This window comes from Mucilaginibacter koreensis, from assembly GCF_054783355.1.
Window position 1 is genome coordinate 57,672 of record NZ_BAAGQS010000002.1, and the last position, 57,671, is coordinate 115,342.

Annotated in this window: 55 protein-coding genes (2 of these 55 cut by a window edge); 21 read left to right on the forward strand and 34 right to left on the reverse strand. The window is 43.7% G+C overall.

Going from position 1 to position 57,671, the window contains the following annotated elements; genetic code table 11:
* Positions 1-1,539, forward strand: partial view of a PAS domain S-box protein gene (locus ACYVNW_RS16820; protein WP_460681080.1) — the 3' portion only. Its footprint begins 1,593 nt before the window's first position; only the last 1,539 of its 3,132 coding nucleotides appear in the window; its start codon lies beyond the left edge, outside the window; its stop codon occupies positions 1,537-1,539.
* Between the two features lie 128 nt (positions 1,540-1,667).
* Here ACYVNW_RS16820 and ACYVNW_RS16825 read toward each other — a convergent pair whose 3' ends face one another.
* From ACYVNW_RS16825 to recJ, 3 genes are all read right to left on the reverse strand, one after another.
* Positions 1,668-3,191 carry a GH3 auxin-responsive promoter family protein gene (locus tag ACYVNW_RS16825; RefSeq protein WP_460681081.1) on the reverse strand — a complete coding sequence of 508 codons (1,524 nt, stop codon included), beginning with the start codon at positions 3,189-3,191 and terminating at the stop codon, positions 1,668-1,670.
* A gap of 15 nt (positions 3,192-3,206) precedes the next feature.
* On the reverse strand, positions 3,207-3,944 hold the full coding sequence (gene lptB, locus ACYVNW_RS16830) for an LPS export ABC transporter ATP-binding protein (RefSeq protein ID WP_460681082.1): 738 nt from the start codon (positions 3,942-3,944) through the stop codon (positions 3,207-3,209).
* A gap of 100 nt (positions 3,945-4,044) precedes the next feature.
* The gene (gene recJ / locus ACYVNW_RS16835; protein ID WP_460681083.1) at positions 4,045-5,748 is read right to left on the reverse strand and encodes a single-stranded-DNA-specific exonuclease RecJ; all 1,704 of its coding nucleotides are present in this window, start codon (positions 5,746-5,748) and stop codon (positions 4,045-4,047) included.
* 179 nt (positions 5,749-5,927) lie between these two features.
* On the opposite strand from recJ, the gene ACYVNW_RS16840 reads away from it, so the two are divergent.
* Complete coding sequence (locus ACYVNW_RS16840) at positions 5,928-6,701, forward strand: MBL fold metallo-hydrolase (RefSeq protein WP_460681084.1); 774 nt, start codon at positions 5,928-5,930, stop codon at positions 6,699-6,701.
* Here ACYVNW_RS16840 and ACYVNW_RS16845 read toward each other — a convergent pair.
* The 5 genes from ACYVNW_RS16845 to ACYVNW_RS16865 form a co-directional block, all read right to left on the reverse strand.
* Positions 6,698-7,114: a response regulator gene (locus ACYVNW_RS16845; protein ID WP_460681085.1), complete on the reverse strand. Its 417-nt coding sequence runs from the start codon at positions 7,112-7,114 to the stop codon at positions 6,698-6,700. The genes ACYVNW_RS16840 and ACYVNW_RS16845 overlap by 4 nt on opposite strands.
* Before the next feature lie 168 nt (positions 7,115-7,282).
* Positions 7,283-7,618, reverse strand: a complete 336-nt coding sequence (locus tag ACYVNW_RS16850) for a hypothetical protein (RefSeq protein ID WP_460681086.1) — start codon at positions 7,616-7,618, stop codon at positions 7,283-7,285.
* A 90-nt stretch (positions 7,619-7,708) separates the two neighbouring features.
* On the reverse strand, positions 7,709-8,020 hold the full coding sequence (locus ACYVNW_RS16855; protein WP_460681087.1) for an antibiotic biosynthesis monooxygenase family protein: 312 nt from the start codon (positions 8,018-8,020) through the stop codon (positions 7,709-7,711).
* 74 nt (positions 8,021-8,094) lie between these two features.
* Positions 8,095-11,004, reverse strand: a complete 2,910-nt coding sequence (gene gcvP, locus ACYVNW_RS16860) for an aminomethyl-transferring glycine dehydrogenase (protein WP_460681088.1) — start codon at positions 11,002-11,004, stop codon at positions 8,095-8,097.
* Positions 11,005-11,103: 99 nt separating this feature from the next.
* Positions 11,104-11,835: a pyridoxine 5'-phosphate synthase gene (locus tag ACYVNW_RS16865; RefSeq protein WP_460681089.1), complete on the reverse strand. Its 732-nt coding sequence runs from the start codon at positions 11,833-11,835 to the stop codon at positions 11,104-11,106.
* Between the two features lie 86 nt (positions 11,836-11,921).
* On the opposite strand from ACYVNW_RS16865, the gene ACYVNW_RS16870 reads away from it, so the two are divergent.
* Together ACYVNW_RS16870 and ACYVNW_RS16875 are read left to right on the forward strand one after the other, a co-directional pair.
* Positions 11,922-12,914, forward strand: coding sequence for a polysaccharide deacetylase family protein (locus tag ACYVNW_RS16870; RefSeq protein ID WP_460681090.1), 993 nt, complete (start codon positions 11,922-11,924; stop codon positions 12,912-12,914).
* Positions 12,915-13,020: 106 nt separating this feature from the next.
* A complete protein-coding gene (locus ACYVNW_RS16875) occupies positions 13,021-13,689 on the forward strand; it encodes an NAD-dependent epimerase/dehydratase family protein (protein WP_460681091.1) in 669 nt (222 codons plus the stop codon).
* A 70-nt stretch (positions 13,690-13,759) separates the two neighbouring features.
* Here the strand turns inward: ACYVNW_RS16875 and lepB are convergent, their stop codons facing one another.
* Both lepB and ACYVNW_RS16885 read right to left on the reverse strand, forming a co-directional pair.
* Positions 13,760-14,875 carry a signal peptidase I gene (gene lepB / locus ACYVNW_RS16880; protein ID WP_460681092.1) on the reverse strand — a complete coding sequence of 372 codons (1,116 nt, stop codon included), beginning with the start codon at positions 14,873-14,875 and terminating at the stop codon, positions 13,760-13,762.
* Positions 14,876-15,026: 151 nt separating this feature from the next.
* Positions 15,027-15,317 (reverse strand): hypothetical protein, encoded by a 291-nt coding sequence (locus ACYVNW_RS16885; RefSeq protein WP_460681093.1) that lies wholly within the window; start codon positions 15,315-15,317, stop codon positions 15,027-15,029.
* A 236-nt stretch (positions 15,318-15,553) separates the two neighbouring features.
* Between ACYVNW_RS16885 and ACYVNW_RS16890 the strand changes: the two genes are divergently transcribed.
* Together ACYVNW_RS16890 and ACYVNW_RS16895 are read left to right on the forward strand one after the other, a co-directional pair.
* Complete coding sequence (locus ACYVNW_RS16890) at positions 15,554-16,453, forward strand: helix-turn-helix domain-containing protein (RefSeq protein WP_460681094.1); 900 nt, start codon at positions 15,554-15,556, stop codon at positions 16,451-16,453.
* A complete protein-coding gene (locus ACYVNW_RS16895) occupies positions 16,434-16,865 on the forward strand; it encodes a DUF983 domain-containing protein (protein WP_460681095.1) in 432 nt (143 codons plus the stop codon). The genes ACYVNW_RS16890 and ACYVNW_RS16895 overlap by 20 nt, the downstream gene beginning before the upstream one ends.
* 97 nt (positions 16,866-16,962) lie before the next feature.
* Here the strand turns inward: ACYVNW_RS16895 and ACYVNW_RS16900 are convergent, their stop codons facing one another.
* The 3 genes from ACYVNW_RS16900 to ACYVNW_RS16910 form a co-directional block, all read right to left on the reverse strand.
* A complete protein-coding gene (locus tag ACYVNW_RS16900) occupies positions 16,963-17,202 on the reverse strand; it encodes a hypothetical protein (RefSeq protein WP_460681096.1) in 240 nt (79 codons plus the stop codon).
* A 144-nt stretch (positions 17,203-17,346) separates the two neighbouring features.
* Positions 17,347-18,663, reverse strand: a complete 1,317-nt coding sequence (ahcY, locus tag ACYVNW_RS16905) for an adenosylhomocysteinase (protein WP_460681097.1) — start codon at positions 18,661-18,663, stop codon at positions 17,347-17,349.
* A 148-nt stretch (positions 18,664-18,811) separates the two neighbouring features.
* A complete protein-coding gene (locus tag ACYVNW_RS16910) occupies positions 18,812-19,693 on the reverse strand; it encodes a M23 family metallopeptidase (RefSeq protein ID WP_460681098.1) in 882 nt (293 codons plus the stop codon).
* Between the two features lie 187 nt (positions 19,694-19,880).
* On the opposite strand from ACYVNW_RS16910, the gene ACYVNW_RS16915 reads away from it, so the two are divergent.
* Positions 19,881-20,291 carry a BrxA/BrxB family bacilliredoxin gene (locus ACYVNW_RS16915; RefSeq protein ID WP_460681099.1) on the forward strand — a complete coding sequence of 137 codons (411 nt, stop codon included), beginning with the start codon at positions 19,881-19,883 and terminating at the stop codon, positions 20,289-20,291.
* 82 nt (positions 20,292-20,373) lie between these two features.
* On the opposite strand, the gene ACYVNW_RS16920 is transcribed toward ACYVNW_RS16915, so the two are convergent.
* Positions 20,374-22,794: an ABC transporter permease gene (locus ACYVNW_RS16920; protein ID WP_460681100.1), complete on the reverse strand. Its 2,421-nt coding sequence runs from the start codon at positions 22,792-22,794 to the stop codon at positions 20,374-20,376.
* A gap of 318 nt (positions 22,795-23,112) precedes the next feature.
* Between ACYVNW_RS16920 and ACYVNW_RS16925 the strand changes: the two genes are divergently transcribed.
* Together ACYVNW_RS16925 and ACYVNW_RS16930 are read left to right on the forward strand one after the other, a co-directional pair.
* Positions 23,113-25,614 carry a M1 family aminopeptidase gene (locus ACYVNW_RS16925; protein ID WP_460681101.1) on the forward strand — a complete coding sequence of 834 codons (2,502 nt, stop codon included), beginning with the start codon at positions 23,113-23,115 and terminating at the stop codon, positions 25,612-25,614.
* A gap of 247 nt (positions 25,615-25,861) precedes the next feature.
* Positions 25,862-26,284, forward strand: coding sequence for a hypothetical protein (locus ACYVNW_RS16930; protein WP_460681102.1), 423 nt, complete (start codon positions 25,862-25,864; stop codon positions 26,282-26,284).
* Between the two features lie 21 nt (positions 26,285-26,305).
* On the opposite strand, the gene ACYVNW_RS16935 is transcribed toward ACYVNW_RS16930, so the two are convergent.
* From ACYVNW_RS16935 to kbl, 15 genes are all read right to left on the reverse strand, one after another.
* A complete protein-coding gene (locus tag ACYVNW_RS16935; RefSeq protein ID WP_460681103.1) occupies positions 26,306-26,821 on the reverse strand; it encodes a phosphoribosyltransferase family protein in 516 nt (171 codons plus the stop codon).
* A gap of 152 nt (positions 26,822-26,973) precedes the next feature.
* Positions 26,974-27,372 (reverse strand): hypothetical protein, encoded by a 399-nt coding sequence (locus ACYVNW_RS16940; protein WP_460681104.1) that lies wholly within the window; start codon positions 27,370-27,372, stop codon positions 26,974-26,976.
* Positions 27,362-28,780, reverse strand: coding sequence for a 23S rRNA (uracil(1939)-C(5))-methyltransferase RlmD (gene rlmD / locus ACYVNW_RS16945; protein ID WP_460681105.1), 1,419 nt, complete (start codon positions 28,778-28,780; stop codon positions 27,362-27,364). Before rlmD ends, ACYVNW_RS16940 begins: the two co-directional genes overlap by 11 nt.
* Before the next feature lie 420 nt (positions 28,781-29,200).
* A complete protein-coding gene (locus tag ACYVNW_RS16950; protein ID WP_460681106.1) occupies positions 29,201-29,329 on the reverse strand; it encodes a hypothetical protein in 129 nt (42 codons plus the stop codon).
* Between the two features lie 199 nt (positions 29,330-29,528).
* Positions 29,529-30,842 (reverse strand): cell envelope integrity protein CreD, encoded by a 1,314-nt coding sequence (gene creD / locus ACYVNW_RS16955; protein WP_460681107.1) that lies wholly within the window; start codon positions 30,840-30,842, stop codon positions 29,529-29,531.
* 53 nt (positions 30,843-30,895) lie between these two features.
* Positions 30,896-31,198, reverse strand: a complete 303-nt coding sequence (locus ACYVNW_RS16960) for a winged helix-turn-helix domain-containing protein (RefSeq protein WP_460681108.1) — start codon at positions 31,196-31,198, stop codon at positions 30,896-30,898.
* Complete coding sequence (locus tag ACYVNW_RS16965) at positions 31,195-31,815, reverse strand: hypothetical protein (RefSeq protein WP_460681109.1); 621 nt, start codon at positions 31,813-31,815, stop codon at positions 31,195-31,197. The genes ACYVNW_RS16960 and ACYVNW_RS16965 overlap by 4 nt, the downstream gene beginning before the upstream one ends.
* Before the next feature lie 195 nt (positions 31,816-32,010).
* Positions 32,011-33,345: a M16 family metallopeptidase gene (locus ACYVNW_RS16970; protein WP_460681110.1), complete on the reverse strand. Its 1,335-nt coding sequence runs from the start codon at positions 33,343-33,345 to the stop codon at positions 32,011-32,013.
* Positions 33,346-33,362: 17 nt separating this feature from the next.
* On the reverse strand, positions 33,363-34,742 hold the full coding sequence (locus ACYVNW_RS16975; protein ID WP_460681111.1) for a M16 family metallopeptidase: 1,380 nt from the start codon (positions 34,740-34,742) through the stop codon (positions 33,363-33,365).
* 128 nt (positions 34,743-34,870) lie between these two features.
* Complete coding sequence (locus tag ACYVNW_RS16980) at positions 34,871-35,452, reverse strand: TetR/AcrR family transcriptional regulator (protein ID WP_460681112.1); 582 nt, start codon at positions 35,450-35,452, stop codon at positions 34,871-34,873.
* A gap of 3 nt (positions 35,453-35,455) precedes the next feature.
* Entirely contained in the window at positions 35,456-35,878 is a 423-nt protein-coding gene (locus tag ACYVNW_RS16985; RefSeq protein WP_460681113.1) for a Rieske (2Fe-2S) protein, read from the reverse strand.
* A 2-nt stretch (positions 35,879-35,880) separates the two neighbouring features.
* Positions 35,881-36,915: a phenylalanine--tRNA ligase subunit alpha gene (gene pheS, locus ACYVNW_RS16990; protein WP_460681114.1), complete on the reverse strand. Its 1,035-nt coding sequence runs from the start codon at positions 36,913-36,915 to the stop codon at positions 35,881-35,883.
* Positions 36,916-37,335 carry a type II toxin-antitoxin system VapC family toxin gene (locus ACYVNW_RS16995; RefSeq protein ID WP_460681115.1) on the reverse strand — a complete coding sequence of 140 codons (420 nt, stop codon included), beginning with the start codon at positions 37,333-37,335 and terminating at the stop codon, positions 36,916-36,918.
* Positions 37,325-37,612: a DUF6364 family protein gene (locus tag ACYVNW_RS17000; RefSeq protein ID WP_460681116.1), complete on the reverse strand. Its 288-nt coding sequence runs from the start codon at positions 37,610-37,612 to the stop codon at positions 37,325-37,327. The genes ACYVNW_RS16995 and ACYVNW_RS17000 overlap by 11 nt, the downstream gene beginning before the upstream one ends.
* A 43-nt stretch (positions 37,613-37,655) precedes the next feature.
* On the reverse strand, positions 37,656-38,846 hold the full coding sequence (gene kbl / locus ACYVNW_RS17005) for a glycine C-acetyltransferase (RefSeq protein WP_460681375.1): 1,191 nt from the start codon (positions 38,844-38,846) through the stop codon (positions 37,656-37,658).
* A 125-nt stretch (positions 38,847-38,971) separates the two neighbouring features.
* On the opposite strand from kbl, the gene ACYVNW_RS17010 reads away from it, so the two are divergent.
* The 4 genes from ACYVNW_RS17010 to ACYVNW_RS17025 all read left to right on the forward strand — a co-directional run bounded on the left by ACYVNW_RS17010 (position 38,972) and on the right by ACYVNW_RS17025 (position 45,991).
* The gene (locus ACYVNW_RS17010) at positions 38,972-41,521 is read left to right on the forward strand and encodes a DUF5686 and carboxypeptidase regulatory-like domain-containing protein (protein ID WP_460681117.1); all 2,550 of its coding nucleotides are present in this window, start codon (positions 38,972-38,974) and stop codon (positions 41,519-41,521) included.
* 259 nt (positions 41,522-41,780) lie between these two features.
* Entirely contained in the window at positions 41,781-42,749 is a 969-nt protein-coding gene (trhO, locus tag ACYVNW_RS17015; RefSeq protein ID WP_460681118.1) for an oxygen-dependent tRNA uridine(34) hydroxylase TrhO, read from the forward strand.
* A gap of 162 nt (positions 42,750-42,911) precedes the next feature.
* Entirely contained in the window at positions 42,912-45,197 is a 2,286-nt protein-coding gene (gene bglX, locus ACYVNW_RS17020) for a beta-glucosidase BglX (RefSeq protein WP_460681119.1), read from the forward strand.
* Positions 45,194-45,991, forward strand: coding sequence for a carboxylesterase family protein (locus tag ACYVNW_RS17025; protein WP_460681120.1), 798 nt, complete (start codon positions 45,194-45,196; stop codon positions 45,989-45,991). Before bglX ends, ACYVNW_RS17025 begins: the two co-directional genes overlap by 4 nt.
* Before the next feature lie 143 nt (positions 45,992-46,134).
* On the opposite strand, the gene ACYVNW_RS17030 is transcribed toward ACYVNW_RS17025, so the two are convergent.
* From ACYVNW_RS17030 to ACYVNW_RS17045, 4 genes are all read right to left on the reverse strand, one after another.
* On the reverse strand, positions 46,135-47,127 hold the full coding sequence (locus ACYVNW_RS17030; protein ID WP_460681121.1) for a hypothetical protein: 993 nt from the start codon (positions 47,125-47,127) through the stop codon (positions 46,135-46,137).
* Positions 47,128-47,145: 18 nt separating this feature from the next.
* Entirely contained in the window at positions 47,146-47,361 is a 216-nt protein-coding gene (locus ACYVNW_RS17035; protein WP_460681122.1) for a DUF2442 domain-containing protein, read from the reverse strand.
* Positions 47,362-47,480: 119 nt separating this feature from the next.
* A complete protein-coding gene (locus tag ACYVNW_RS17040) occupies positions 47,481-48,203 on the reverse strand; it encodes a YebC/PmpR family DNA-binding transcriptional regulator (protein ID WP_460681123.1) in 723 nt (240 codons plus the stop codon).
* A gap of 137 nt (positions 48,204-48,340) precedes the next feature.
* Positions 48,341-49,294, reverse strand: a complete 954-nt coding sequence (locus ACYVNW_RS17045; protein ID WP_460681124.1) for an NAD-dependent epimerase/dehydratase family protein — start codon at positions 49,292-49,294, stop codon at positions 48,341-48,343.
* 558 nt (positions 49,295-49,852) lie between these two features.
* Here ACYVNW_RS17045 and ACYVNW_RS17050 point away from each other — a divergent pair.
* Together ACYVNW_RS17050 and ACYVNW_RS17055 are read left to right on the forward strand one after the other, a co-directional pair.
* Complete coding sequence (locus tag ACYVNW_RS17050; protein WP_460681125.1) at positions 49,853-50,860, forward strand: aspartate-semialdehyde dehydrogenase; 1,008 nt, start codon at positions 49,853-49,855, stop codon at positions 50,858-50,860.
* 130 nt (positions 50,861-50,990) lie between these two features.
* Positions 50,991-51,890, forward strand: a complete 900-nt coding sequence (locus tag ACYVNW_RS17055; protein ID WP_460681126.1) for a LysR substrate-binding domain-containing protein — start codon at positions 50,991-50,993, stop codon at positions 51,888-51,890.
* Between the two features lie 4 nt (positions 51,891-51,894).
* On the opposite strand, the gene ACYVNW_RS17060 is transcribed toward ACYVNW_RS17055, so the two are convergent.
* A complete protein-coding gene (locus tag ACYVNW_RS17060) occupies positions 51,895-52,107 on the reverse strand; it encodes a hypothetical protein (protein ID WP_460681127.1) in 213 nt (70 codons plus the stop codon).
* A 123-nt stretch (positions 52,108-52,230) separates the two neighbouring features.
* On the opposite strand from ACYVNW_RS17060, the gene crtD reads away from it, so the two are divergent.
* From crtD to ACYVNW_RS17090, 6 genes are all read left to right on the forward strand, one after another.
* On the forward strand, positions 52,231-53,727 hold the full coding sequence (crtD, locus tag ACYVNW_RS17065) for a 1-hydroxycarotenoid 3,4-desaturase CrtD (protein ID WP_460681128.1): 1,497 nt from the start codon (positions 52,231-52,233) through the stop codon (positions 53,725-53,727).
* A gap of 44 nt (positions 53,728-53,771) precedes the next feature.
* Positions 53,772-54,596 carry an alpha/beta fold hydrolase gene (locus tag ACYVNW_RS17070; RefSeq protein WP_460681129.1) on the forward strand — a complete coding sequence of 275 codons (825 nt, stop codon included), beginning with the start codon at positions 53,772-53,774 and terminating at the stop codon, positions 54,594-54,596.
* Positions 54,589-55,212 carry a lysophospholipid acyltransferase family protein gene (locus ACYVNW_RS17075; protein ID WP_460681130.1) on the forward strand — a complete coding sequence of 208 codons (624 nt, stop codon included), beginning with the start codon at positions 54,589-54,591 and terminating at the stop codon, positions 55,210-55,212. Before ACYVNW_RS17070 ends, ACYVNW_RS17075 begins: the two co-directional genes overlap by 8 nt.
* Positions 55,213-55,390: 178 nt before the next feature.
* Positions 55,391-56,011: a 1-acyl-sn-glycerol-3-phosphate acyltransferase gene (locus tag ACYVNW_RS17080; RefSeq protein ID WP_460681131.1), complete on the forward strand. Its 621-nt coding sequence runs from the start codon at positions 55,391-55,393 to the stop codon at positions 56,009-56,011.
* A gap of 2 nt (positions 56,012-56,013) precedes the next feature.
* On the forward strand, positions 56,014-57,111 hold the full coding sequence (locus tag ACYVNW_RS17085) for a glycosyltransferase family 2 protein (RefSeq protein WP_460681132.1): 1,098 nt from the start codon (positions 56,014-56,016) through the stop codon (positions 57,109-57,111).
* Positions 57,087-57,671 carry the 5' portion of a carotenoid biosynthesis protein gene (locus tag ACYVNW_RS17090; protein WP_460681133.1) on the forward strand. Its footprint extends 63 nt past the window's final position, so 585 of the gene's 648 nt are visible here — the first part of the coding sequence; the start codon lies at positions 57,087-57,089; its stop codon lies beyond the right edge, outside the window. Before ACYVNW_RS17085 ends, ACYVNW_RS17090 begins: the two co-directional genes overlap by 25 nt.

Below are 57,671 nucleotides of genomic sequence, written 5' to 3' on the forward strand. Positions count from 1 at the left end.
CGCAAGCAAACCGAAGAACAACTCAATTTGCTGTCATTGGTAGCCCGCAACACGGTAAGCGGTGTGGTAATTAACGATGCCGAAGGCAATGTAGAATGGGTGAACAGTGCCTTTGAAACCATTACCGGCTATGATTTAACTGCCGTGCGCGGCCGTCATTTAGGCGACGTACTGAAAGGTGAACTTACCGACGCAGCACTGATTGAGCAATCACGCGAGTTGTCACGTAATAAACAATCATTTGAAGTTGACCTGTTGATATACCGTAAAGACGGGCAGCCTTTATGGATGACCATTATTAACTCGGTGATATTGGATAACGAGGGTCGGGTAAGCAAGTATATAGAGGTAGTAATTGACATTTCGGCCCGAAAGAAAGCGGAGTTGGACTTGATTGCAGCCCGTGAGGAAGCGTTGCAGTTGAGCCGCGCCAAAGACATGTTTATTTCGGTGATGAGTCACGAAATACGCACGCCCTTGAACGCAGTTATTGGCATGTCGCATTTACTATTGGCAGATAACCCGGCAGAGTCTCAAAAAGAAAACCTGAACATTCTAAAATTCTCGGCCGAAAACCTGATGATGCTGATTAACGATGTGCTCGACTTTGCCAAAATTGACAGCGGACATGTAGAGCTTGAACAGGTAAAGGTAGACATCAGGGAACTGGTGCAAAGTGTTACCAATTCCATGCAGTTTAAAGGGAATGACAAGCACATCTATATTAAATCGGTAATTGATCCCGCGGTGCCGCCGGTTGTATTAGGCGACCGCACCCGCCTTACCCAAATTTTGCTGAATATTGTAAGCAATTCGGTAAAATTCACTGAAAAAGGTGGTGTTACCATTGAAGTGCAGGCATTAGAGCAAACCGAAGGCGAGGTAAAACTGCACTTTGCGGTAAAAGATACCGGCATTGGCATTGCGCCTGATAAAATAAATACCATATTTGAATCATTCAAACAAGCGAGCGCTGATACTACCCGTAAATACGGAGGTACAGGCTTAGGCTTGGCAATTACCAAACGACTGGTAGAATTGCATGATTCTCATATACAGGTAGAAAGCGAATTGGGCAAGGGCTCTGTTTTCTACTTTAATATTTTGTTTAAGAAAGACGAAAACATCAACCATCAAAGCATCAATAGAGTGGATTCAGTATTAAACTTACATGCGCTGGTAGTAGACGATAATCAAATTAACCGCCTGCTAATTAATAAAGTGCTTAAAAAATGGAATGCTACAGCCGATTTTGCTGAGAACGGCCAGGAGGCTATTGATAAGCTGGATGAGAACCGTAACTACGATGTGGTATTGATGGATATACATATGCCTGTAATGGGCGGATTAGAGGCCGCTAAAGAGCTGCGCTTGCGTAATGATGTGTATTTACAGCAGGTGCCTATAATTGCGTTAACAGCTTCGATGCTGCACAACCAGATGGATGAGATACACCAGGCCGGTATGAACGATTATGTACTGAAACCTTTCGACCCCAAGGTGCTGTACGATAAACTGAGCCGTTACCAAAAGGCATAAAAAACGGGAGTATGCCCTCCAGCATAACTCCCGCAAAAATATTAATTTTTAACTAAACGCTCCTGTGTATGTATACGGGAGCGTTTCTAATAAGGTTATATTATTTTTTAAATAAAAATTAAAGTTATCTATCTTACTGCTGGTTCCAGTATTTTTAGTAAGCCTTCCACATAATCGCGGTTATTAGCCAGGCGGGGCACTTTATGCTGGCCACCCAGTTTACCACGCTCTTTCATCCAACGGAAAAAAGTACCTTCAGGGGCTTTGTGCACCAGCGGGCGGCGGAGGGCCATGTCTTTAAAGCGCTTGGCATCGTAATCGGAATTAACTTTTCGCAGCGTTTCATCCAATAAATCTACAAAGCGCTCAAATTCGGCCGGAGATTTTTCAAATTCAATAATCCACTCATGGCCACCGGCTTCGGTGCCTGCAAAGTAAATGGGGCCGGCGGTGTAATCACGTACAATAGCACCGGTTTGGTGGCAAGCCTCCTGCAAAGCGCGTTCAGCATTGTCAATAATTACTTCTTCTCCAAAAGCATTGATAAAATGCTTGGTGCGGCCGGTAATTTGAATGCGGTACGGAGACAATGAAGTAAAACGTACAGTATCGCCAATCATGTACCGCCATAAGCCGGCATTGGTGGTAATAATAAGTGCGTAGCTTTTATTCAGTTCTACCTGGTCAAGGGTAAGTGTTTCTGGGTATTCATCGTCCAGGTTTTCGAGCGGTAAAAACTCATAAAAAATACCGTAATCCAGCATCAGCAACATTTCGCCTGGTTCCTCACGATCCTGAATGCCAAAAAAGCCTTCAGAAGCATTATAAGTTTCCAGGTAATACATATCGTCTTTAGGAATCAGCTGCTTAAACTGCTCACGGTAGGGCGTAAAATTAACAGCGCCATGAAAGTACAGTTCAAGGTTTGGCCATAGCTCCAGCAAGTTGCGCTTGCCCGTAATCTCCAGTATTTTTTTAAAAAGTACAATGTTCCAGGTAGGTACGCCGCTAATGCCGGTAACATTAACATCCTTAGTGGCATAGGCCATCTTCTCAATCTTTTCTTCAAAATTTTCCAGCAGGGCAATATCCAGGTCAGGGGTACGGTAAAACTCCGCCCATAGCGGCAGGTTTTTCATAATTACGGCTGATAAATCGCCAAAGAAGGTATCAGGACTTAACTGGCTCACCTGATGGCTGCCACCCAGCGTTAGGCTTTTGCCCGTAAACAGCCGTCCATCGGGCCGGTTATTGCAGTAAATGGTCAGCATATCTTTGCCGCCTTTCATATGGCATTCTTCCAGCGCCTCGGTACTCACCGGTATAAACTTGCTGCGATCACTGGTAGTGCCCGATGATTTGGCAAACCATTTTACTTCTGTAGGCCACAGAATATTGGGTTCGCCGGCCAGCATACGCTCAATATAGGGTTTTAGCGTATCGTAATTTTGTATAGGTACACGCTGCTTAAAATCATGCAGTGTTTCTATACTTTTGTAGTGGTGCTTTTTACCCCACTCCGTATACTGCGCCGAGTTAATAAGGTGCTCAAACCATTCTTCCTGCACCTCATCAGGGTATTTCATGAAAAGCTCAATCTGGTGAATGCGCTTTTTCATAAACCAGTTAAATACGGAGTTAATAATGGTCATAAGCAGAAATTGATGTTACACAAATGTTTTGCGTTTAAGTACAAAGTTTGCGCCTAAATATACTTTTCGCACCAATTCATTATCGGCCAGTACTTCGGGCACACCCGATTCTAATATTTTTCCTTCGAATAACAGATAGGCACGGTCAGTAATGGATAGCGTTTCCTGTACATTGTGGTCAGTAATCAGGATGCCGATATTGCGGTGTTTGAGTTTGGCTACCATGCTTTGAATCTCTTCTACTGCAATGGGGTCTACACCGGCAAAAGGTTCATCCAACAAGATAAAATTAGGCTCGGCAGCTAAAGCCCGGGCAATCTCTGTACGGCGGCGTTCACCACCCGAAAGCAGGTCGCCCCGGTTTTTACGTACACGGTGCAAACTAAATTCATCAATCAGTTCTTCCAGCTTCTCCGCCTGGCGCTGTTTGCTGAGCTGTCCCATTTCCAGCACGGCTTTTATGTTATCTTCTACAGTAAGTTTGCGGAACACTGAGGCTTCCTGTGCCAGATAACCAATGCCTTTTTGAGCACGGCGATACATAGGGTCGGCAGTGATAATCTCATCGTCAAGATAAATATTGCCTTCGTTAGGTTTAATCAAACCCACTATCATGTAAAACGAAGTTGTTTTACCGGCACCATTTGGCCCCAGCAAACCCACAATTTCCCCCTGCGACACCTCGAACGATACATCGTTCACCACCGTACGCTGCTTGTATTTCTTTACTAAGTTTTCGGCCCTTAACTTCATTTTTGTTGGTTTATGAGTTGGTGTGAGTGCTGAACTTGAGGTAATAAGTATAACAGATTACATGTTGATACCGTTTTAACCGCTCACTATCCTCAACTCACTATTCACTAATACGTATTCCCTTAATGTTTAATTGTATAGAACGTTTATCGCGCCAGATGTTTTCTTCAATGGTGTAGCAAATATCAAAGGGTTTGCCTTGGTTTACTTCGTGTAACCAACCCGCCTGGTTAAAAGCAATACAGTCAAACATGGCCGACCCATCCTGCGATACTGCCATTTTGAGGTGATTGCTGCCGGCTAAACCTGCCCGGCCGCATACCTGTACGCCACGGCTCAAAAAAACGGGCGACATGTTTTCCGGCCCGAAAGGTGCAAAACGATTCAATAATCTGAAAAAGCGGGCATCTACCTGGTGCAAATCCAGTTCAGCATCAATCTGTATTTCCTGGATGAGTTGTTCAGTGGTAATATTGTTGCTTACAACTTCTTCAAAGCGTTGCATAAAGGCTTCCACTTTTTCGGGCTTCATGGTGAGGCCGGCTGCATATTTGTGCCCACCATATTGTAAGAGCAAATCGCTGCAATCACTCAGGGCCTCATACAAATCGAAACCCAGAACCGAGCGTGCAGAGCCTGCTACATGGCCGTTAGAACGGGTAAGTACTACCGTAGGGCGGTAATATTTTTCGGTTAAACGTGAGGCTACGATGCCAATTACACCTTTATGCCAGCCTTCATTAAACACCACGGTTGATTTACGGCTGAGCATATCCTCACTGCTCTCAATCATGCTCAGGGCCTCATCGGTAATGCTCATATCGTGCCCTTTGCGTTCCACATTTTTGATGTTGATGAGTGAACCTGTGTCTCGCGCTTCCTCCAGCGATGAAGAAAGCAGCAGCTCTACCGCTTGCTTGGCATCGCCAATGCGGCCGGCTGCATTAATGCGCGGGCCAATCAGAAACACAATATCACCAATGCTGTAATTGCCGGTTTTGCCGGCCACTTCCATCAGTGCCTGTACGCCATGGCAGGCATCGTTATTTAATTGTTGCAGGCCGAAATGTGCCAACACCCGGTTTTCGCCGGTAATATGCACAATATCGCAGGCAATACTGATAGCTACCAGTTCCAGGTAACAACTGTAGTCATCAAAAGGAATATTGTTTTTTTCGGAATAAGCCTGAATAAGTTTAAAGCCTAGACCGCAGCCTGATAATTCTTTGTAAGGATAAGGGCAGTCTTTGCGCTTGGGGTCCAGCACTGCTACAGCAGCAGGTAAAATTTCTCCGGGCAAGTGGTGATCGGCTATAATAAAATCAATGTTTTTCTGAGTAGCATATTCCACCTTGTCAATAGATTTGATGCCGCAATCCAAAGCAATAATTAACGAGTAGCCATGCTCGGCTGCGTAATCAATACCTTGTGTAGAAATGCCATAACCTTCCAGGTGACGGTCAGGAATGTAATATGAAATCTGGTCGTATAGCTTTTTGAAAAAGCTATACACTAAGGCAACAGCAGTGGTGCCGTCTACATCGTAATCACCATATATTAATATTCTTTCGCCCGCTGCAATCGCCGTTTCAATACGCAGTACAGCCTGCTCCATGTCGCTCATCAAAAAAGGGTCGTGAAGGTGACGGATATCAGGCTTAAAATAGTAGCGGGCTTCTTCAAAATCATTAACACCGCGTTGCAGTAAGATGGTGCTTAGCACCGGGTCTATGCTTAATGCTGTAGCCAGCTCTATTACACGGCTGCGCTCCGGCTGTTGTTTTATAGACCACCTTTTGTTCATGCTGCTTCAGTTAGGCAATTTATGGTTTAGCGGTATAAAGTGCAATATGGTTTGTGACATTACTTTTATTATTGGCAATGTACAGTTTCGCTATCTTTACCGGCACAAACCGCGTACCTGTTTGTATTAAATAAGGCAGCAAAGGTACAATACGTACGCTTGCGCCGTATCATCTGATTATGGAAATTTTTGCATTGAGTGAAGGATCTTATTCTGTAGATGCTTCAAAAAAGTTTGTTCCTTTTAACCCCCAAACCGATAAGTTTACCGACAGGCCAGGCTCGCTTTTTATTCATGTAAATCCTTTTTTAATACAAACGGCTACAGACCTGATTGTATTGGATACCGGCCTGGGTTATAGAGATACCCGTGATGAATTGTTAATCCATCAGCACATCCGCAATGCCGGATTTGAGCCTGAGGAGGTAACACTGGTACTGATGTCGCACCTGCATTATGATCACTCGGGCGGGATGGTGACTGAAGTAAACGGAGCGTTGCAGCCCAGCTTTCCGCAGGCTAAACATGTAATACAAAAAGGTGAATGGGATAAAGCGCTGGCCGGTGCATCATCATCTTATCGCAAACCTATTTTTGAAGCTTTAATAAAACACAATATTAACCTGCAACTGGTAGAAGGATCAGGTACGGTACAGCCGGGAATTGATTATGAACTATCGGGCGGGCACACTGAGTTTCATCAGGTGTTTTTAATCAGCCTGGAAGGGAAGCAGGTTTTCTTCGGAGGCGATGAACTGCCCGAACCGGAACAATTGCAGCGTAAGTTTGCAGCTAAATATGATTTTGACGGGCGCAAAGCCATGCACCTGCGCGAAGGGTATGGTGCTAAAGCTGCAAGTGAAGGATGGATCTGTTTATTTTATCATGCCAAGGCAGTCCCTATTGGCACCGTGCAGCATGAGCATGAAACTTTTAAAGTAATACCGGCTTAGGCCGATTTTTCCATTTCAAATAGTTCCCTTATCTTTTCTACATTCAGTGGTTTAGAAATGAAGTCTTTTACCAATGGGTAAGATTTGGCTTTGTTGATATCATTACTGAACACGGAAGATGATATGATGTAGATTTTACTTTTTCGGGCAGGATCAATGTTAAGGCGGTTATACATTTCCAAGAACTCCCACCCGTTCATAATAGGCATATTAATATCCAGTAAGATGTAATCCGGAAGCTTATCAGGCTCAGTTTCCTGTAGGTTCATCAACTGGTCTATGGCAAACTTGCCATTTAAGCAGGCCATTATTTCTGCGTTATTTAATACTTTCCTGATTAGTTTAATCGAAATAAAATTGTTGATTTCGTCGTCATCTACTAATAAAACACTTACAGGCCTGTTGAACGTCATATCTCTTGTATACGGAAATAAAAACTAAATAGTTTTTACTCCAAATAGTTTTAAATGAATTATAATGTAATGTAAAGCAAAATTATTTACCCCTGCAATTTTTAGTTGCATATTGGCTATGCAGGCCGTTGAATGTGACTTTTAACAGATGATAGTTGCTAAATCAATTTAATTCTCTTTCCATAGCTCAGGGTGGTCGCGGTAATAAGTAAGCTGTTCAATAATCTGCTCAACTTCCTCAGTCAGTAATTCATGCTTCTCGTTAGAGGTGTAGGTAAATATCTGCCCCGGTTTATCAAAAATAATGTAGCCAAAGTAGTTGCCGTTTTCGGCTGTAAGTTGTTGGTTCATTAACCGTTCTGCTTCCGTGATTTCCGCGATAGCTTCGACATCCCTGAACAGGTAATATTTATAAGTCAGAATAGGGTGACTGTCCATCATCATCTTTACATCGGGAACAATCTTCAATGGTAAACTATCCACTTTAATATATATCGGTGTCATAGCGATTTAAAGGTTAGTGAAATTGATATAAGAAAGTAATAGCCACAGTATACCAGCTATCTACTCAACATTAAATTGTTGAACTAAGTTTTAGAATTTGTAATCGCGCTCCACCCTGCAAATCCTTACCTTATATTGAGTATACCATTTCTCTTTACCGTATTGTTGCGCTAACAGATGTTGGGCATTAGCTTTCCAGTTACTGATAGCCTCAGGCGAAGCCCAATAAGATACGGTAATTCCGGTTTCGTTACGTGCCGATTCTACACCCAGAAAACCTTCCTGCTGTTGTGCAAGGCGCACCATTTCAGTTACCATATCGCTATAGCCTTCATCTGTACAGGTGCGTATTGAAGTGAAAATTACTGCATAATAAGGTGGTTGGGGAGTATTGGCAATCATGCTGAAATTTAATAAATATGGTTATAAACCGAAACTGCCTTTAGGTGACTAAAGACAGTTTCGGTTGTTTATTTTCAGGTGCCGTATTCGGGCGTGGTTACTTCGCTTTCTTCAAACTCGTAATCGGTTAGCGGAGGGCAGCTGCAAATCAGGGTGCGGTCGCCATAGGTATCATTTACCCGACCTACCGATGGCCAGAATTTGTAGGCCGCTACATAAGGCAGCGGGAAGGCTGCTTTTTGGCGGGTGTAGCTATGTTCCCACTCGTTGCCGGTAATTACAGCAGCAGTATGCGGTGCATTTTTCAGCGGATTATCTGCTTTGTCCAACAAGCCGTTTTGCACATCCTCAATTTCATGACGAATAGCAATCATCGCATCGCAGAAACGGTCTAACTCGTGCTTAGGTTCCGATTCGGTAGGCTCTACCATCACCGTGCCTGCTACCGGGAAAGATACGGTTGGTGCATGGAAGCCATAATCCATTAAACGCTTGGCAATATCTGTTACTTCAATCCCAAAGTTTTTGAAAGCACGGCAATCCAAAATCATCTCGTGTGCGCAACGACCATTAGCACCAGCATATAATACCGGATAGTGTTGCTCTAAACGGGTTTTGATATAATTGGCATTCAGGATAGCGTATTTGGTAGCATCGGTTAAGCCATTGGCACCCATCATGGCAATATAAGCATGAGAGATGACCAGAATAGAAGCCGAGCCCCAAGGCGCTGCCGATACAGCGTGGATCGATTTGCCCTGATCAATATCTACCACAGCATGGCCTGGCAGGTAAGGCACCAGGTGCTTGGCAACGCCGATAGGGCCCATGCCGGGGCCACCGCCACCGTGAGGAATACAGAAGGTTTTATGCAAGTTGAGGTGGCAAACATCAGCGCCTATATTGGCCGGGCTGGTTAAGCCTACCTGGGCGTTCATGTTAGCACCATCCATATATACCTGGCCACCGTGCTGGTGGATGATTTCGCAGATTTCGATGATCGATTCTTCGAATACACCGTGGGTTGAAGGGTAGGTGACCATCAGGCAGCTCAATTCGTTGCTGTACTGCTCTGCTTTGGCTCTTAAATCACTTACATCAATATTGCCGTTGTCGTCACATTTCACCACAATAATTTTCATGCCTGCCATGGCTGCCGAAGCAGGGTTAGTGCCATGTGCTGAAGCCGGGATTAATGCTACATTACGGTGCTTGTCGCCACGGTCTTGGTGGTAAGCGCGGATCACCATCAGGCCGGCGTACTCGCCTTGGGCACCGGCATTAGGCTGCAGGCTCATGGCGGCAAAGCCGGTGATCTCGCTCAGCCATTTATTCAGCTCGTCGAACAGCTGCATGTAGCCGCCAGTTTGATCAACCGGTGCAAAAGGGTGCATTTTGCTGAACTCGGGCCAGGTTACCGGTACCATTTCGGTAGTGGCGTTAAGTTTCATAGTGCATGAACCCAAGGCAATCATGCTGTGGCAAAGTGATAAATCTTTTGCCTCTACTGATTTAATATAACGCAGCATCTCATGCTCTGAGTGATGCGAGTTAAATATAGGATGCGTTAAGTAAGCCGATTGGCGCTGCAGTTCGGCCGGAATTACAGTTTCTACATTAGCTTTAAGCTCATCAAAACCTACATCGTTTAAAGTTTTGCCTTTTACTTTGGCAAAAAAACGAACCAGTGTTTGAATATCCTTTACTTCAGTAGTTTCGTCAACAGAAATGGTAACTACAGAGCCTTTATAATGAAGGTTTACTTCGTTATTTAAAGCTTCGGAGTGTATAGGCTGAACTAAATCGCCCAACTCGAATTTTAAGGTATCAAAATAAGCAGTATTCAATTGCTCATAACCCAATTGCTGTAAGCTTTGCGCCAGCAATATGGTTAAGCCGTGTATGCGCTCAGCAATCAGCTTCAATCCTTTAGGGCCATGGTATACACCATACATACCCGCCATAATAGCCAGCAGAGCTTGGGCTGTACAAATGTTAGAAGTAGCTTTATCGCGGCGGATGTGCTGCTCGCGGGTTTGAAGGGCCATACGCAGTGCATAATTATTCGCGCTGTCTACCGTTACACCAATGATGCGGCCAGGCATAGAGCGCTTATATTCTTCTTTGGTAGCAAAGAAGGCGGCATGCGGCCCGCCAAAGCCCATAGGTACACCAAAGCGCTGGCTGGTGCCTACCACAATATCGGCACCCCACTCGCCCGGAGGAGTGAGCAATACCAGGCTCATCAGGTCGGCTACTACCGTTAGTTTGATGTTTTTGGCATGTGCCTGGGTGGCAAATTCTTTATAATCAAAAACTTCACCATTCCCGGCTGGATATTGAATGATGGCACCGAACATATTTTCGGTTAACTCTGCCGTACGGTGGTCGCCTATCTGCAACTCAATGCCATAAGGCTGTGAGCGGGTTTTTAAAATATCAATGGTTTGCGGAAATACCTCTTCTGATACAAAGAATATGTTAGCCTTTTGATTTTTGCGCAGGCTGTATTGCATAAACATTGCCTCGGCAGCGGCTGTACCTTCGTCTAACAAAGAAGCGTTGGCAATCTCCATCCCGGTTAAATCAATTACCATGGTTTGGAAATTTAACAAAGCCTGTAAACGGCCCTGCGCAATCTCAGCCTGGTAAGGGGTATATTGTGTATACCATCCCGGGTTTTCTAAAATATTGCGCTGAATGACGCCCGGAACAATCACATCATAGTAACCCTGGCCGATGTACGATTTAAATACCTTGTTTTTTGAAGCGGTTTGCTTCAAATCGTTCAGGTAATCAAATTCGCTTTTGGCAGCAGGTAAGTTTAACGGATTTTTCAACCGGATTTTGGCAGGCACTGTTTGGTCAATCAGCTCATCAATAGAGCTCACACCAATGGTACTCAGCATTTTTGCGGTATCAGCCGCGTTAGGTGCAATGTGCCTTGATTGAAATTTCTCCTGGTAATCAACATTCAGTTTCATAGAACGAAAAGCCCTCAATTTTTTTGCTGCAAAGGTAAGGTTTTGGGGGCGGAGTAACAATGCTTAACTGAATAGTGACAAAGCATTTACATCAAAATATCAGCTCTGCTGCGTTGATGCCAGCTGCCTTAAATATTGTTGAATGGTGTTTTCCAGGCCGTAATACAAGGCATCGCAAATTAAGGCATGGCCAATGCTGACTTCTTGTAAACCCGGCACATGTTCGGCAAAGTATTTTAAGTTTTCCAGGTCAAGGTCGTGGCCGGCGTTCAGGCCTAAGCCTACCCGCTGAGCTGCCTCTCCGGCCTGTACGTAAGGGGCAGCGGCCAGTTCAATACCTTGGTGATAGTGGCGGGCATAAGCTTCGGTGTACAGTTCCACACGGTCTGTGCCGGTTTCGGCGGCAGCCTCTATCATTTCAATTAAGGGGTCAACAAATAATGATACACGTATACCTTCTTTTTTGAAGCAACTTACCATATCAGTTAAATAACGCTTATACTCAATGGTATCCCAGCCGTGGTTAGATGTAATTTGGCTTTGTGCATCAGGTACTAACGTAACCTGGGCTGGCTTTACAGCCAGTACCAGATCCACAAATTTTTGCTCGTCGCAATTGCCTTCTATATTAAATTCGGTGGTAAGAACCTCCTTCAACTGGTACACATCATCGTAGCGGATATGGCGTTCATCGGGGCGGGGGTGTACTGTAATGCCTTGGGCACCGAAGCGCTCGCAGTCTAACGCTACTTTAATCAAATCAGGGTTGTTACCGCCGCGGGCATTGCGCAGGGTGGCAACTTTATTTATGTTTACAGATAATCGGGTCATCGGCTACGTGTTTAAATAACTACGGCAAACTTAAACGTTTTTGAATAGCAAACATTTTTTGGCCCGAATTGATTTGAAAGCTTAATATGAAAATGCTAAAGCTAAGCTGGATTCTACTTTTTACGCTGATTTCATCAGCCTGTCTGGCGCAGGCCAATTATCTGAACATCAAAAATTATGAAGTTTACTTTGGATTGTCACGTAAAGCGCCAACAAACTGGGTGATTTTGCGCCGCTTTGAGAACGCAGGGCGCAATTATTATGTAATGGTAAACCCGCAAACCTTAATTACCCGTGTAGATGAAGCAAGTAGTTATCCGGTACAGGTGGCAACTTTAACCCGGTTGCGTAAAGTGCTTGGCAATTCACCTTATGTAAAGGCCATGCAATCGGCAGAGGCTAAATCAATTCAGATACAGGATGCAGGTATAGAGCGGGGTTTACCTAAAGAAATAGGTATTAGCCTTACGGCCGATCTGTGCCCCTCGCACCGGCCGCTGGACCGGCGAATATTTACTACACTGTTCACTGAGTTTGGTAAAGTAGAGCGGCCGGTTCCTATTGCGCTTTCAGTTACCGGTATATGGATGCGGCAGCATCCGCAAGATCTGGCCTGGTTAAAGCAAATGCAACAACAGCAAAAAATCTATATCACCTGGATCAATCACTCTTATCATCATCGTGTAAGCCTGAAAGCTCCATTAAAAGAGAATTTTTTGCTGGAGCCCGGAACGAATATTAACGATGAAGTATTGTTAACTGAACAAGCGATGCTGAAGAACGGCTTATTACCTTCGGTATTCTTTCGTTTTCCGGGTTTGGTATCTGACCAAAGCCTGGTATCACAAATTACCAGTTTTGGCTTAATTCCGGTAGGTACCGATGCATGGCTCGCCAAAGGGCAGCAACCTCAAAATGGGAGTATTGTGTTGATACATGGTAACGGAAACGAGCCGGTAGGTGTGAATGATTTCATCAATTTGCTGCGCTTAAAAACCAAACAAATAGCCGGTAAGCAGTGGCTGTTGTATGATTTACGCGAAAGCGTAGATGACGAATTTGAAGACGGTGCCAAGTGATTGCATAACTATATTAACAAATGTTAAAATTTGATTCAGTAAAGTTTTGAAGCGTTGATTAAAGGGGAAGCAAAGCAGTATTTTGAACACTATTTAGAATTATACCATGAAAATCAAAGTTATAATTACAGGTGCTACCGGAATGGTGGGCGAAGGAGTGTTGCACGAGTGCCTGCAGCATCCGGATGTGGACCAGGTGCTGATTGTAAACCGTAAGCCTTATGGCGGTAATCACCCCAAACTGAAAGAGTTAATTGTGCCTGATTTGTTTAACCTTAGTTCGATTGTAAATCAGTTGAGCGGTTATAATGCCTGCTTCTTCTGTGCCGGCGTAACTTCGGTAGGCAAAAAAGAGGATGAATACCGCCACCTTACTTATGATTTAACCCTGAATTTTGCCAAAGCTGTAGTTCAGCAAAATCCGGACATGGTATTCTGTTATGTATCGGGTGTAGGTACAGACAGTACAGAGAAAGGCAGCAGCATGTGGGCCCGAGTAAAAGGTAAAACTGAAAACGACTTATTGAAATTGCCTTTTAAAAAAGTATATAACTTCAGGCCAGGGTTTATAAAGGCTACACCTGGTTTAAAAAACGTGTTGCCGCTATATAAGTATATCGGGTGGTTGTTTCCTGTACTCCAACTTTTATCGCCCAACCTGGCCAGTACCCTGGCAGAAGTAGGCTTGGCGATGATTAATGTACTGCAGAAGGGTTATTCAAGTTCAACTATCGAAGTAAAGGATATTAAACAATTAGCCAAAAGCGGCCTGTAAAATATTTTACAGGCCGCTTTTCGGGCGTATATCACACTTATTGCCTTTCCAAAAGTAATAGATTGGGGCACTATTCGATTGGTTTAAAAGTGCGGCCCCAGCGTATACCATGCCACATATCAGTGGCTGCACTATCCGTACTCAGCCAGGTAACAACAGCCTTTCCAATAATATGGTCTTCAGGTACATATCCCCAAAAGCGCGAATCTAAAGAGTTATGGCGGTTATCACCCATCATCCAGTAATAATTCATTTTGAAAGTATAGGTGGTTGCCGGTTTACCATTAATAATAATGTCTTTACCTTGATGCTGTAATTGATTGTGCTCGTATTTGGTAATGGCTTCAGTATATAAAGCTACCGTGCTGTCATTCAGGTGAATAGTCCAGCCACGTTTTGGCAGGGTGATCGGGCCATAATTATCTTCATTCCATTTGAATAAGGCATTGTGTGGAAATACATTTTCATCTGCTTCGCCAGCGGGCCGATTGTAATTTTGCACCGATTTAATGCCTTCAATGCCTTTTAATTCGGCTACATGGCTATACGGTACTGTCATTACACATTGCGTTTCGCTGATTTGGCCATCTACAGTAATGCCTAAATCTTGTAACAATTGAGGGTTTACCATTTGTCCGCTTAGGGTAACCAAGTAGTTGGTTTGCTGTAATGGAGCATTTGCGGCAGTTTTACCGTTGATATATACCTGCCCATCGCGAATGGTGAGTACATCGCCAGGGGTAGCCTGGCAGCGTTTGATCAGGGTGGTGCGCTGATCAATCGGGCGTTCGTAAGGCGGTTCATCTTTGGCCGGTTTGTTAAAAACTACTACATCACCTTTTTTTACTTCGCTAAAACCAGGTAGCCTAAAATAGGGCAGTTGCCAGCCTTCCCAATAAGTTTTGGTATGGTTGCTGCCTACGGTTGGCTCCATAAAAGGAATAGATAACGGTGTAATAGGCATACGGGGACCATAGCTTAATTTGCTTACAAAAATATGATCGCCGGCCAGTTCTGTGCCCTCCATAGAACCTGAAGGAATGGCATAAGCCGAGAATAACAGACCCCGTACAATAGTAGAAGCTACCAAGGCAAAAACGAAAGCATCCAGCCATTCGCGGGCTATGCTCTTTTTGGGTTTAGGCTTGTTGTCAGTAGTTTTGCGGAAGTTAAATTTCCAGTTCATAGTGAATTGGGCAGTTGATTTAAAGGTTGCTCGAATAACGTATAAAGTAATAAGATAGTATACCGGTGTGGTTGTTACACAGCCAAATATACAAAAGGGGAATGTAGTTACTTACTACATTCCCCTTTTGTGTTGCTTTAAAACTAACTGTTTACAGCCTGTTGTTATAATGGCTGCGTACCCTTACCGGTTGCAGTTTACGGTTGCCGCCACCGCCGCTGTTATCGTGGTGGTCATGGTGATCGGTATTATCTATACTTTTCAAAATAATCAAAATCAGCATTACGCCAAAACCAATCAGCAAAGGCAGGCGATAGGAGATCAAGCCGGCAATAATGCTGGCCCAAATTACTGAATCGGCCGCAGGCAAGCGGTATCCGAATGCGAACAGGCCGGTAAGCAACAGCAAAATGCTTAAAACTATCAGCTGGTATTTCTTCATAGTATCGGCCCTTTTATAGTTCCTTATTTAAAAGTAAACATTATTTTAATCATTATAGTACATGCAATGTCATTAATAGTTTCTGTACTGACAAAAGGTTATCCACCATAACCCGGAAAATTATTAAAAGATGAAAGATAGCATGCCTGCTAAAAAAAGGAGGCATCAGTAAATAGTACCATACAAACATGGTTTGTTGCCATAAAAGATGTTATAAAAGGCTGTATGTTTGAATTATGGCAAAGGGCGAGTTTCCGGTATATGATATCTGCAAACTTTCTGAATATAAGGAAGAAGATATTCAGGTACAGCGTTTTGCGCCGTATTTGCAAGTGCATAAAAATTTGCACCTGGCCCACAGGCACAATTTTTACCATCTGGTATTATTTACCAAGGGTGGCGGGTTTCATACCATAGACTTTCAAAATTTTGATGTAAGCTTTATGCAAATCTATTTTATGGTGCCCGGTCAGGTACATAGCTGGAGTTTTGAAGGGGAAGTAGATGGCTATGTTATTAATTTTTCTGTTCCCTTTTTTCAATCCTTTTTGCTGCGTGCTGATTATCTGGAGCAGTTCCCGTTTTTTAGTGGTACGGTTGATGAACAGGTTATTGAATTGCCAAATGAACTGCATGCTCCGATAATCAGTTTAATGGAACAGCTGATTAAAGAACAGGAGGAGCGGCGGCCATTAGGGCAAGATATGATAAAAGCTTTATTGCTGCAATTATTCATTTATACCGGGCGCATAAGTGGCCATACACAAAACAGCCAGCTGTCGGGTTACAATTATACGCTGCTGCGCAGTTTTCAAAAGCTAATTGAGCAGCATTATAAGACGTTGCGGTTACCAAAGGATTATGCGGAACTGTTATATGTTACCCCAAACCATTTAAATGCCTTGTGTAATGATTTATTAGGTGCATCGGCAGGCGAGGTGATCAGGAACCGGGTAGTACTGGAAGCTAAGCGTATGCTGGTGAACCCTGAATTGAGCATTGCTGAAATTGCCTGGCAGCTCAATTTTACCGATAACTCTTATTTCAGTAAGTTTTTTAAAAAGTTAACAGGAAATACGCCTGAAATATTCAGAAAAAATTTAATACACCAACATCATGGAAATATTAAAAACTAATCATCAATATCAATTGGAACATACGCCACCTCACGAACTTAAATCAGCCCTGCATGCCAAGTGCCCGAAGTGCAGAACCGGTAATATGTTTGCCAACGGTTTATACAGTTTTAGCGGACAAAAGATGCACGAGGCCTGCCCGCATTGCGGCTTCCATTTTGAGATAGAGCCGGGCTATTTTTATGTAGCTATGTTTGTGAGTTATGCCTTAAACGTGGCTCTGTTGGTTACCCTTGGGGTTGGTACCTATTTGTTAACACAAAGTGAGAACCCATGGGTGTATATCCCCATACTGTTTTCTGCCGCCTTTGTGCTTTCACCGGTAAATTTCAGATACTCAAGAGTGATTTTACTATACTGGCTAACACCGGGTGTGCATTTTGAGCGCAGACGCTGGGAGCGTTTATCATAATTGCCAACTGTTGTAATGCTGAAATGGTGTTTTGCGCTCATTAAACAGAAAAGGAGATGTACAATACATCTCCTTTTCTGTTTAAAATATCATGGCTCTAATTGGACACTCGCATGTCCTGATCGTCTTGCTTGCCGGCGGAGTACAAGCCTATCACCACAAACAAAATCATAAAACCAATCAGCATCGGCAAGAGTAAAGGTCTTAACATATCGGTGTAGATACCCCGGTTTTGCCAGTCGTTAGGGTTAACGTGGCTGCCAATGGTATACTCCAAAAAACCGGTAATCAGTGCCGCAACAGCTATCGCGCCCAAAATCAATCTCCTGCTCTTCATCCTGTACTTTTTACGGCGTTTAAATTAAAAAGTTGGCTTTCCAGTTTTTAAGAATATTTACGGAACGCTATACAGTTCGGTTTTCCAACAAAAAAGGGATAAAGCAAAACTTTATCCCTTTTTTATTCGAGGTGCAGTTACTGTTTAATAACGATAATATTCCGGTTTAAACGGACCTTCTACAGTAACGCCGATATATTCAGCCTGGTCCTGATCCAATACCTCCAGCTCTACGCCAATTTTGGCTAAGTGCAGGCGGGCTACTTTTTCGTCCAGGTGCTTAGGCAGGGTGTACACTTTATTTTCGTAAGCCTCACTGTTGGTCCACAATTCTAATTGAGCCAAAGTTTGGTTAGTGAATGAGTTTGACATCACAAAGCTTGGGTGACCAGTGGCGCAACCTAAGTTTACCAAGCGGCCTTCGGCCAGTACAATCACGTCTTTACCTTCAATTGTATATTTATCTACCTGAGGTTTAATTTCAATTTTGGTATCGCCGTAAGCACCGTTTAACCAGGCCATGTCAATCTCGTTATCGAAGTGGCCGATGTTACAAACGATAGCTTTATCTTTCAATGCGCGGAAGTGGTTTTCGCGAACGATATTTTTGTTACCGGTAGCAGTTACCACAATGTCGGCTTCGCTGATGGCGGTAGAAAGTTTCTTCACTTCAAAACCTTCCATTGCTGCCTGTAAAGCACAGATCGGGTCAATTTCGGTTACAATTACACGTACACCGGCATTGCGCAGTGAGTCGGCCGAACCTTTACCCACATCGCCATAACCGCAAACTACGGCTACTTTACCAGCCATCATTACGTCGGTAGCACGGCGAATAGCATCTACCAATGATTCGCGGCAACCATATTTATTATCAAATTTCGATTTGGTAACCGAGTCGTTGATGTTGATTGCAGGGATGGGCAGGGTGCCTTTTTGCATACGCTCGTACAAGCGGTGTACACCGGTGGTAGTTTCTTCTGATAAGCCTTTAATGCCGGCTACCAGCTCAGGATATTTATCAAACACCATGTTGGTTAAATCGCCGCCGTCATCCAAAATCATGTTCAGGGGCTGGCGCTCTTCACCAAAATGCAGGGTTTGCTCAATGCACCAATCAAACTCTTCGGCGTTCATCCCTTTCCAGGCATAAACTGAAATGCCGGCAGCAGCAATAGCCGCAGCGGCATGATCCTGCGTAGAAAATATGTTACAAGATGACCAGGTAACTTCGGCGCCTAAGGCAACTAAAGTTTCAATTAAAACAGCAGTTTGAATAGTCATGTGCAAACAGCCGGCAATACGGGCACCTTTTAATGGCTGCGACGGGCCGTATTCGGCACGCAGGGCCATTAAACCCGGCATCTCTGCTTCGGCCAGTTCAATCTCTTTGCGGCCCCATTCGGCAAGCGAGAGGTCTTTTACCTTATTTTTAACGTAAGTAGTTTCTACTGTTGACATTGTATCTCAATTATTTGCCTACAAAGATAACTGTTGCAGCATCAAGAAACAAGCATCACAACTGCCGGATAAAAGATAAAGGACAAAAGACAAAGGAAGTTACTTCCTAATCTTTTGTCCTTTATCAAAAAGTATTTTGCCTGTATACTTAATTCAAAGTCAGGTATTTTGCTGGGTTAACTGCTTTGCCGTTTACACGAACTTCATAGTGCAGGTGCGGGCCGGTAGAGCGGCCGGTGCTGCCAACGCGGCCAATTACATCGCCTACGGTAACGCGCTGGCCCTCGCGCACATTGATGTGTGATAGATGACCATACCAGGTTTGCAAATTACCTGCGTGTTGTATACGGATACAATTACCATAACCACCCGCACGGCCGGTAAAAACAACCCGGCCGCTGGCAGTGCATTTTACCATATCACCGGTTTGGCCTCTAAAGTCTAAACCCGGATGAAATTCACTGCGGCCGCCTTCAAACGGATTGCCGCGGTAGCCAAAGAAAGAAGTGAACGCGCTAACCCGGGGGTAACCCATCGGTATAGCGGCAATATTGTTGACTAAACGCTCCAGATAGCCATTAAATTTAGCGTAAAGCTTCAGATTTAAGTTTTTTTTTGAATCTGCTTTGGTTTTGGGCGCCTTAAAGTTCATGGTATGCAAACCGCGGCGGCTCAGGTAATTGTTGATTTTGCTCAGCTTGGCCTGTATGCCGTCAATGTAGCTTAAAGCTTTGGTTTGATTACTGTCTGTAGAAGCGGTAATCAAGTTCAGGCGGCTGGCACCATCGGCTACCTGGCTTTGCAACTCGTTTACCTGCGTTAACAGACGGGCATTTTCGGCCTGTTGTACATCATGCTGTTTTTTGAGTTGCAGCAATGAAACCGATAAGGCAATTACCACCGCAATAATTACGGCGATGCTTAATTTTAACCAGTTAAAATGCGTGCTTTTAATCTGTAATACTTTCGGATCGAGCTGATTTTTGCCAACACCACTTCCTCTGCTTAAATCTGCTTGTTTTAAGTCCATCAATAGTTCCAATAAAAGTTTAATCAATCAAGGGGTCAGCAGCCAATATCAAAATTCTTGCGAATTTTCACAAACGCTGATGAGTATAACTTATACGAGAACGTCAGTTAAATGTTATTATTTTTGCACCCGAAAATTTTAAGTTTGATTATCTGTATTTTTGCAGATAGATTTTTAACGAATAATTATGTATCCAGAATATTTAGTAGCCCCAATGCGGGCCGATTTAACCAATGCCGGCTTTCAGGAGCTGTTGAATGCCGAGGACGTAACTAATGCCATTGAAAGCGAAGGTACTGTATTTGTAATGGTAAATTCGGTTTGCGGTTGTGCTGCCGGTATGGCCCGCCCTGCTGCCAAAGCTGCCGTACAAAATGAGAAACGCCCCGATAAATTGGTAACGGTTTTTGCCGGTATGGAACAGGATGCGGTACAAAAAGCACGTAATTACATGCTGCCTTATCCTCCATCATCACCCGCTATGGCATTGTTTAAAGATGGTAAATTAGTGCACATGATTGAGCGCCACCAAATTGAAGGCCGCCCGGCACAAATGATTGCCGATAACCTGATGAATGCTTTTGATCAGTATTGCTAATCCAGATATACTTCTGCTAAGGAAGATATAAAAACAAGAAAAGCCGCTTTAATCAGAGCGGCTTTTCTTGTTTTTATATTATTTATTCAGACCTTAAACTTTTTACCGGATTTACCAGCGCTGCTTTCACTGCCTGAAAGCTTACAGTGAGCAAAGCGATAGTAATGGCAGCCAGCCCGGCCAGTGTAAACATCCACCAACTAAGGTGAATGTGGTAGGCAAATGCCTGCAGCCATTTACTCATGGCCCACCACGACACCGGTACGGCAATAATGATGGCCGCAAACACCAACTTTAAAAAATCGGCCGATAGCAGTTTAACAATGCCTGTTGTGCTGGCGCCCAATACTTTTCTTACCCCAATTTCTTTAATACGCTGCTCGGCGCTGAAGGCGGCCAGGCCAAATAGCCCCAGGCATGAAATGAATATGGCAATTAAGGTAAAAGAGTTGATGATATGTGATAAGGTTATTTCCGCTTCGTATTGTTTTTGTACTTCATTATCCAAAAATGCAAACTCAAACGGAGCAGAAGGAATATCATTATGCCATAGCTGTTCTATTTTTCTGAGCAGGGCAGGATAATCTTTGGTATCTGTAGCCACCATTAAATTGTTCATGTCGCCTTGCTTGTCATCATACATAAACATAAAGGGCTTGATATCGCCATGCAGCGAGTTGAAATTGAAATCTTTAAGTACGCCGGCAACCTCTACGTACGTAGCCGGGTTAGGCAGGTATTGGGTATACAAGCGTGTGCCAGGTGCATTTTTAACATTTAAACCCAAGCGGTGCATCATCGTTTCGTTAATGAGTACCTTGCCCGAATCACTTTCAGTAAAATTGCGGCCACTAATAAGTTTGATGCCTGCAGTGCTGATATAGTTTTTATCAGTTGTAATGTTCTGGGCATCCACCGCATTGGTCATGTTACCGCCAGAAAGATAAACCCCATGATCGCGCATGATGGCTTCGCCTAACGATGCATTGGAACGGCTGGTGTTTTTTATTTCCGGCAATTGCCGTAAATCATTGGCAAAGCCATCAATTTTATGTTGTGTGCTGCCTGTGTAAAACCTGAAGATTAACTTTTGCTGCTGATTGAAGCCTAAATCTTTGTTCTTGATGTAATTAAGCTGGCTGTAGATAACTATAATACCGATAATCAGCACAATAGAAATGATAAACTGAAATACCACCAACGACCGGCGCAAACCCACGGCAGATACCTGATTGGTTACATTGCCCTTGATAACGCTAATGGTTTTAAAAGCCGATAAATAAAATGCCGGATAGCTGCCCGCCAGTAAGCCGGTAACCGTAACTAAGGCAGCCAGCATCAGCCACATAGTGTAATTATTGGCATGAATGTGAATGTCGGCCTGGGTGAGGGAGTTGAGATAAGGGAGCAGTAACAGGAGCAGGGGCAATGCAATAATAACGCTGATAAAGGAAAGCAGGAAGGATTCGCCGATGAACTGCCGGATCAGGTCAGATTTGCTGGCTCCTATCACTTTACGTACGCCCACTTCTTTAGCCCGTTTAGAGGCACGTGCGGTAGACAGATTCATAAAGTTGATACAGGCCGTTACCTGAATGAGCACTGCAATTAAAGAAAGGGTGTACAAAAACGAAGGGCTCACCGTCTTACTGATCTCAGCATCAAAACCATTGGTGGTATGAATAGCTTTGATGGGTTGCAGATGCAGCTGCTTCTCCATACCTAACTCTTTGAGTTGCTGGCCGCCGTATTTGTTCAAAAAGGCAGGCAGTTTGCTTTCTATGCTTTTGGCATCAGCATCGGGGCGGAGCTTGATATAAGTGCTTACGAAATTATTGCCAGACCATGTGTTATCTTTTACCACATAGTCGCCCATGCCGCCGCTGTTGATAGATAGCAACATATTAACTTGCAGATGCGATTTGCCCAGGGAGTTGTCAATCACACCGGTCACTTTAAAATCGTGCCTGCCAAAAGAGTCATCAAAGGTGATGACTTTGTTAATTGGGTTATCATAGCCAAACAACTTTTCGGCTGTTGATTGCTGCAGCACAATAGAGTAAGGTGCGCTAAGCGCACTGGCCGGATTACCTGCGACGAAATGGTAACCAAAAATTTTAAAAAAGTCGGCATCGGCATAAAAGGCATCCGTTTCATATAATGATTTCAGGCCATAATTGAGTAAATGCTTGCTAACTCCCATTGAAGGCACCACACGGGCATATTGATCAACCTCCGCAAAATCACGTTTCATGGCCGGGCCAATAGGGGGCGATGAAGTAGCAAATTTGCGTGCGTCCCCTTTGCTGGCCATCTGGGTGGTAACACGGTATATCGCATTGGCATCAGGCTGATAATCATCATAGCTATACTGATCCTGCACATACAATAAAATGTAAATGCAGGAAAGTGTACCTATAGCCAGGCCGATAATATTGATAAAGCTATACGTTTTGTTTTTGAGTAAAAACCGCAGGGCAGTTTTAAAGTAGCTTTTAATCATAATAAAGGATATAAAATAATAGATGTAAACTTTGTACAGCTGTTATAAATAATATGCCATTCAATTAAGGCGCTTATTTTTAATGCTTTGTGATCTAAGTTCGTTTACGAAAGTGTTCGTAAACGGACACTTGGTGTACGGATATAATTAGCCAGAATTAATTATGAGCGCAGTGGCTATCCTTGATATTGTTCAGGTAGTTATACGCAGCTGCAATTTGTGGTTCCTTTAGAATTGTAAAGTCGTTCAAAACATTACTTTTGTGATGTAAGAATAATAAAATCTACAAATATTAATCAATTATACTCACTCATCCGTATGACCTTTAAATACTCAGCCTTTGTAGCCGCCGCCATGTTTGTGGCCGGCCTGCATACCCAGGGCGCTTTTGCACAGAGTGTAGCACCTGAGCCACCTAACCCGGTATTAAAAATTTACCGTGCGACTGCCCCCAAAATTAATGATTTGGTGAATACCAAACTTGATGTACGGTTCGATTATAAAAAACGCTATTTGTACGGCAAAGAGTGGGTGACCTTAAAGCCACATATGTACCCTACTGATACCCTGCGCCTGGATGCGAAAGGAATGGATATAAAAACCATTGCAGTAGTAAAAAACGGCAAAAATGTACCGTTAAAATATAAGTACGATGATGGCCTTTCATTGGCAATTCAATTAGACAAAGTATATCGTAATAACGAGCAGTACACCATATACATTGATTACACTGCCAAGCCCGACGAATTAAAGGTAGAAGGTAGTGCTGCCATCAGCGATGCCAAAGGTTTATATTTCATTAACCCCGATAGCGCTGTAAAAGGCAAGCCGGTGCAAATCTGGACACAGGGTGAAAGCGAAAGCTCGTCAGCCTGGTTCCCGACCATTGACAAGCCGAACCAGAAGACTACCGAGGAAATTACGATGACGGTGCCAGCTAAGTATGTTACCCTGAGCAACGGCCGCCTGGTGACCCAAAAGAAAAATGCCGACGGTACCCGTACCGATACCTGGAAAATGGATTTGCCGCACTCGCCTTACTTGTTTATGATGGCAGTAGGCGATTTCAAAATCTATCATGATAAATGGCGCAACACCCCGGTAGATTATTATCTGGAACCTAAATATGCGCCTTATGCAAAAGATATCTTCGGCTTTACGCCGGAGGTGATGGAGTTTTACTCTAAAACCCTGGGTGTAGATTACCCCTGGAATAAGTATGCACAGATTGTAGTGCGCGATTATGTAAGCGGCGCCATGGAAAATACCACGGCTACCTTGCATGGCGAGTATGTGCAAGCTACCAAACGCGAACTGCTGGATGCCGGTTACGATGAAGGCCGCAGCACTATTGTGCACGAATTATTCCACCAGTGGTTTGGCGATTATGTGACCACCGAAAGCTGGAGCAACCTTACCGTAAACGAGTCTTTTGCCGATTTTAGCGAAACCCTTTGGGCCGAGCATAAATATGGCCAGGATGAAGGCGATGCGCACATTCAGCAAGATCGTGAAAACTACATCCGTACTCCTGGGGCTTCGAACAAGGATTTAGTGCGCTTCCATTATAATGATAAGGAAGACATGTTTGATGTGGTTACCTACCAAAAAGGTGGCAGCATTTTATACATGTTACGTAATTATTTAGGCCGCGAAGCCTTTTACAAAGGTTTAAATATTTACCTGAAAGCAAACGCACTTAAAAACGGTGAAGCACAGCAACTGCGTTTGGCTTTAGAGGAAGCCAGCGGCAAAGATCTCAACTGGTTCTTCAACCAATGGTACTATGGTTCAGGCCATCCGGCACTGCAAATTGATTACAAGTGGGATGCAGCTACTAAAACGCAAACCGTTTATCTGCAGCAAACCCAGCCGGATAAAGTATTTACCCTGCCTATGGCCATTGACATTTACGCAGGTGGTAAGAAAACCCGCCACGAGGTATGGATGCGCGACCGTGCTGATACACTGACCTTCCACTCGGATGTGCAGCCCAGCCTGGTGAACGTAGATGCTGATAAAGCGCTGTTGGTGCAGAAAACTGATGGTAAAACGCTGGATAATTTCGTATTTCAGTACTTTAACGCCCCACTTTATTTAGATCGTAAAGAGGCTTTGGAGGCGGCTATAGCAAAACAAACCACTGAGAAAGAGGCCCGCCGTGTGGTAATTGCTGCTTTAAAAGATAAATACCATGGTTTGCGTATCCGTGCTATCCGTGCTTTAAAAATGGACAATGACCAGGTACGTAACGATGCGCAACCAATACTGGTAACTTTGGCGCAAACCGATGAAAATACCCTGGTTCGTGCTGCCGCATTAAACACATTGGCTAAACTGAAAGCATCGGGGATGACTAATTTGTTTAAGCAGGCTTTAAGCAGCCCTTCTTACGCTGTGCAGGCAGCTGGCTTAAATGGTATTGTGGCTCTAAACCCAAGCGAAGCTTTAGCTGCAGCAAAAGGCTTTGAAAAAGATAACGGTGGTGCCTTAACCGACGCTATTGTAGGTACTTATGCTGCCAGCGGTAACGATGCCGAGTGGACTTTTGTAAACCAAAAGTTTGACGATATGAGCGTGCAGGCCAAATTCACCAATCTGCGTGCTTACGCTGGTATGGTGGGCCGCCTTAAAAACCCACAGTATGCACAGCAAGGTATAGCTACGCTGAAAGAGTTAGGCTCACGCTACAACGCTTATGGTGTACAACCTTATGTTATTGGTATGTTAAACGATATCAAAGCCCAGCGTACCGCCATGAATGATAACGCTTCGGCTACTGCAGCCGAGCAGGCTGTGGCACAATTAGGGCAGAAATAGTACATAAGTTTATTGTTTAAATAGTATCAAACAACGTCATTGCGAGGAACGAAGCAATTTTTCAGCGCTTTACTAATGCAGAAGTAAAGAGATTGCTTCATTCTTCGCAATGCGGTGGTAAATAAAAAGCGGCCGGTGTGATCACACCGGCCGCTTTTTTATACTTTAAAATTTAACATTTTTGCTATTGCATAGTACTTATAGCCTTGGTAGCTTTATTTTATTCATTGATAAGCATTTGAGGCGTATGAAAAAAATATTACTGTTCGCTGTTGTTTTGCTGGTAAGTGCACACCTTAAGGCACAACAATTGGAAGATAAGCAATTGCTTAAAGCGGACAATGCAATTAGCAAAAGGGCAGCCATTACACTGATGGATACCATATTTAATGTAAAGCCGCTACCCAAAGATGATTTATTGAAAACTTTAGAAAAGCAAAAGGCTTATGCAGCCTTATTACAAAATAGTAGTACTGCTCAAGCTTTTTACAGCCGTATGCCTGTGGCTAAACTGCACAGCGATGATCCTATGCCTATAGCGGGGCGCACTAATAGTACTGCATTTAATATGCCCATCAAAAAAATACAGTTGGTAAAGCCAGATACCGCATATAGAACTATTAATAATAGTCTGGCATTTCCGGCATTAAACGGCAAGGTGGAAAAGTGAGCTTTTGAAGGTTCCTATTAATTATTTCATATAAACGGCGTCAGCATCAGCCTCGCCGGTTTCGCTTAATTCTACTTCCACATGTTCTTTGAGTACGGTAGATAGGGCAATGCCCGAGTAATCGGTACTTACCGGAAAGCTTTTGTGATTGCGGTCAACCAATACTACGGTGCGCAGCTTTTTTAACGGAACATCTAAAAACACACCAAAACCATAGGCCAGTGTTTTGCCACTGTTTAGCACATCATCTACCAAAACTACTGCCTTGTTGCTGCAGGTGTTAATATCTGCATCTGTGCGGGCATTCAGGCTGCTGCTGTGTTTATCAATTTCTATATTCAGCAAAGTGCTTTTAAACGGTGCAATTTCATCTAAACGGTCTTTTAACCGGCGTGCAATCAGGCTGCCTTGGGGCAAAATACCGGCAATTACCAATTCCTGCTCTTCCAGGTTGTCTTCCAGTATCTGGTAGGCAATCCTGTCCAGCTTTTGCTGTATTTGCTGATGGTTAAGAATAAGCAGTTTTTTGTCTGGCATGGTAATAATGATTGCTGTTGCGAATTTATTAAAGTTCCTGTCATTTCGAGCGATAGCGAGAAATCTTCTTCATCAAGTTACTCTGTTGCAGATTTATCGCTTGAAGAAGATTGCTCCCTGCGGTGGAAATGATAAGAAGGTATGAAAATAGTCTACTCCTCCTTATACGGGTAAAATACAAAGTTTGCACCCTCAGGTACAATTACGAACAGGCACATATAATCGTGCGGGTTTTTGTAATTGTCGATGAAGCGCTGTTTAAGCGCTTTATTAATCACGCCACGCTCCATAAATTCCTCAAGGGTAGAAGCCTGTATGGTCCACTCGGTATTTAATTCATGGCGGTCTAAAATCAGTTCACCCAGTTTTACTTCGTGTTGGTGTGCCACAAAAATAGGGTAGGCTGAAAGTCCCTCCACCATAATTTCCACCGCCACCTCGCGGATGGATTCATTATATAACTTTAAATCGGCCTCCAGGCTTTTGAGCGGGCTTGCGCCTTTATCGTCCTGATTGCCGTTTAAATTATGCAGTAATTCTTCAGAGTTCATTTTCTTTCAATGTTAACAGTACTACATTCTCCACATGCTGTGTATGCGGAAACATATCTACCGGCCTGATGCGGGATACCTCATACTTTTCATTCAGGGCCAGCAAATCACGAGCCTGGGTAGCCACATTGCAGCTTACATATACAATTTTAGGCGCTTCAATCTCCAGCAGGCGGGCTACCACGTCGGCATGCATACCAGCACGCGGCGGGTCAGTGATAATCACATCAGGTTTACCATGCTCAGCTACAAAATTGGCGTCCAGTACGTCCTTCATGTCACCGGCATAAAACTCGGTGTTGCTAATGTTGTTAATAGCTGAATTCACTTTCGCGTCTTCAATGGCCGATGGTACATATTCTACCCCAACTACATGGCGTACATGGCGGGCCACAAAGTTAGCAATGGTTCCTGCGCCTGTATATAAATCGTATACCAGTTCATTACCGGTCAGGCCAGCAAACTCGCGGGTAATTTCATATAAGTGCAGTGCTTGTATTGAATTAGTTTGATAAAAAGATTTAGGCCCGATACGGAAATGAATACCTTCCATTTGCTCCATAATGCATTCCGGCCCTTTCCAGGCGATCACTTCCTGGTCAAATATGGTATCGTTCTTTTTCTGGTTTTCGATGTACAGTAATGAGGTAATCTGCGGAAACTTGTGATTTACAAAATCCATCAGCCCTTTAATTTCCTCTTGGCTGGCGTAAGCAAACACCACAATCACCATCAGTTCGCCGGTTGATGAAGTGCGGATAATCAGATTGCGTAATGCACCGGTGTGTGCCTTTAAATCGTAAAAGCTCAAGCCATGCTGCTTGGCATAGTTACGTATGCTGATGCGCAAAATGTTCGACGGATCTGCCTGCAGGTAGCAATGCGAAATATCCAGTATCTTATCAAACCGGCCGGGAATATGATAACCTAAAGCATCCATTTCCAACGGGGCATCAGTGCGGTTTTCACCGTCGGTCAGCCAGCGCTTGTTCGAAAAGGTGTATTCCAGCTTGTTACGATAATAACGATCGGTAGGAGAGGGCAAAATGGATTCCATGTTACTAACATCCACTTTAGCCAGTCGGCTCAGGGCATCACCTACGGTTTTTTGCTTAAACTGCAATTGCGCCTCGTAAGTCATGTGCTGCCATTTACAGCCACCGCAAACGCCGAAATGCTCACAAAAAGGTTCGGTACGGTGTTCAGATGGCTGAATCAGTTTGCTGATTTTGCCTTCACCAAAGTTTTTCTTTTTACGGTATACTTCAATGTCGGCTACATCGCCGGGTACGGCTTTTTCTACAAATAGTACCAGTTCTTCCGCTTTGCCTACACCTTTGCCTTCTTCGGCAATATCAATAATAGTTACGTTTTCAAATAGCTTGTTAGCTGCAGCTTTTCTCCTCATATACGACTGCAAATTTAGCTAAATATTTAGGCGTAACATTTAATTTTTAACAGGAGGTGTTGAGTAAGTGTTAATTGTGGATGAAAGCTGATTTTGTACGTAAGGGTGTTATTTGAGGGACACTTGCTCAGATAGTATCTGATTGAATATAGGTAGCACTAAACAATAAGTGTTCTGTATAATGCATCAATAAACACATTGTAAAGCAGTAGCAGTGCTGTTATGCTCCGCCAGTCCCGCTATCCGCTGCAAGTTCTCGTTGCACTGCGGGCTTTACGCTGCCATCGGGTTTAGTTTGCAATGGATTGTGCGTTGGAAAATACAGGCTACACAAAGGCGCAAAGCAGTATTATACATCCATGTAATGCAGCAGATGCTCAGTAGTTAATGATGCAATGCCAAATGTAATTGCAACCCAGCTTACTCGAACAAGCGCATGATAAATTTCCAGAAAGCTTCGGCTTGCTCAATTTCTATCAGCTGTTCCAATTCCTGCAATTCACATTGTTCATCAATGCTGTCTGAAAATTCAATTAATTCGCGGCTCATAGGTACCTCCAAAATTTATTATGCTAACATAATAAAAATTATACCAAAAACCAAAACGGTATACTGATTTATTTAAAAGAAATTTAAGTGGTAGTAAAAAAGAGCCGGGCTAAAGGAAAAGAAGATAAGGTTTAGGCAACAAACTAACTATTGGTGATAAGGTTGCGCTTTCCCGATAGGTGCCCGGCTCTTGGTTTTGTTAATGCTTGTCCCAGTTGATTTTTCTGGAGAAATACATTAATGTGGCTACAATAAAGAACAATGCTATACTTCCTATCAATAAAGACAGTTCTTCGAGCTGTATAATGACATAGATAAAACCATAAAAGAAGGTAAGTATGAGGCCGAACAGCAGCGCAACCGAGCGGTTATGCATCAGCGATGATGTAAACCAGGCAATGAGGCTGATGGTGGCTACAGAAGAAACCAAGTAGGCCCAGTCGTAGCCTATATGTTCGGCGAAAGACAGGAGCAGGGTATAATAAATTACCATGGCCGCCCCAATGAGTATATAATTAAATACATGAATGTTCTGCTTACGGATAAGCTCTGTTAAAAACAGCGATACAAATGTGAGGAGGATAATTAATGATGAGTATTTGGTAGTACGCATTGTTTTGCGGTACTGGTCAACCGGTAGCTGGAATTTCACGCCGAAGGTAGCTTCATTAACAGCTTTTTCATTGCTTAGCAGAGCTTCGTTACCTGTCCATTGTTGCGGAAACGGTCGGTTATAGTACAATGCACGCCAGTGTGCACTTGAGCCGCTGGTATCAGCACTGTGGCGGTCTGGTAAGTAATTGCCGCTATAGGTCGGGCTCTTCCAGTCGCTGGTAACAACAACATCAGTGGTTTTGCCGGTGTGCAAAAAGTTAAGTGCTTCGCTGCCATTAAGATCAAGTGTGAAGTTGAAGTTAAAATTGTCGGTATCTGGCAAGGTAATGTTAGCTTGCAAACCATTATTGAACAACGCTTGTTCGCCAAATACAGGCTGCACATTTACCGATTGCCCCTTCAAGTGAATTACAGGATTACTTTTCAATCCCTTTAAATCGGAAAGCCCAAAGGTGATGTAAGCCTTGCCGGTTTGTAAATCCTCAGGCTTGATGCCATTTTGAGTTAATGCCGACCGGATAAAATTGCCGCTTACCTGTATTTTAGATTGGTAAACAGTAGCATCCATAACGCCCCGATGGAATATTTCAGTCTTCACTTTGGCGTTGATACTTAGATTTTCGGGTAAGAGATATAAGTTTTGGGTAATAAGCCCATTCTTGCCATCAGTATGCGTGTAAGGGACAACCAGTACAGGCCCCATAAAGGTTTGCGCTTTCGACCACTTATTGGCCGTGCTGTTTTGAGTAGTTTGTAAAGCATATTCTCGTTCGGTGATCATGCTCTGTATCCAGGAAGACGGAATGAGCAGTAATAAAATTAGTGCAGTGATAATGGCCAGCTTGATAATAACTGCGTTTTTGCCGGCAGTTGGCGTTTGTTGATATTCAGTTTCCATGTTTATATATTAAAAGTACTTTGTATTTCAGAGTAAATGAATAAAAAAAAGTCTTACAATTTCTGTTGTTTAATTAAAGCTTCTAACGCTGCTAAATGCTGCTTAAAGGCAGTTTTGCCTTTCTCTGATGCTGAATAGTTAGTATTAGGTTTACGGCCTAAAAACGATTTGTTCACGGTAATATATTCTTCTTTTTCCAAACCTTTAAGGTGCGAGGCCAGGTTACCGTCGGTTACTTCCAACAGCTCTTTCAATGAGTTAAAATCATAGCGTTCGTTCACCATCAGCACGCTCATGATCTGTAGCCTGATGCGGTTCTCGAAAGCTTTATCCAGTTGTTCGAAAGGTATTTTCACCGGTCGTATTTTAAATACATACTCCAACCATACACAATATGCAATACACCAAAGCCTACGGCCCAAAACAGTAACCCATAACCCGGATAACAAGCGGCCAGCAAACCCAGCACAATTTCTGATATGCCCAGATAGCGCAAATCATTATAGGTGAAATTGCTGCAACTGATTAAGCTTAAGCCGTAAAACATCAGCATTGCGGGTGCAATAATACCAAAGTATCCGCGGCTCAACATAATCAGGGTAAAAATTCCGCCGGTAAAAAGGGGAACAGCCATATAAAATAGCAACTGGCGGCTAACAGGTGTCCAAAATTGCTGCCGCTTTTTCTGAGCTTTACGATAGGTAAGCCACAAGCCTGTAGAAACTGAGGCTACCAACACCAAAATTGAAATGAATATCAACTGCATCCTAATTTGGTGATTAGGGATATAGAAAGGACGGTAACCAAAAAAGCCATAATCCTGGTAAACCAGGCCATAAGCCAGTACTGCACCAATAAGGGCATATACACCAGCCAGTACGCCCGATAAGCCGCTCAGGGAAATAAACTTTGAAGAACGCTCCATCAGGTTGCGGATGGAAGCTAAATCATCTTGCAGTTGATCTTCTTGCATGTGAAAGTGCTTTGTATTGCAAAGTTATTGATTGTGTTTGAATGTGCAAGAGATTTATAAAATGATTTAATTAAATATAAATACTATTCACCACGTCATTGATTCGTCCTTCGCAATTACGCATTGGACTTATTAAAGCAAAAAAGGCGGCTCTATTTGAGCCGCCTTTTAATTGCAATTAACAACAAGGTTTAATTAATAACTCGTTGGATTATCTGCTTTTTTCAACGTTCCATTGGTATAGAGCAGCGGATTTACCTTTTTGGTATCACCCTGATATACCCAAACAATGTTGCCAATGTATTTCCTGAAGGCATCATTCACATCATTTACACTCAGTTTCTTTACGTCGTCTACCATGGTTAATGAACGTTTCCAGTTATTGAACAATATCTCGTTCGAGAGCATGGAAGAGGCTTGAGCCGAGTTAGTTTCCTGGCGATAGTAAAAACCGGTGAGGTAAGTTACCTTCATGTTTTTTACTTCAGCGGCGGTAAAGCCTTCCGTTTTTATTTTATCTACCAGTTTGTCAAACACAGCTATGTACTTGTCAGGCTGAGTGGTAGATACCGAAAAACGTGCCGTAGCATTGGTGCCGCCGCTAAACCATGACTGCGGTGCATAAGACAAGCCATTATTGGTGCGTACATCTAAGAAGTGACGATCGGCAAAAATTCGCATAGCTACATTAAAAGCATCATAATCAGGTGTGCCGGGCGAAGGTCCGCTGGTCACACCTTCTACATAGTTAGTGGCCAGTTCTCTGGGCTCAGCCGAGAATGTGTTTTTATAAGCCCTGAAAAATGATTTTTTTAACTCATAAGGTGCACCCTGCTTTACGCTGGCCAGCATTGCTTTTACATTATTTTCAATTACTGATTTATCTAAATCAGCTATTACTACAATCACCAAGCGTGACTTGGTTAATATGGACTGATAATAAGCTTTGGTTTCGGCAGCAGTCAGTTTTTGCAGGTTTTCTACAGTTCCGCTGGGGTTTTTAGCATAATCGCGGCCTGCAAAAGCTACTTTATTGGCATAGTTGTCAATAGCAGCATCGGGTTGTGATTCCTGGCCTTTCAGGTTGTTGATAGCATCCTGTTTAATACGGGCAAACTCCTTTTCATCAAAGCGGGGCTGGGTAATGGCGTCAGCGTATAAAGGCCAAACCACATTAAAATCGCTCTTGATGCAATTCATCCGGATGACCGAAAAATCTTTGCTGGCATAACCGTATACCTGGGCGCTTACTTTGTCCAGTTTGTTTTTAAAGCTGTTCTTGTCATCTTTTACCGTTCCGCATTCGGTAAGGGCATTCAGCGCCATGGCTTCAATGCCTGCTTTGCTGGCCGGGTAATTTTGAACGCCGCCTTTAATCGCAGTTTGTATTTCTACAATATCATTGCCGCTGGGTTGCACAATTACTTTTACGCCGCTTACCTGCATCTCGTAAGGTTCTTTTTGTGCCTGGGCGGCTTTGCTGTTTACCAATAGGGTAAGGGCTAATGCGATGCCTAAATATTTTTTCATGTGTGTAAGGTTTAAGGTTATTTGGCTGCAAATACCGCAGGTACATTAAATTGTTTACTTAACTCGGGTTTAATTACAATGCCCGAAACCAGTGGCTTGCCGGTAATATAGGTGCTGATGTAGCGGTCTATATCAGCACGGGTTATCTTTTGATAGTTGCTGGTAATATCGGTGCCAAAATCTAATGAAGCGCTGCACCACCAAAAGCTAAGCTGGCTGGCTAATGACGAAGGTTTCTCTTTTTCGCGACTAGCATTACGCAGTAGTATAGCTTTAGCATCGGCCAATTGACCGTCGGTATAATAACCGGGTTTACTCCATAACGCAACTTGTTTGTTCACCTCATCATAACACTCTTTTATTTTGTTGGGGTTTGGTACCACAAACAACTCAATAGAGCCGGTATAACGGGTGGTACTATAGCTTACATCAGCCGAAGAAGCCAAACCGGTGTTTACCAGTGCCTGCTGAAGTTTGGATGAGTTTAATCTTAAAACGGTAGAGAATACATCTGCCGCTATGGTTGATGCAGAATCGCGCAGGTAAGACGGGCCTTGCCAGGCGATTTCCATATAAGGGGTTTGGGCAATGGATGATTCCTTTACAAAGTACTCGCTTTTCTTAAGCGGCGGGAAAGGTGGAATAGGATATTTTACATTAGGATCAACACCACTGCTGGCCCAGTCGCCAAAAATCTTTTCGGCCATGGCAAAAGCCTGGTCGTGCTTAACATCACCTACTATGGTGAGCAGGCTGTTATTGGGCAGGTAGTATTTATCCTTGATAATCATCATTTTTTCAGGCGTTGCTGTGTTGATGATTTCGTGAATACCGATAGGCATTTTGCGGGTAATCAGATCGCCCCAAAGTTTCTTGTTAATTTCATAATACAATTGAAAGCCGGGATCGCTTTCTGCGCGCTGAAATTCACCATCAACTACCGGACGTTCTTTTTTCATGTCCTCTTCACGGTAGATAGGGTAACGAATGGCGGCGTTCATGAATTTCAAACCTGCGTTCAGGCTATCTCGGTCGAAGGTGAAAAAGTAGTTGACACGCTCAACACCGGTAGTGCCGTTCCAGATGGCCCCCAATTCCTGCGTGCGTTTTAGAAAACTGGCCTGATCAGGGTAGTCTTTGTTGGCCTTAAAAAACATGTGCTCAAACAGGTGAGAGAGGCCGCTGTATTCCGGGCCTTCGGTGTAAGCACCATTTTTTACCGCAATTTCAATTGTGGCTAATGGTACCTTGCTGTTTTCAATAACTACTACTTCAAGTCCGTTAGGAAGTTTTTTCCAGAAGTAACCCTCCGGCAGGCGGGGCTGTGCGTAAGCACACACCATGCTAAAGATGCCTAAGGCACCTAAAACCGCCTTTTTTAAAAAAGATGAGGTCATAAAAGCTTAAGATTTAGTGTGACATCCTAAAAATAGCATAATTCTTCGGCCTCAAACAGGTTATTAACAAAAAATAACAAAAAAGCCCCACTTTTTGGTGGGGCTTATACGAGGGAATAAAATTTCTTTTAAACGGTTAATGCTGCTTTTACCAGATAGGGTAATATTTCTTTTTGAAAGGAGACAAAGTTCTTACGCACGTCAGCGTCACTTACAGAGGTAAAAGCAAAGCTGAATACGATACTTTTACTGCATTTAATCAAAAAGCGAAGGCGTTGCTGATAACTTTCGGGCCGGCGCATATCGGCCAGGCGGGTAAAAGAAGTGACCAGCAAATCTTCCAGCTCGTTAGATAAGTTCTTTAAGAAGGCTTGAGAGTTAGCTGATTCACGGATGAAATCCCAACCGATAAACTCGTTGCATATGGTGTATGACAGGCGACTGGTTTTCATAATGAGGTTTGACAAGTGCGTTTCCTCATCGGGCATCGGGCTGTTACCATCTACCAAATCATTTACGCTTACGCGGATGTAATCCATCAGCAGGGCGTGCAGTACTTCTTCTTTGCTATCGAAATATTTGTAAATGGTAGCCTTGGCAATTTTGGCTTTCTTGGCAATTTCGTTAACGCTGGTTTTGTGATAACCGAACTTGCGGAATAACTCTTGCGAGGCCCGCTTGATGGTTTCTTTAATTTTATCGGCTTCCATGTATCAGTTCGTCACAAATATCTGAAAATTATATACATAGGCATTGTACACTTTTAATGATTTGGTAGCCGGTGCTTTCACCGGCGAGCCATCAGCAATAGAAAACTTAGAGCCGCTGCAAGGGTCGGTTAATGTAAGGCCGGTATTGTCAATAATTACAGCGCACTTGTTTTGCGGGTTGTAGCTGCTACAGCGGTCAAACGCTGCATAGCTGCCATCCGGCTTATGGTAAATCACCAGTCCGGCCACGCCGTAGCCGTTAATTAATACCGAGCCACCAACAGCACTCAGGGCACTTACACGCGGGTCAGAAAGCGGAGTTTGAAAATAAACGCTTACCGTAGGTACATAGCTGCCATCATCTTTACCACACGAAATCAAACCCAGCATCAAAACAATGGCAATTGCTTTTATACCTTTCAGCATACTTATATTACTTCAGTTTTAAACTGTTTCAGGAAACGGACATCGTTCTCTGAGAACAGGCGTAAATCGCGGATGACATATTTCAGATTGGTAATGCGCTCGATACCCATACCGAAGGCAAAACCTGTGTATTTTTGGCTATCTATGCCGCAGTTCTCCAGTACATTAGGGTCAACCATGCCACAACCTAAAATTTCTACCCAGCCGGTATATTTACACATGTTACAGCCCGATCCTTTGCAAATGGTGCAAGAAATATCCATTTCGGCCGATGGCTCGGTAAACGGGAAATAAGACGGGCGGAAACGTACCTGTGTGCCTTCACCATATAGTTCCTGTACGAAATGATACAGCGTTTGTTTCAAATCAGCAAACGATACATTTTCATCTACATACAAACCTTCTACCTGATGAAAGAAGCAATGCGCACGGGCGGAGATGGCTTCGTTGCGATATACGCGGCCTGGCATAATAGCGCGAAAGGGCGGTTTGCCATTTTCCATCATGCGCACCTGTACCGATGAGGTATGGGTACGCAGGGCAATGTCATCAGTACCGTTGTTCTTTTTGATAAAGAACGTGTCCTGCATATCACGCGCCGGGTGTTCAGGCGGGAAGTTCAGGGCGGAGAAATTGTGCCAATCGTCCTCAATTTCAGGCCCTTCGGCTACCACAAAGCCTAGGCGCTTAAAGATGTCAATCATCTCATTACGCACCAGTTGCAGCGGATGTCGCGAGCCTATGGCAAAACCTTCGCCCGGCAGGGTAAGATCAACATCTGTGGCTAAGTTTTGAACAGCCGAATCAAAATGCTCTTTCAGTTCGGTATACCTGGTTTCAGTTAACTGCTTAAACTGGTTCAGCACTTTACCCAAAGTACGTTTTTCTTCGGGCGTGGTACTTTTAAACTGCTCAAATAAATCTTTAATCAGTCCTTTAGTACCCAAATATTTAATGCGGAAGGTTTCCAGTTCTTCGGCATTAGCCGGAGCGAAAGCGTTTACTTTTGCGGTATATTGATCAATTAATGTTTGCATTTATAATATAGTTCTTAGGTATTGCTCAGAAGTGAGTACAGGCAGATTAAATTTTTTGTAATGCTTAGTATTACGGCTGATAATTAAATCGCAATTATTGTCTTTGGCAATGTAGTACTGAATACTGTCTTCAAAATCAGTATGATTACTATCAAGTCCCTGATTGATATGCAAGGCATCCAGCGACAATAAGCGAATAATTTTAAGCATACTTTTTAAGTTGCTTTTGGCTTCCGTGTTGCCAAATTTTTTTCTGATAATATAATGAATGTTTGCCACAATTAAAGTTGAGGTATGAAGCTGAATTCGATTGTTTTCAGCTTCATTCAACAGATATTCGCTGTAGTCGGCAAACGGTGTACGATCTAACAAAAAATCCAATAATACATCACTGTCTACAAAGATTTTTTTATAGGCCATGTTTCTCCTTTAAATATTCATACTTGGCATCCCAAATGTTAACATCATCTGAAACTTTGCTTTTCAAAATCCCCCTAAGCTTTTTCAATTCAGCTGAAGTATTCACTGACTTTATTTTCTCCAAAAAATCATTATTCTCAACAGTTTCCTGCGTCGCAGTGCTTTTTATAAAATCAGAGAACAACTTAGATATGCTTACCTGATGTGCCGATGCATACCGCTTGGCTTTAGCAATTATATCAGCATCTACGCTTAATGTTAGTTTCGAAGTAGCCATTGCACTGAAGTTTATACGTACAAATATAATTAATTTATACGTATCATTTAATTACGCCTAATTCTTTACCCACTTTGGTAAAGGCGGTAATTGCTTTATCCAAATGCTCCTGCTCATGAGCAGCTGAAATTTGTACACGTATACGGGCTTTACCCTGCGGCACTACCGGGTAATAAAATCCAATCACATAAATACCTTCCTGCAGCATACGGGCGGCAAACTCCTGTGCCAACTTAGCATCATACAGCATTACGGGCACAATAGGGTGTACGCCGGGCTTAATATCAAAGCCAGCCTTGGTCATCTTCTCGCGGAAATATTGGGTATTGTTTTCCAGTTTGTCGCGCAGGGTGGTGGCTTCGCTCAGCATATCCAATACTTTAATAGAGGCGCCGGCAATAGAAGGTGCTAAAGTATTAGAGAACAAATATGGGCGTGAGCGCTGGCGCAGCATGTCAATGATTTCCTTACGACCCGAAGTAAAGCCGCCGGAAGCACCGCCTAATGCCTTACCCAGCGTGCCGGTAATGATATCAATACTGCCCATTACATGGTGATGCTCATGTGTACCCCGGCCGGTTTTACCCATAAAACCTGAACAGTGCGATTCATCAATCATCACGAGGGCTTTATATTGGTCGGCCAGGTCACAAATTTTATCTAATTGTGCAATGGTGCCATCCATTGAAAAAGCACCATCGGTTACAATAATGCGGTGACGCAGGCCTTGGGTAGCTTTTAGCTTTTCTTCCAAATCAGACATGTCATCGTGCTTGTAACGGTGGCGCTGTGCTTTGCAAAGGCGTATGCCGTCAATAATAGAGGCATGGTTCAGTTCGTCAGAAATAATGGCATCCTGCTCATTAAACAGGGGTTCAAACACACCGCCGTTGGCATCAAAGGCCGCAGCGTATAGGATAGTATCTTCGGTGCCTAAAAACTCCGATAGCTTTCTTTCCAGTTCTTTATGAATATCCTGCGTACCGCAAATAAAGCGTACCGATGATAAGCCGTAACCATGGCTGTCAATAGCCTCTTTGGCAGCTTCAATTACTTTAGGGTTCGAGGAAAGGCCCAGGTAATTGTTAGCGCAAAAGTTGATTACCTCCTGGCCGCCCTGCACTTCAATATCAGCGCCCTGTGGCGAGGTAATTACTCTTTCTTTCTTATATAAACCGGCGTTCTTAATGTCGGTAAGCTCCTGTTGTAAAACAGGTTTCAGGGTTTCATACATAATGGTTAATGTTTGGGGCAAAGGTAAGCAATAGGCGGTAAATGAGGTTCATATCATCGTAACAATGAAATAAAACTGCTGCGTATCAAACATTTTACGTGTAATGGGTTATATACTAAATTACCATGATCAGATATTTTTTCCTTTTTTTCATCAGCCTCGTGGCTGTGCAGGCTTCTGCGCAGCAACAATATTTGCTTTCAGGCCGCATTACCGATAATGAGAATAAGCCGGTTTCATTTGCTTCGGTTTACATTAGTAACACCACCTATGGTACCTCGGCCAACCAGGAGGGACGCTATCAGTTCAAATTATCGCCGGGTACATATACGGTGGTATACCGCAATGTAGGTTATATTGAAAAAAAGGTGCGGCTAACTATTACTAACCGCGATGTAGTACAAAACCAGCAATTGCAGCTCGAAACCTTTCAATTACAGGCGGTAGAAATTAGCGGCGATACCACTAATCCCGGTGCCCGTATCATCCGTAAGGTAATTGATAATCGCGAGCGGTATCTGAGCCAGGTAAAACAATATTCGTGTGTGGTGTATGTAAAAGGTGTACAGCAACTGGTAAGCGTACCTAAAGCGGTAATCAGAAATAAATTTGCCCGCCGTTTTGCCCGCCGTTTGCAAATTGATACCACCAATGGTAAGGGAATCATTTATCAGTCCGAATCTATCTCTACCTTCAGCTTTGAGCAGCCTCGTCACATTAAGGAAGTAATGATTTCCTCAAAAACGGCAGGTCAGAATAATTCCTTCAGTTATAACCGGGCGGCCGATTTACAAATAAATTTCTATGAAAATACAGCTGTAATCAGCGGCGTTAGCCCCAAAGCGTTTATTTCGCCTGTGGCAGATAATGCTTTAGATCATTACAGCTACCGTTTGGTAGGTACTTCGGTAGAAGATGGCAGGGTAATTTATAAAATACTGGCCATGCCTACCCGTGAGCATGACCAGGCTTACCGTGGGTTTGTATATGTAATTAAAGATGACTGGCGCATTTATGGTATTGATATGTACATTACCAAGCAGGCCAATATCAATTTTGTGGATACCCTGAACATTACCCAGCAGTTTGTGCCTGTGCGCGATACAGTATGGATGCCCATCACTACCCAGTTTGATTTTAAAGGCGATGCCCTGGGCGTAAAGTTTAAAGGTTATTACCTGGGTGTATATAATAATTACAACATCAATCCGCAATTCAGCCCTAAGTATTTTGATGGTGAGGTGCTGCGTATTGATACCAATGCCAATCAAAAACCCAATGGCTACTGGGCCCACAACCGCCCGGTACCGCTTACTGCGCTTGAAGCGGTAGATTACCGGAAGAAGGACAGTGTAGCTGAAATCAGAAACCAGCCCGAATACATTGATTCATTGGAAAACCGGCAGAATAAATTCAGAGTGCTCCGGTATATCACTTTGGGTTATCAGCATTATAACCGTGATACCCGTTCTTCAGTATATGTATATCCCATTTATGAGCAGATATTTTATAATACAGTACAGGGCTGGGGTGTTAATCCTAAAATTACTTACCTAAAAGGTTTTGACAACCGCCAGAGCATCAGCATTACGCCAGCCCTTCGTTACGGCTTTACCGAAAAGAAACTTGATGCCAACTTAACGGTAAGCTATAATTACGATCCTGACCATCAGGGTTACTGGTTTTTGCGCGGTGGTAGCGATGTGCTCGATCTAAGTAACGTGGGCACACGCAGTATCCCGTTCAATAGTATAAGTACTTTGTTGTATGGTAACAATTATGTAAAGTACTACCGCTCACAATTTGGTTTGGTAGGCTGGCAACGCGAAGTATCAAACGGCGTAGTGGTTTATGCAGGGTTATCTTATGCCAATCGTCAACAGTTGGTCAACCAATCCTTCAACCGCATTTTTTATCAGGACAGGGCTTACCGCGCCAACAGTTCTTTAGGCCCCGATGGTATTTACCGCAATACTGAAGTGCCACCTGAAGCGTACGTAGAGCGTAAAATATTTGATGAAAACCAAGCTTTAACTTTTAAGGCTTCAGTAAACATCACCTTTGATCAGCAGTATCAAACCCGGCCTGAAGGTAAAATATATGAGCCTTCTAAATTGCCTACTCTACAGGTAACTTACCGTAAAGGTATTAACCACCTGCTGGGGTCTGATGTAAATTACGATTTGGTATCGGCCAGTATTTACCAGAACCGGCTTGGCTTTGGTTTATGGGGCTACTCCAGCTATAAACTTACCATCGGTAGTTTCCTGAACCACCAATCACTGTACTTTATGGATTACAATCACTTTTTGGGTAACCAGGGTACGGTATTTAATCCAGATATCGGCAATTTCCACTACCTGCCGTTTTATGCCAACAGTGCCAACCGCAACTTTTTGGAAGCTCACTATGAGCATAACTTTACCGGCAGATTGTTAGGGGAGGTTCCATATATCAGGAGATTGAAAATAGAAACCATTGCAGGTTTAAACTATCTATATGCCAATAACGCTCCCATCACCGCTGATCCTTATTTTCAGGGCAATGCAGTACGTAATTATGTAGAAGGTTATGTAGGTATCAAGCGCTTCTTCTTCCGTATTGATTATGGTGTGGCTTTCCGTGCAGGCCAAAAATTTGCACAAGGCATACGTATATTCTATGGTATTAAATAAGATGTGTTTGGATGTGCAGATGCATTTGATGTGCAGATGTGCAAGTATGCAGATGTGCAGATGATTTTTTTGATGTGTTAATGATTTATTCTATTTCATCAAAACAATAATCTAACAAGGCAATTCCCTTTATCTGCACATCTGCACATCTGCACATCTGCACATCTGCACATCTGCACATCTGCACATCTGCACATCTGCACATCTTTTTGTATATTTGCAGCTCATTTCACGCTGTTTGCAGCAGTATCAATGTTTTATGGCAAAATATCAAACCCTACTTTACTATTGTTATACTACAATAGCCGAGGCTGAACAATTTGCAGCCGATCATCTTCAGTTTTGTAAAAGCTTAAACTTAACCGGCCGTATCATTGTGGCCGATGAAGGCTTGAATGGCACTGTTTCTGGTACGCCCGAAAGCTGCCAGGCTTACATGGATGCTGTTAAAGCCGATGGCCGTTTCAACTCGCTTGAGTTTAAAATTGATGAGGTAGACGAGCCTTCGTTTGTAAAAATGCATGTGCGCTACAAATCAGAAATTGTGCATTCAGGCCTGCGAAATCCCGAGATGATTAATCCGCAACAACAAACCGGCAAGCATTTAGAACCTGCTGAGTTTATGGCCATGAAGGACGATGACGATGTAGTGATTTTGGATGTGCGCTCGAACTACGAACACTCGGTAGGCCGTTTCAAAAATGCAGTTACACTGGATATTGAAAACTTCCGTGATTTTCCGTCAAAAATTAACGAGCTGGCCAAGTTTAAAGATAAAAAGATACTAACCTACTGCACCGGCGGCATTAAATGCGAAAAAGCTTCGGCACTGCTGTTGCACGAGGGTTTTGAAAATGTGTACCAGTTGCATGGTGGCATCATCAAATACGGTAAGGAAGCCGGCGGTAAAGATTTTGAAGGTAAATGCTACGTGTTTGATAACCGCTTAACGGTAGATGTAAACCAGGTAAACCCAACTGTAATTTCCACCTGCTACAATTGCGGTGCCACTACTGATAAAATGATCAATTGTGCTAATCCAGAGTGCAACGAGCATTTCACCCAGTGCGAAGAATGCGGCTGGAAAATGGACGGCTGCTGTAGCGATGCCTGCCAAACACATCCGCGCAAACGTGTATATGATGGTACCGGCTATTATGTAAAAGTGCCACAGCCGGTGAATATAAAGCTTACAAAGCCTGCCGTAACACTTACAGATGCGCAATAATAAAATTAGTTAATACTCAATAATTGATACAAAAGCTTGCCCGTTAAAGGCAAGCTTTTGTATTTTAAGGCAACCTGGTAGTGTAGCTGTTAAAATATAAGGTGTTGATTCAGAAAAGTTATGAATAATAAATAGATTTGAGCATCAACCAATTACAACCGTATGAGATACAAAAGAATAACAGCTGTGATAATTGCGGCTGCCCTGGCTACAGGTGTAACAGCGCAACCTAAATCCACTACCAGCAATGCCAAAATGAACCAGTTCATCAGCAACCTGATGAAACAGATGACACTGGATGAAAAGATAGGCCAGCTGGTACAGTACACCAGCGATATGGCGGTTACCGGCCCAACGGTAAATGCCAAATATAAGGAGGATATTCAAAAGGGCATGGTCGGCTCCATCTTCAATGCCTATACCCCGGCCTTTACCCGCCAGCTGCAGGAAATGGCCATTAAAGGCAGCCGCCTGCATATTCCGTTGTTGTTTGGGTACGATGTCATCCACGGGCATAAAACTATTTTTCCTATTCCGCTGGGCGAAACCTCAAGCTGGGATTTGGCCCTGATGCAAAAAAGTGCAAGCGTAGCCGCTGCCGAAGCCTCGGCCGATGGACTGCATTGGACGTTTGCGCCCATGGTTGACATTGCCCGCGACCCACGCTGGGGCCGTGTAGCTGAAGGGGCCGGTGAAGATACCTGGCTGGGGGTACAGATTGCCAAAGCCCGGGTAAAAGGTTTTCAGGGAAGCAACTACGATGCCGCCAACACCATTCTGGCCTGCGTAAAGCACTTTGCCGCCTATGGGGCCGTGATGGGTGGCCGCGATTACAATACAGTAGACATGAGCCGTCGCCAATTGATAGAAACTTACCTGCCGCCGTATAAAGCAGGTGTAGATGCAGGGGCAGCTACTTTCATGACCTCGTTTAATGAAATTGATGGTACCCCTTCAACTGCCAACCCTTGGCTTGTGAATGATTTGCTGCGCAAGCAATGGGGATTTAAAGGTTTTGTAGTAACCGATTATACGGCTATCAACGAAATGCTGAACCACGGCAATGTAGCCAACCTGAAAGAAGCAGGCGAAGCCGCTATAAACGCTGGTATTGATATGGATATGCAGGGCGGCGTATTTCAAAACAACCTGAAAGCTTCGGTAACACAAGGCAAGGTGGCCGTGAAAACTATCGACGATGCCTGCCGCCGGATTTTAGAAGCTAAATACAAATTAGGACTGTTTACTGATCCTTACCGTTTTTCTAACGAGGAACGCGCCAAAAATGAGATTATGAGTGCTGCCAATTTGGAAGCAGCGCGTGATGCTGAACGTAAATCGATTGTTTTGCTGAAGAACTATCAGCAGGTGCTGCCTTTGAAAAAGTCGGGTTCTATTGCATTAATTGGCCCGCTGGCCGATGCCAAACGCGATATGATTGGCAACTGGAGTGCAGCGGGTGATTGGAATAAAGCCGTAACCCTTTTAGAAGGCATGAAAAACGTAGCAGGCAACAATGTAACTATTACTTATGCTAAAGGTGCCAATTTAACCGACAACCCGGATTTGCTACGCCAGCTAAACGAGCAGGGAGGTAACCTGAGCAGTGATAACGCTGATGATTTGTTGAAAAATGCTATGGATGTAGCAAAAAAAGCTGATGTAGTTGTATTGGCTGTAGGCGAATCGCAGGGCATGACCGGCGAAGCCGCCAGCCGTACTGATATCAGCATACCTGAAAGTCAAAAGCGTTTAATGCGCGAAATTTATACTTTGGGCAAACCAGTAGTGTTGGTGCTGATGAATGGCCGGCCGCTTACTTTAGAGTGGGAAGACGCCCATTTTCCGGCCCTGCTGGAAGCCTGGTTTGGCGGTACCCAGGCCGGTAATGCCATTGCCGATGTATTGTTTGGCAATTACAACCCGGCAGGAAAACTGACGATGAGCTTTCCGCGCAATGTAGGCCAGATTCCGGTATATTACAGTGCTAAAAATACCGGTCGCCCGGCTGATCCACGCAATAAATATTCTTCCAAATATTTGGATTCGCCTAATGATCCCTTGTATCCGTTCGGTTATGGGTTGAGCTACACCACCTTTACTTACTCGCGCCCGCAAATTGATAAGAAAACGATTAAAGCAACCGATAAACTAAACGTTACGGTAACTGTTACTAACAACGGAAACTACGATGGCGAGGAAACAGTGCAACTCTATATACGTGATATGGTAGGCTCGGTAACCCGCCCACTGAAACAATTGAGAGGGTTTCAAAAGGTATTTTTACGCAAAGGTGAATCACGTGATGTGCATTTTACCATCACCAACGAAGACCTGAAGTTTTATGATGTCAACATGAAATATACCAGCGAGCCCGGCGACTTTAAAGTATTTACCGGGCCTAACTCCATGGATACGCAGGAACAGGATTTTAAACTCGTATTATGATCAAATACTACAGGATATTAATTTTAGGAATGCTAAGCCTCGGCTTGGCATTTCCTGTTTTAGGGCAGGGGCAAGTTAATTCAGCTTATGAGCGGGGGAGTTATATCAGCAAAGGCGATACTTTACCTTACCGCATACTGTTCCCTTTAAACTTTAACCCTGCACAAAAGTATCCTTTGCTTATTGTACTGCATGGAGGTGGCGAACGGGGTAATGATAACGAGGCGCAACTGAAATGGGGAAGTGATTTATTTTTAAGAGATAGCATCCGGAATGAATACCGCGCAATTGTGGTGTTTCCGCAATGCTCGAAAGATAGTTACTGGTCGAACGTGAAAATAGATACGGTAGATGGAAAACGAACTTTTCATTTTCGTGAAGGTGGCGAGCCTACCAAAGCCATGCATGCCTTATTGGGTTTAATAGATCAACTCACCGATAAACCTTACATCAATACCAAACGCATCTATGCAGGAGGCCTTTCCATGGGCGGCATGGGTACGTTTGAGTTGCTGCGCCGTAAGCCAAAGCTGTTTGGGGCTGCATTTACCATAGCCGGTGGCGATAATACCAATAATGCAAAGGCATATGCCAAGCGTGTACCGCTCTGGATATTTCATGGCGAAAAAGACGATGTGGTGCCGGCCGATCACTCACGAGTAATGATAACCGCTATACAGGAAGCCGGCGGCAACCCCAAACTTACCTTATACCCCAATGATACCCATAATAGCTGGACTGATGCGTTTAACGAACCGGCGTTTCTGTTCTGGCTGTTCTCGCATCATTTGTAAGGTTATGAATATAAATCTGTGATTATTTTCATGGCGAGCGGTAGCGTGGTCATCGCTTGCTATAAAGAGGAGCAGATGCCTTCGTGCGGTTGCCATGCTGTTGCTCGCAATTACAGGGGGGTAAACAAAGTGACTTAAAAGAATTATTCTTCTCCTTCAGGTGGCTTTGGTTTCACCATTTTGGGTGTAAAGCGGGGCTTGTAAGCCGGTTTTGGTGCATCGGCAGTTACAGGTGTTTCTGATACGGATGCATCTGGGTTGGGTGCCGGGTCAGTAGTATCAGCAGCGGGTGCATGTATGGGAGTCGGCTCCTCTGTTGGTAACGGTGGCGTTGCTGACTTGGTAATGCTGGGTTTGAAACGAGGTTTAAACGCAGGTTTGGGTGTATTAGCCACCGCTGCATTTTCGGCAGTTGATTCCAGAGACTCAGTGCTAACTGTATCTGTATGTTCTGGCGTTGCAGGTGCAGGTTGCGGGGCTTCAGAGGTAACTTCAGGTGCGGGTGCATCAGCAGGCGTTGCAGTTTTTGTTATACCCGGTTTAAAACGGGGCTTAAAAGCCGGTTTAGCAGGTGATACTGCTGGTGGCTCATCTGCCGGTATTGGTGGCATAGCCTCTGGCTGCTGATTAGCCGGTTCGGTTTTGGGTTTAGATTGACCTGCATTGGTTACACCTGGCTTAAAGCGGGGCTTAAAAGCAGGCTTAACGGGTTCAGGAGTTGGTTCAATGGGCTGGGTATCCACTTTTGCATCAGCTGCTTCCGGGGCAACCTCAGGTGAGGTTTGGGCTGCATGTTTATTGATTTCCTTTACCTCATCTAATGATTTTTCAGGCATCGGTTTTTTAAAGCGTGGCTGAAAACCGGGCTTTACCGCCGGGGTAGCTTCTTCAGCCAAGGTTTCGGTTATGGTTTGCTCCGATATTTGATTTTCAAACCTTACCTTTTCCACTTTGGGTTCAGGGGGCAGGGGGTATTGATGGCGTAGCTTGTTAAACCAATATTTTTTGGTATGGTCGAAGCTCTTATCGCCCATTTGCTCAAAGTGAGTTTTAAATTCAGCAAATAGCGCTTGGTCTGCTGCCTGCAGCAAATCCAAGCTGATTTTCTTCTTTTTAAAAAACTCTTCGAACGTCATTGATTTACATTATCAGGGTTACACCGGAATTTCAATGCCTAATTCAGCCCACTTGATGCCGTAAGCTGTGGTGGTCCAGTTGTTGCGCTCTTCTTCGGTGGCTTGTTGCAGTTTGGGATAAAATGCCAGCGGGAATGCGGCTTGTTTACCATCCGGCTTTTCTACGTATAGCATGTCGCCTTCAATAGATACCTTGAAATTCTGCTTTTGATTGCGTGAAGTGAAAATAGCCATGGTGGTATAATTATGTTTTAAACGTTGTTATTGCGAGGTTCACAAGCTGGAAATCGCTCGCAATAACATTAATGTTTGGTTTTATCTTAAGACTGAAGCCTTATCCCTTACGTCAAAGTTTACGCCATATTGTGGTACACCGCCTGCACATCATCGTCTTCTTCCAGGCGGTCAATCAGCTTCATCACATCGGCAGCACCTTCTTCCGAAACCTCGGTAGTAGATTGCGGAATGCGTTCCAGTTTAGCTGATTTTACTTCAATGCCCTGCTCTTCCAATGCTTTTTGCATCTTACCAAAGTCTTCAAACGCAGTATGGATCACACCCTCGTCCTGGCCTTCTTCATTGGTTTCAATAAATAGGTCTTCAAGTCCGGCATCAATCAGTTCAAACTCCAGTTCTTCCAGGTCGCGTTCGCCCGGCTCAAAGCGGAATACCGCCTTGCGGGAAAATACAAAATCTAATGAGCCGGTTTTGCCCAGGCTACCGCCCACTTTGGTGAAATAGCTGCGCACATTGGCCACAGTACGGTTAGTATTATCAGTAGCGGTTTCAATTAAAACAGCTACGCCATGCGGTGCATAGCCTTCATATACCAGCTCCTCGTAATCTTTTTCGTCTTTGCTAGAGGCACGCTTGATGGCAGCCTCCACACGGTCTTTCGGCATGTTTACCGCTTTTGCGTTTTGCATTGCGGTGCGCAGGCGCGAGTTGGTTTCGGGGTTAGGTCCGCTGTCTTTTACAGCCATTACAATTTCTTTACCCAATCGGGTAAATTGTACGGCCATTTTCGCCCAGCGCTTAAATTTTCTTTCTTTTCTAAACTCAAATGCTCTTCCCATATATCTTGGTTGATTTCACGTGTTATTGAATTTCACCGATTGCAGATTGATTTCATCGAAGGCAATCTGATTATTTTGTATATCAAGTAAACCAATCAGTGCAATCACTCTCAATAATCAGTGTAATTCTTTATAAACTACAAATTTACAGTATTCTTTAAGTTTTCAAGCATGGTTTGGGTGAGCCGGGGCAAATCATACTCCAGTTGCCAGCCCCAGTCCTGCTGTGCTGCGCTGTCGTTTATAGATTGCGGCCAGCTGTCGGCAATGGCCTGGCGCGGATCATCTTTGTATGAGATGCTAAATTCAGGCAGATGCTGTTGTATTTCTTTAGCCAACTGCTCGGGCGTAAAACTTATACCAGCTAAGTTATAGCTTGAGCGGATTTTTATCTGTTCTGCCGGGGCATTCATCAGTTGCAGGGTAGCACGTATGGCATCATCCATATACATCATAGGCAGGGCCGTATTGGCCGAAAGGAAACTTTGATAGGTGCCTGTTTTTAAAGCTTCATGAAAAATGTGAATGGCATAATCAGTAGTGCCGCCGCCGGGTGCCGTTTTCCAGCTGATGAGGCCCGGGTAGCGTATGCTGCGCACATCCAGCCCGTGCTTTTTATGATAATACTCGCACCAGCGTTCGCCGGCCAGTTTACTGATGCCATACACGGTGTTTGGGTCCATAATGCAGTACTGCGGCGTGTTCTGCCGCGGCGAATTAGGGCCAAATACGGCAATGGAGCTGGGCCAGAATAACTTTTGTACTTTAAATTCCACTGCCATGTCCATTACCTGTAGCAGGCTGTTCATGTTTAAATCCCAAGCCAGGCGGGGCTTTTGTTCGCCAACGGCAGAAAGGATGGCAGCTAACAGATATACTTGAGTCGGGCGATGAGCATTGAATATTTCGTGCAGGCGTTCTTTGTTCAGTACATCCAGTTGTTCGAAAGGGCCGCTCTGCGCCAGTATTTCATTGGCCGGATTTAAATCAGAAGCAATTACCTGCTCACTGCCAAACTTTTCTCTCAGGGCCAGTACCAGTTCTGTGCCGATTTGCCCGTTAGCGCCGATCACTAATATTTTCTCGCTCATCATCAGAATTTATGCGGGGCAAATGTAATGATTTTGGGGTTGTTGTTAGAGATGAGATTATTTTGTGCTGCTATCTGCTTTGTTGGGTTTATATTGCTATCCGCCGGTTTGAGTTTGTGCTGTGCTGATTGGCAATTTACTTTTTGCTTGATCAAAAAGTAACAAAAAATCAAGGCAGAAACAATCCTTCCCACCGCACAAGGCCACCGCATGCCTGGGCGGTTTCTGCCAGCCCACCGCGTCTGGGTGGAGAGGTGTTGTAAGTCTGTTCATACGCAAACACTAAACCGCCTGTGGTGCTGGCTGGCATTGCAGGGCAGGCCCCGTGCGGTAAAAAAGCCTAAGCGGGGATGTACTTGATTTATTCGCTATCGCTCATGAAATCGCTACGCTAAGTTTTTGGTTCTTTTGTATCAAGACAAAAGAATAATACCAAACAATACAACACCAGCACAAAACAAATACTATAACCACACACCTCAATAAAAAATCTTAACTTTGATATGCGCTTAACCTGTTGAGCGTTACAAATTATTTATAAACAGTTTAATAAAGAAAATGAAAGTCGCAGTTGTGGGTGCCACTGGCTTGGTAGGCACCAAAATGTTGCAGGTTCTGGATGAACGCAACTTTCCGGTAACAGAAATTATCCCCGTAGCTTCAGCCAAGAGTGTTGGTAAGGAAGTGATATTTAAGGGTAAGCCCTATAAGGTGGTAGCTGTTGAGGATGCGATTAAACAAAAGCCTGATGTGGCTATATTTTCGGCTGGCGGCAGCACTTCGCTGGAGCAGGCCCCCCTGTTTGCCGAAGCGGGCATCACTGTAATTGACAATTCATCGGCCTGGCGTATGGACCCTACCAAAAAGCTGGTGGTGCCTGAGGTGAATGCGGATGTATTGACCGCCGAAGATAAAATTATTGCCAACCCTAATTGTTCAACCATACAAATGGTAGTGGCTTTAAAGCCATTGCATGATCGTTATAAAATTAAACGTGTGGTGGTATCAACTTACCAATCGGTAACTGGCACTGGATTAAAGGCAGTAAACCAATTGATGGACGAGCGTAAAGGTATTGAAGGCCCCAAGGCTTATCCTTATCAAATCGATCTGAACGTATTGCCGCATATTGATGTGTTCCAGGATAACGGCTATACCAAAGAAGAAATGAAAATGATACTGGAAACCCGTAAAATAATGGGTGATGACAGTATCCGGGTAACCGCAACTACGGTGCGCATCCCGGTAATGGGCGGTCACTCAGAAGCGGTAAACGTAGAGTTTGAGCAGGATTTTGATTTGGCCGAAGTACGTGACATTTTAAGCAAAGCCCCCGGCGTAATTGTAACTGATGATGTGGCTAACCTGAAATACCCGATGCCGTTGGATGCACATGATAAGGATGAAGTGTTTGTAGGTCGCCTACGCAGAGATGAAAGTCAGCCCAATACCCTGAATGCCTGGATTGTATCTGATAACCTGCGCAAGGGTGCGGCTACCAATGCGGTGCAAATTGCTGAGTACCTGATGGAGAAAAACCTGATTGGTCAGGCTGTTGAGGCGTAATTAACAATATAAATTATAAATTAGCAGGGATAGTGACTCACTATCCCTGTTTTATTTAATCACATTGTAGTTATTTTTAAGGTTATAGCTAATAAGTAACAATAGCGAGCTCGGTTTTAAACATACTTAGATGATTTCCTTTGCGCATCGTGTTTTTATGGAGGTGGCGGCCAATTTGAGTTTTTCAAAGGCAGCGCATATCCTGTTTATTACTCAACCTGCCATCAGCAAGCATATTAAGGCGCTTGAAGATCAGTACAAAGTGCCGCTGTTTGAGCGCAAAGGAAACAGTATAGTGCTCACCGAAGCCGGCAAAAAACTGAACGAATACTTATTGCAGGCCATTGAAATTGAACGCCGTGCCGAATACGATTTATCTCTGCTAAGCAATACCTCACATGCATCCGGACATTTGCGATTAGGGGCAAGTACAACTATTGCGTTGTATATTTTGCCTTCTATTTTATCCGGTTTTCAGCAAAAAAACGCCAATGTGGATATCCAGTTGGTGAACCGAAATTCTGAATATATTTTGAATGCCCTGCTTACCCATGAGGTGGATTTGGGCATTATTGAGGTAGATAACAAACTGACCACCGTATCTTATAAGCCATTCATGACGGATGAGGTCATCCCCGTTTGTTCGGCTAAAAGTCCGCTGGCAGGTAAATCATTATCTTTAAAGCAAATGTTAAAAACACCGGTGGCTTTACGCGAGCGGGGATCAGGTACGCTGAATGCATTGTTTAAAGCACTATCAGCCCATCATGTAAAACCGGCCGATTTAACCGTGAAAATTCGCTTAGGCGGCACAGAAGCTTTGAAGAACTTTATTTTAGCCGATCAATGTCTGGGCTTTTTACCGGAGCCGGCTATTGTGCGTGAGCTGGCTGCAGGCGATTTGGTAAAAGTGCCGGTAGAAGGGTTAAGAATTACCAGGAATTTCTATTTTATTCGTCGTAAGGGGACAGAAGACTATGGGCTTACGCATGATTTTACTGAATATGCTGCGCAGCATTTGGGGCCTTGACAGGCTATCGGTCAATAGTTTCTTTTTCCAGCTTTTCTTGCCGGCGCTTAAAGCTTTTAGCAAAACGATAATAAATGATACTGCTGGTCATACCTGCTATCAATGATTCAATAGCCACTTCGGTAGCCGATTCATGCAGTATCAGCCTGTTCAGCACTACGCCTGCGCTTTCTGAAAGCAGAATGAAAAAAAGAGTTTGAAATAAGAACTGTTTCATTTACAAACGTTCATGCTGTTAACCATGTGAGTGCTTTATACGCAAGCTAAGGCTCATTAGTTATTAAAATTATCGGACTCATAAATTAATAACTTCAACTAAGTTACAAATATATTTGTAGAAATGTCTCAAGCTAAAAAAGCACTCATTATTGGTGCCGGTATTGCCGGTATTGCAACAGCCATACGGCTGGCCATAAAAGGCTATACCGTAGAAGTGTTTGAAGCTAACAACTATGCCGGTGGCAAGCTCAGCGAGTTTGAACAGCAGGGTTACCGTTTTGACGCCGGCCCCAGCCTGTTTACTATGCCGCAATATGTAGATGAATTATTTAGGCTGGCAGGTAAAACCCCGGAGCATGAGTTTAAATACCAGCGGCTGGATACCATTTGCAACTACTTTTATGCCGATGGGAAACGTTTTACAGCTTATGCCAATGCAGATAAATTTGCAGCAGAAGCGGAACAGGTGTTGCAAGAGCCCGCTGCTCATATTCGCGGTTACTTCAAAAAAAGTAGAGCCATTTACCACATCACTAACCATGTTTTTTTAGAGCAGTCATTGCACCGGCTAAAAACCTACTTAAACTGGAGTACCCTGAAATCGGTAATGCGCTTACCGCAGATTGATGCCATGCGCACCATGCATAAAGCCAACGCAAAACAGTTTGATAACCCAAAGCTCACCCAATTTTTTGATCGTTATGCCACTTACAATGGTTCTAATCCTTACCGGGCACCAGCTACATTGAATGTGATTCCGCATTTGGAGCAGCAATTTGGGGCTTATTTTCCGGAGGGTGGCATGTACAGCATTACTTTAAGCCTGGTGAAGTTAGCTGAAGATTTGGGCGTTAAGTTTCATTATCAGCAACCGGTGCAGCAAATTGTAGTGGCCGGTAAAAAGGCAACGGGTATAAAGGTAAATGATGTGTACATTAAAGGAGATATTGTGATATCTAATATGGATGTATGGTTTACTTACCGCAAGTTATTGCAACAGCACCCGCATCTTTTTCCTGAAAAAATACTGAACCAGGAACGCAGTAGTTCGGCATTAATATTTTATTGGGGCATCAGCAGGCAGTTTCCGGAACTGGATTTGCATAATATCTTTTTCAGCGCCGACTATGAGGGCGAGTTTAACCATATCTGGCAACAGAAAAATATTAGCGCCGACCCTACTGTTTACCTCAACATCAGCTCAAAATGCAAGCCCGATGATGCACCCACCGGGCACGAGAATTGGTTTGTAATGATTAACGTGCCTGCCAACACCGGGCAGGATTGGGATAAGCTTATTGACGAAGCCCGTAAAAATATCATCCAAAAACTGACTCTTCAATTGGGGCAAAACATTGCATCACTTATTACCTGCGAAAGTATATTGGACCCGCGCAGCATTGAAAGCCGCACCTCATCTTATCAGGGCTCTTTATATGGCACCAGTTCTAATAACCAGTTTGCTGCCTTTTTGCGCCACGCCAACCGATCTTCAAAAATCAATAACTTGTATTTCTGCGGTGGCAGTGTTCATCCCGGTGGTGGTATTCCGCTGGCTTTGCTGTCGGGTAAAATTGTAAGTGAATGGGTACCTGTGGTTGAAAAGCAGGCCTTTTAGTACCGTTGTTTAAGGTTATAAGCCTTTTTCTATATTTGCCTGCTATGGGTTTTTCGAATTTGCCCGAACTGGGCCGTGTACATTACCATGAGTACGGAAGTGGAGCCAAGCCACTACTGGCTTTTCATGGCTATGGCATGACGGGAAGGCAATTCCATGTGCTGGAAAAATCCATCCTACAGGAGTATCATGTATACGGTTTCGATCATTTTTTTCACGGCGAAAGCAGTTTAATCGGTTGGGAAGAGAAGCAAATTATTGCCGGTATGCCTAAAAAAATGGTAAAAGCCTATCTGGAGCAGTGGTTCCGACAATTCGGACGGCAGCGCATTAGCGTGATGGGATATTCTATTGGTGCTAACCTGGCGCTGCTGTTGGTTGAGGAGTTTGGAGAGTACATCGATGAAGTTATTTTGATGGCGCCCGACGGGCTGGCAGTATACAAAGGCTTTCACTTTTTAACCCATCATTGGGCAGGTAAGGGGCTATTCAGGTGGGTAAGCAAAAGTAATTGGTTGGCTCCGGCAGTTTTAAAAGGACTAAAGCAGGTAAAATTTATTGACGAAAGCCTGTACCGCATTGCCTATAATGAGGTAGATACGCAAAAGAAACGACTGGATGTATACTATACCCTTAACTTGATTAAACTGCTGCGGCCTGATGCAGAAAAGATAGCGCAGCAAATCAATCAGCACAACATCAAATGCCGGTTCATATTCGGTAAAGATGATTTGTTGTTCCCCTTAAAAGCGGCGCAGCCATTTATTGCTAAATTGCAGCAGCCGCAGGTACATGAGGTAAATATGGGCCATTGGCTGGTTACCCCCGAGCTGGACGCATATCTGGTAAATACAACCGAGCATGATTGAACACAAAAGAAGCGATTGGGCACAAACCCTGCTGGCACCTTATGTGGCTTACCGCATACGCAAAGCATTTAAAGTGTTTCACCATACACCGGTTGCCATTAAGCCAGACCATTCAGTATTGCTGTTGTGCAATCATTTTAGTTGGTGGGATGGTATTTGGGCTGGGCACCTCACTTACCGTCATCTGGGCCGCAGGTTTCATATCATGATGCAGGAGGACCATTTAATGCAGCGGTCTTACTTCAGGCATGTGGGCGGTTTTTCCATTAACCCAAAATCAAGAGAAGTAGTGCAGTCGCTAAATTATACAGCCGAAATTTTAAGCAACCCGACTAATTTGGTTGCCATGTTTCCGCAGGGCGAACTGGTATCTAATCACGCTACGGATATTCACATTGAAAAGGGTGTTGCCCATATCATTAAAAAAGTAAAAGGCAACTGTCAGATCATTTACTACAGTGCTTTTATTGATTATTTTGAAAGCCTGAAACCCTCTGTCTACCTGCACTTGCTGGATTGCGGAACTAATCATGATTTTGATTTTGAGAAGTTAAAAGAGCAGATTAATACATTTCATCAGCAAGCGCTGAAAGATCAGGTACATGTAGCGCATTGATAATCAGCATAACCACTTGTCATCCTGAGATCCGTCGAAGGATGGGTGCAGAGCGTTTATGGGTGCGGCCTGTGCACTATGCTTCGAGTACCTCAGCACGACAGCACCAACAGCTTATGCATTAATCCAACTTATGTTATAAATTTTCTCTAAGCAATTTGTATTTTGCCGCTGCGGCATGATCTATCCCAGAAAAAATAAATTCATTCATTCCTTCTTCCATCATTATGTGGGGCACATACTCCGCCGTAATTTTAAAGCATTGCATTTTGGCTCAATTGAGGTTAAGCCAGACAAATCGATATTGCTGCTGGCTAACCATTTTGGCTGGTGGGATGGCTTTATTCTATATTGGCTAAATCATCTGCGCTTCAAAAAACGTTTTCATATCATGATTCTGGAAGATACCGTACAGAAAGTATTTTTTTTGAAATACATGGGTGCTTTTTCCATGATAAAAAACTCGCGGGAGATGCTGATTTCCCTGCAATATGCAGCCGAATTATTGCAGGATCCCAATAACCTGGTACTTATATTTCCGCAGGGTAAACTATACTCTAATTTTGTAAATGAGGTACATACAGAGAAAGGATTAATGAAAGTGGTGCAGCCTGCATCCGGCAGGTTTCAATATGTATTAGCGGCTACCTTTGTCGAGAACTTTCAGCACAAAAAGCCTTCAGTTTATACCTACCTTAGCAGCAGCGAGATTGCGGTTACTGATATTAACCAATTACAGCAGCTTTATCAGCAACATTACAGCTCGGCAAAACTGCAACACACTCAAAACGTTGTATAGGCGTGGTTTTTTATATTCTTCTGTTTGTTGTCTGCATTTTTATTGTACTGCGTTTTGTAGTTACACTATTCAATTTTATTTCAGACCCCAAATTGCGCCGCGTAATTAAAATGCAGGAAGATTTGGTATCTATACTCATTCCTGCCCGCAACGAGGCACACCAGATACTTACCCTGCTGGAGAGCATTGTTAACCAAGAATACAAAAATTATGAAGTAATTATCTTGGATGATGACTCCGATGACGATACTTATAAACTATGTGCCGACTTTGCAGAGCAACATCCGCAGTTCAGTGTCATCAAAGGCCGCCCGCTAGCCGAAGGCTGGCTGGGTAAAAATTTTGCCTGCTTCCAGCTGGCGCAACAGGCCAAAGGCAAGCACCTGATGTTTTTAGATGCCGACGAAAAAATCAGTCGCGGATTGATTAACAGCGCAGTTTACCGCCTTAAGGCCAACCGCCTGGCACTGCTTAGCTTATTTACCAACCAGGTAATGCAAACCGCAGGTGAAAAGCTAACCGTACCGCTTATGCATTACCTGTTGCTCAACCTGCTGCCTATCCGATTAATTTACTTATCGAAAAACTATGCATTTGCTGCAGCCAGCGGGCAGTTTATGTTGTTTGATGCCGAAATATATCGCCGGGAGCAATGGCACCGCCAGGCCAAAAACCGCGTGGTAGAAGATGTAGAAATTATGAAGCAAGTAAAATTGGCCGGTTACAAAGGCGAAGGCCTGCTGGCCAACGGGTTTATCTATTGCCGTATGTACAGTAATTATGGCGAGGCGACCCGGGGCTTTAGTAAAAACTTTTTAGCTGCCTTTAATTACAGTGTAATTGGCTTTCTTATTTACCTGATTGTAATTATATGCGGCCCTTTATTAATCCTCAGCACCCTAAACATTCCATTTATTATAATGATGTATAGCTTGATTATCCTCTCACGGGTAATGATTTCCATGCTCTCGGGCCAAAATGTATTCATAAATATTGTACTGCATCCCCTGCAGATGCTCACCCTGGGTTTAATTGGTGTAATGGCCATTCAAAATCACCTTACTAAAAATGCCGTATGGAAGGGAAGAAGAATAGTCTGAGCCATACCACGGTTGCCATTATTGTTATCGTCCTGTTTCATGCCGTAGGCCTGGCTGGTTTTCTGATTCCTGCCACCCGCCCGCTGTTTCTACAAATTGTGCCTTTCCATTTATTATTAATGCTGCTAGTCATTATTTACAGTTATGGCCGAGTTGATGCACGTTTTATAGGATTTATATTGGTGGTATATATCATAGGTTATACTGCAGAGTGGATAGGCGTGCATAAAGGGTGGCTGTTTGGCGAATACAATTATGGCAAAACACTGGGTTTTAGTATCAGCGGTATTCCACTTACTATGGGTATTAACTGGTTGCTCCTTATTTATGGTGCCGGGGTAACCATGCAATATTCAGGCATTAAAGCAGCAATACTACGAGTACTGATAGCCGCACTGTTGTTGGTAGGTTTGGATGTAATGATAGAACCCACTGCCCAGCGTTTTGATTACTGGCAATGGGGCGGGGGTAATGTTCCTTTAGGTAATTATGGCGGGTGGTTTATAGTGAGTATACTATCGCTATCAGTTTTTGAGTTATTTAAGTTTAAAAAGCAAAGT

Excerpts from the sequence above, each read along its gene's own strand:
- trhO (WP_460681118.1), top strand. The coding sequence starts at position 41,781 with ATGGCAAAATATCAAACCCTACTTTACTATTGTTATACTACAATAGCC.
- crtD (WP_460681128.1), top strand. The coding sequence starts at position 52,231 with ATGTCTCAAGCTAAAAAAGCACTCATTATTGGTGCCGGTATTGCCGGT.
- ACYVNW_RS16850 (WP_460681086.1), bottom strand. The coding sequence starts at position 7,618 with ATGACACCGATATATATTAAAGTGGATAGTTTACCATTGAAGATTGTT.
- ACYVNW_RS17030 (WP_460681121.1), bottom strand. The coding sequence starts at position 47,127 with ATGACGTTCGAAGAGTTTTTTAAAAAGAAGAAAATCAGCTTGGATTTG.
- ACYVNW_RS16840 (WP_460681084.1), top strand. The coding sequence starts at position 5,928 with ATGGAAATTTTTGCATTGAGTGAAGGATCTTATTCTGTAGATGCTTCA.
- ACYVNW_RS16930 (WP_460681102.1), top strand. The coding sequence starts at position 25,862 with ATGAAAAAAATATTACTGTTCGCTGTTGTTTTGCTGGTAAGTGCACAC.
- ACYVNW_RS17040 (WP_460681123.1), bottom strand. The coding sequence starts at position 48,203 with ATGGGAAGAGCATTTGAGTTTAGAAAAGAAAGAAAATTTAAGCGCTGG.
- ACYVNW_RS17035 (WP_460681122.1), bottom strand. The coding sequence starts at position 47,361 with ATGGCTATTTTCACTTCACGCAATCAAAAGCAGAATTTCAAGGTATCT.
- ACYVNW_RS17000 (WP_460681116.1), bottom strand. The coding sequence starts at position 37,612 with ATGGCTACTTCGAAACTAACATTAAGCGTAGATGCTGATATAATTGCT.
- ACYVNW_RS16900 (WP_460681096.1), bottom strand. The coding sequence starts at position 17,202 with ATGAAGAGCAGGAGATTGATTTTGGGCGCGATAGCTGTTGCGGCACTG.
- kbl (WP_460681375.1), bottom strand. The coding sequence starts at position 38,846 with ATGTATGAAACCCTGAAACCTGTTTTACAACAGGAGCTTACCGACATT.
- ACYVNW_RS16855 (WP_460681087.1), bottom strand. The coding sequence starts at position 8,020 with ATGATTGCCAATACTCCCCAACCACCTTATTATGCAGTAATTTTCACT.
- ACYVNW_RS16935 (WP_460681103.1), bottom strand. The coding sequence starts at position 26,821 with ATGCCAGACAAAAAACTGCTTATTCTTAACCATCAGCAAATACAGCAA.
- ACYVNW_RS16950 (WP_460681106.1), bottom strand. The coding sequence starts at position 29,329 with ATGAGCCGCGAATTAATTGAATTTTCAGACAGCATTGATGAACAATGT.
- ACYVNW_RS16825 (WP_460681081.1), bottom strand. The coding sequence starts at position 3,191 with ATGACCATTATTAACTCCGTATTTAACTGGTTTATGAAAAAGCGCATT.
- ACYVNW_RS17010 (WP_460681117.1), top strand. The coding sequence starts at position 38,972 with ATGATCAGATATTTTTTCCTTTTTTTCATCAGCCTCGTGGCTGTGCAG.
- ACYVNW_RS16890 (WP_460681094.1), top strand. The coding sequence starts at position 15,554 with ATGGCAAAGGGCGAGTTTCCGGTATATGATATCTGCAAACTTTCTGAA.
- ACYVNW_RS16980 (WP_460681112.1), bottom strand. The coding sequence starts at position 35,452 with ATGGAAGCCGATAAAATTAAAGAAACCATCAAGCGGGCCTCGCAAGAG.
- ACYVNW_RS17075 (WP_460681130.1), top strand. The coding sequence starts at position 54,589 with ATGATTGAACACAAAAGAAGCGATTGGGCACAAACCCTGCTGGCACCT.
- ACYVNW_RS16925 (WP_460681101.1), top strand. The coding sequence starts at position 23,113 with ATGACCTTTAAATACTCAGCCTTTGTAGCCGCCGCCATGTTTGTGGCC.
- rlmD (WP_460681105.1), bottom strand. The coding sequence starts at position 28,780 with ATGAGGAGAAAAGCTGCAGCTAACAAGCTATTTGAAAACGTAACTATT.
- ACYVNW_RS16895 (WP_460681095.1), top strand. The coding sequence starts at position 16,434 with ATGGAAATATTAAAAACTAATCATCAATATCAATTGGAACATACGCCA.
- pheS (WP_460681114.1), bottom strand. The coding sequence starts at position 36,915 with ATGCAAACATTAATTGATCAATATACCGCAAAAGTAAACGCTTTCGCT.
- ACYVNW_RS16875 (WP_460681091.1), top strand. The coding sequence starts at position 13,021 with ATGAAAATCAAAGTTATAATTACAGGTGCTACCGGAATGGTGGGCGAA.
- ACYVNW_RS16915 (WP_460681099.1), top strand. The coding sequence starts at position 19,881 with ATGTATCCAGAATATTTAGTAGCCCCAATGCGGGCCGATTTAACCAAT.
- ACYVNW_RS16970 (WP_460681110.1), bottom strand. The coding sequence starts at position 33,345 with ATGAAAAAATATTTAGGCATCGCATTAGCCCTTACCCTATTGGTAAAC.
- gcvP (WP_460681088.1), bottom strand. The coding sequence starts at position 11,004 with ATGAAACTGAATGTTGATTACCAGGAGAAATTTCAATCAAGGCACATT.
- ACYVNW_RS17045 (WP_460681124.1), bottom strand. The coding sequence starts at position 49,294 with ATGAGCGAGAAAATATTAGTGATCGGCGCTAACGGGCAAATCGGCACA.
- ACYVNW_RS17055 (WP_460681126.1), top strand. The coding sequence starts at position 50,991 with ATGATTTCCTTTGCGCATCGTGTTTTTATGGAGGTGGCGGCCAATTTG.
- ACYVNW_RS16995 (WP_460681115.1), bottom strand. The coding sequence starts at position 37,335 with ATGGCCTATAAAAAAATCTTTGTAGACAGTGATGTATTATTGGATTTT.
- ACYVNW_RS17025 (WP_460681120.1), top strand. The coding sequence starts at position 45,194 with ATGATCAAATACTACAGGATATTAATTTTAGGAATGCTAAGCCTCGGC.
- ACYVNW_RS16985 (WP_460681113.1), bottom strand. The coding sequence starts at position 35,878 with ATGCTGAAAGGTATAAAAGCAATTGCCATTGTTTTGATGCTGGGTTTG.
- ACYVNW_RS16920 (WP_460681100.1), bottom strand. The coding sequence starts at position 22,794 with ATGATTAAAAGCTACTTTAAAACTGCCCTGCGGTTTTTACTCAAAAAC.
- ACYVNW_RS16940 (WP_460681104.1), bottom strand. The coding sequence starts at position 27,372 with ATGAACTCTGAAGAATTACTGCATAATTTAAACGGCAATCAGGACGAT.
- recJ (WP_460681083.1), bottom strand. The coding sequence starts at position 5,748 with ATGAACAAAAGGTGGTCTATAAAACAACAGCCGGAGCGCAGCCGTGTA.
- ACYVNW_RS16975 (WP_460681111.1), bottom strand. The coding sequence starts at position 34,742 with ATGACCTCATCTTTTTTAAAAAAGGCGGTTTTAGGTGCCTTAGGCATC.
- ACYVNW_RS16965 (WP_460681109.1), bottom strand. The coding sequence starts at position 31,815 with ATGCAAGAAGATCAACTGCAAGATGATTTAGCTTCCATCCGCAACCTG.
- ACYVNW_RS17080 (WP_460681131.1), top strand. The coding sequence starts at position 55,391 with ATGATCTATCCCAGAAAAAATAAATTCATTCATTCCTTCTTCCATCAT.
- lepB (WP_460681092.1), bottom strand. The coding sequence starts at position 14,875 with ATGAACTGGAAATTTAACTTCCGCAAAACTACTGACAACAAGCCTAAA.
- lptB (WP_460681082.1), bottom strand. The coding sequence starts at position 3,944 with ATGAAGTTAAGGGCCGAAAACTTAGTAAAGAAATACAAGCAGCGTACG.
- ACYVNW_RS16865 (WP_460681089.1), bottom strand. The coding sequence starts at position 11,835 with ATGACCCGATTATCTGTAAACATAAATAAAGTTGCCACCCTGCGCAAT.
- ahcY (WP_460681097.1), bottom strand. The coding sequence starts at position 18,663 with ATGTCAACAGTAGAAACTACTTACGTTAAAAATAAGGTAAAAGACCTC.
- bglX (WP_460681119.1), top strand. The coding sequence starts at position 42,912 with ATGAGATACAAAAGAATAACAGCTGTGATAATTGCGGCTGCCCTGGCT.
- ACYVNW_RS16870 (WP_460681090.1), top strand. The coding sequence starts at position 11,922 with ATGAAAATGCTAAAGCTAAGCTGGATTCTACTTTTTACGCTGATTTCA.
- ACYVNW_RS17070 (WP_460681129.1), top strand. The coding sequence starts at position 53,772 with ATGGGTTTTTCGAATTTGCCCGAACTGGGCCGTGTACATTACCATGAG.
- ACYVNW_RS17050 (WP_460681125.1), top strand. The coding sequence starts at position 49,853 with ATGAAAGTCGCAGTTGTGGGTGCCACTGGCTTGGTAGGCACCAAAATG.
- creD (WP_460681107.1), bottom strand. The coding sequence starts at position 30,842 with ATGGAAACTGAATATCAACAAACGCCAACTGCCGGCAAAAACGCAGTT.
- ACYVNW_RS17060 (WP_460681127.1), bottom strand. The coding sequence starts at position 52,107 with ATGAAACAGTTCTTATTTCAAACTCTTTTTTTCATTCTGCTTTCAGAA.
- ACYVNW_RS16910 (WP_460681098.1), bottom strand. The coding sequence starts at position 19,693 with ATGGACTTAAAACAAGCAGATTTAAGCAGAGGAAGTGGTGTTGGCAAA.
- ACYVNW_RS16885 (WP_460681093.1), bottom strand. The coding sequence starts at position 15,317 with ATGAAGAAATACCAGCTGATAGTTTTAAGCATTTTGCTGTTGCTTACC.
- ACYVNW_RS16845 (WP_460681085.1), bottom strand. The coding sequence starts at position 7,114 with ATGACGTTCAACAGGCCTGTAAGTGTTTTATTAGTAGATGACGACGAA.